This window comes from Nonomuraea sp. NPDC052116 (genome assembly GCF_040680035.1).
Taxonomy (GTDB): Bacteria; Actinomycetota; Actinomycetes; order Streptosporangiales; family Streptosporangiaceae; genus Nonomuraea; species Nonomuraea angiospora_A.
Genome location: NZ_JBFAWA010000033.1, coordinates 112,047 through 156,113, shown reverse-complemented (window position 1 = coordinate 156,113; position 44,067 = coordinate 112,047). Strand labels below are relative to the sequence as shown.

At 69.7% G+C, this 44,067-nt stretch carries 45 protein-coding genes (1 of these 45 cut by a window edge); 20 read left to right on the top strand and 25 right to left on the bottom strand.

What is annotated here, in order from left to right:
- Nucleotides 1–277 precede the first annotated feature (277 nt).
- Nucleotides 278–820 (bottom strand): hypothetical protein, encoded by a 543-nt coding sequence (locus AB0L65_RS46355; RefSeq protein WP_364260042.1) that lies wholly within the window; start codon nt 818–820, stop codon nt 278–280.
- 89 nt (nt 821–909) lie between these two features.
- Nucleotides 910–1,749 carry a helix-turn-helix transcriptional regulator gene (locus AB0L65_RS46350; RefSeq protein WP_364260039.1) on the bottom strand — a complete coding sequence of 280 codons (840 nt, stop codon included), beginning with the start codon at nt 1,747–1,749 and terminating at the stop codon, nt 910–912.
- A 235-nt stretch (nt 1,750–1,984) separates the two neighbouring features.
- On the opposite strand from AB0L65_RS46350, the gene AB0L65_RS46345 reads away from it, so the two are divergent.
- Entirely contained in the window at nt 1,985–2,596 is a 612-nt protein-coding gene (locus AB0L65_RS46345) for an NAD(P)H-dependent oxidoreductase (protein WP_364260036.1), read from the top strand.
- A 47-nt stretch (nt 2,597–2,643) separates the two neighbouring features.
- Nucleotides 2,644–3,276, top strand: coding sequence for a DsbA family oxidoreductase (locus tag AB0L65_RS46340; RefSeq protein ID WP_364260033.1), 633 nt, complete (start codon nt 2,644–2,646; stop codon nt 3,274–3,276).
- Nucleotides 3,277–3,285: 9 nt separating this feature from the next.
- Here AB0L65_RS46340 and AB0L65_RS46335 read toward each other — a convergent pair whose 3' ends face one another.
- On the bottom strand, nt 3,286–3,801 hold the full coding sequence (locus AB0L65_RS46335; RefSeq protein ID WP_364260030.1) for a hypothetical protein: 516 nt from the start codon (nt 3,799–3,801) through the stop codon (nt 3,286–3,288).
- 265 nt (nt 3,802–4,066) lie between these two features.
- On the opposite strand from AB0L65_RS46335, the gene AB0L65_RS46330 reads away from it, so the two are divergent.
- The gene (locus AB0L65_RS46330; RefSeq protein WP_364260027.1) at nt 4,067–4,279 is read left to right on the top strand and encodes a hypothetical protein; all 213 of its coding nucleotides are present in this window, start codon (nt 4,067–4,069) and stop codon (nt 4,277–4,279) included.
- Nucleotides 4,280–4,301: 22 nt separating this feature from the next.
- Here the strand turns inward: AB0L65_RS46330 and AB0L65_RS46325 are convergent, their stop codons facing one another.
- Nucleotides 4,302–5,441: an alpha/beta hydrolase gene (locus AB0L65_RS46325; protein WP_364260024.1), complete on the bottom strand. Its 1,140-nt coding sequence runs from the start codon at nt 5,439–5,441 to the stop codon at nt 4,302–4,304.
- A gap of 131 nt (nt 5,442–5,572) precedes the next feature.
- Here AB0L65_RS46325 and AB0L65_RS46320 point away from each other — a divergent pair, with 131 nt between their 5' ends.
- The gene (locus AB0L65_RS46320) at nt 5,573–6,778 is read left to right on the top strand and encodes a histidine kinase (RefSeq protein WP_364260021.1); all 1,206 of its coding nucleotides are present in this window, start codon (nt 5,573–5,575) and stop codon (nt 6,776–6,778) included.
- Nucleotides 6,775–7,470 carry a response regulator transcription factor gene (locus tag AB0L65_RS46315; RefSeq protein WP_364260018.1) on the top strand — a complete coding sequence of 232 codons (696 nt, stop codon included), beginning with the start codon at nt 6,775–6,777 and terminating at the stop codon, nt 7,468–7,470. Before AB0L65_RS46320 ends, AB0L65_RS46315 begins: the two co-directional genes overlap by 4 nt.
- Here AB0L65_RS46315 and AB0L65_RS46310 read toward each other — a convergent pair.
- On the bottom strand, nt 7,451–8,911 hold the full coding sequence (locus AB0L65_RS46310) for an ATP-binding protein (RefSeq protein ID WP_364260015.1): 1,461 nt from the start codon (nt 8,909–8,911) through the stop codon (nt 7,451–7,453). The genes AB0L65_RS46315 and AB0L65_RS46310 overlap by 20 nt on opposite strands.
- Before the next feature lie 97 nt (nt 8,912–9,008).
- Between AB0L65_RS46310 and sppA the strand changes: the two genes are divergently transcribed.
- Nucleotides 9,009–10,706 (top strand): signal peptide peptidase SppA, encoded by a 1,698-nt coding sequence (sppA, locus tag AB0L65_RS46305; RefSeq protein WP_364260012.1) that lies wholly within the window; start codon nt 9,009–9,011, stop codon nt 10,704–10,706.
- Between the two features lie 4 nt (nt 10,707–10,710).
- Here sppA and AB0L65_RS46300 read toward each other — a convergent pair whose 3' ends face one another.
- Genes AB0L65_RS46300 through AB0L65_RS46280 form a run of 5 tightly spaced genes read right to left on the bottom strand, consistent with a single transcriptional unit; the run spans nt 10,711 to nt 14,625 of the window.
- Entirely contained in the window at nt 10,711–11,193 is a 483-nt protein-coding gene (locus tag AB0L65_RS46300; protein ID WP_363976399.1) for a flavin reductase family protein, read from the bottom strand.
- 58 nt (nt 11,194–11,251) lie between these two features.
- Entirely contained in the window at nt 11,252–12,187 is a 936-nt protein-coding gene (locus tag AB0L65_RS46295) for an ABC transporter substrate-binding protein (protein ID WP_364260009.1), read from the bottom strand.
- 38 nt (nt 12,188–12,225) lie between these two features.
- Nucleotides 12,226–12,918 (bottom strand): ABC transporter permease, encoded by a 693-nt coding sequence (locus AB0L65_RS46290; RefSeq protein WP_364260006.1) that lies wholly within the window; start codon nt 12,916–12,918, stop codon nt 12,226–12,228.
- Complete coding sequence (locus tag AB0L65_RS46285) at nt 12,915–13,595, bottom strand: ABC transporter permease (RefSeq protein ID WP_364260003.1); 681 nt, start codon at nt 13,593–13,595, stop codon at nt 12,915–12,917. The genes AB0L65_RS46290 and AB0L65_RS46285 overlap by 4 nt, the downstream gene beginning before the upstream one ends.
- Nucleotides 13,588–14,625, bottom strand: a complete 1,038-nt coding sequence (locus tag AB0L65_RS46280; protein ID WP_364260000.1) for an ABC transporter ATP-binding protein — start codon at nt 14,623–14,625, stop codon at nt 13,588–13,590. The genes AB0L65_RS46285 and AB0L65_RS46280 overlap by 8 nt, the downstream gene beginning before the upstream one ends.
- A gap of 326 nt (nt 14,626–14,951) precedes the next feature.
- Here AB0L65_RS46280 and AB0L65_RS46275 point away from each other — a divergent pair, with 326 nt between their 5' ends.
- Both AB0L65_RS46275 and AB0L65_RS46270 read left to right on the top strand, forming a co-directional pair.
- Complete coding sequence (locus AB0L65_RS46275) at nt 14,952–16,772, top strand: hypothetical protein (RefSeq protein WP_364259997.1); 1,821 nt, start codon at nt 14,952–14,954, stop codon at nt 16,770–16,772.
- 142 nt (nt 16,773–16,914) lie between these two features.
- The gene (locus AB0L65_RS46270) at nt 16,915–17,388 is read left to right on the top strand and encodes a carboxymuconolactone decarboxylase family protein (protein ID WP_364259994.1); all 474 of its coding nucleotides are present in this window, start codon (nt 16,915–16,917) and stop codon (nt 17,386–17,388) included.
- An 18-nt stretch (nt 17,389–17,406) separates the two neighbouring features.
- Here the strand turns inward: AB0L65_RS46270 and AB0L65_RS46265 are convergent, their stop codons facing one another.
- Together AB0L65_RS46265 and AB0L65_RS46260 are read right to left on the bottom strand one after the other, a co-directional pair.
- Complete coding sequence (locus AB0L65_RS46265; protein WP_364259991.1) at nt 17,407–17,877, bottom strand: DUF1801 domain-containing protein; 471 nt, start codon at nt 17,875–17,877, stop codon at nt 17,407–17,409.
- Nucleotides 17,878–17,956: 79 nt separating this feature from the next.
- Nucleotides 17,957–18,412 carry a carboxymuconolactone decarboxylase family protein gene (locus AB0L65_RS46260; RefSeq protein ID WP_364259988.1) on the bottom strand — a complete coding sequence of 152 codons (456 nt, stop codon included), beginning with the start codon at nt 18,410–18,412 and terminating at the stop codon, nt 17,957–17,959.
- Nucleotides 18,413–18,599: 187 nt separating this feature from the next.
- On the opposite strand from AB0L65_RS46260, the gene AB0L65_RS46255 reads away from it, so the two are divergent.
- The gene (locus tag AB0L65_RS46255) at nt 18,600–21,077 is read left to right on the top strand and encodes a tetratricopeptide repeat protein (protein WP_364259985.1); all 2,478 of its coding nucleotides are present in this window, start codon (nt 18,600–18,602) and stop codon (nt 21,075–21,077) included.
- A gap of 30 nt (nt 21,078–21,107) precedes the next feature.
- On the opposite strand, the gene AB0L65_RS46250 is transcribed toward AB0L65_RS46255, so the two are convergent.
- Together AB0L65_RS46250 and AB0L65_RS46245 are read right to left on the bottom strand one after the other, a co-directional pair.
- Nucleotides 21,108–21,551, bottom strand: coding sequence for an SRPBCC family protein (locus tag AB0L65_RS46250; protein ID WP_364259982.1), 444 nt, complete (start codon nt 21,549–21,551; stop codon nt 21,108–21,110).
- A gap of 352 nt (nt 21,552–21,903) precedes the next feature.
- Nucleotides 21,904–22,305 (bottom strand): hypothetical protein, encoded by a 402-nt coding sequence (locus AB0L65_RS46245; RefSeq protein ID WP_364259979.1) that lies wholly within the window; start codon nt 22,303–22,305, stop codon nt 21,904–21,906.
- Between the two features lie 386 nt (nt 22,306–22,691).
- On the opposite strand from AB0L65_RS46245, the gene AB0L65_RS46240 reads away from it, so the two are divergent.
- On the top strand, nt 22,692–23,141 hold the full coding sequence (locus tag AB0L65_RS46240; RefSeq protein ID WP_364259976.1) for a nitroreductase family deazaflavin-dependent oxidoreductase: 450 nt from the start codon (nt 22,692–22,694) through the stop codon (nt 23,139–23,141).
- Nucleotides 23,142–23,231: 90 nt separating this feature from the next.
- On the opposite strand, the gene AB0L65_RS46235 is transcribed toward AB0L65_RS46240, so the two are convergent.
- Entirely contained in the window at nt 23,232–24,056 is an 825-nt protein-coding gene (locus AB0L65_RS46235) for an alpha/beta hydrolase (RefSeq protein WP_364259973.1), read from the bottom strand.
- Between the two features lie 627 nt (nt 24,057–24,683).
- Here AB0L65_RS46235 and AB0L65_RS46230 point away from each other — a divergent pair.
- A complete protein-coding gene (locus tag AB0L65_RS46230) occupies nt 24,684–25,166 on the top strand; it encodes a hypothetical protein (protein WP_364259970.1) in 483 nt (160 codons plus the stop codon).
- A gap of 570 nt (nt 25,167–25,736) precedes the next feature.
- Here the strand turns inward: AB0L65_RS46230 and AB0L65_RS46225 are convergent.
- Together AB0L65_RS46225 and AB0L65_RS46220 are read right to left on the bottom strand one after the other, a co-directional pair.
- On the bottom strand, nt 25,737–26,048 hold the full coding sequence (locus tag AB0L65_RS46225) for a hypothetical protein (RefSeq protein ID WP_364259968.1): 312 nt from the start codon (nt 26,046–26,048) through the stop codon (nt 25,737–25,739).
- Between the two features lie 34 nt (nt 26,049–26,082).
- Nucleotides 26,083–26,439, bottom strand: a complete 357-nt coding sequence (locus AB0L65_RS46220) for a hypothetical protein (protein ID WP_364259965.1) — start codon at nt 26,437–26,439, stop codon at nt 26,083–26,085.
- Nucleotides 26,440–26,534: 95 nt separating this feature from the next.
- Between AB0L65_RS46220 and AB0L65_RS46215 the strand changes: the two genes are divergently transcribed.
- Complete coding sequence (locus AB0L65_RS46215; protein ID WP_364259962.1) at nt 26,535–27,782, top strand: XRE family transcriptional regulator; 1,248 nt, start codon at nt 26,535–26,537, stop codon at nt 27,780–27,782.
- 415 nt (nt 27,783–28,197) lie between these two features.
- Here the strand turns inward: AB0L65_RS46215 and AB0L65_RS46210 are convergent, their stop codons facing one another.
- The 6 genes from AB0L65_RS46210 to AB0L65_RS46185 are packed head-to-tail and all read right to left on the bottom strand — an operon-like array spanning nt 28,198 to nt 34,418.
- Complete coding sequence (locus tag AB0L65_RS46210) at nt 28,198–29,364, bottom strand: lipid-transfer protein (RefSeq protein WP_364259959.1); 1,167 nt, start codon at nt 29,362–29,364, stop codon at nt 28,198–28,200.
- Entirely contained in the window at nt 29,361–29,765 is a 405-nt protein-coding gene (locus AB0L65_RS46205) for a MaoC family dehydratase (protein ID WP_364259956.1), read from the bottom strand. The genes AB0L65_RS46210 and AB0L65_RS46205 overlap by 4 nt, the downstream gene beginning before the upstream one ends.
- A complete protein-coding gene (locus AB0L65_RS46200; protein WP_364259953.1) occupies nt 29,765–30,691 on the bottom strand; it encodes a bifunctional MaoC family dehydratase N-terminal/OB-fold nucleic acid binding domain-containing protein in 927 nt (308 codons plus the stop codon). Before AB0L65_RS46200 ends, AB0L65_RS46205 begins: the two co-directional genes overlap by 1 nt.
- On the bottom strand, nt 30,688–31,842 hold the full coding sequence (locus AB0L65_RS46195) for an acyl-CoA dehydrogenase family protein (RefSeq protein ID WP_364259950.1): 1,155 nt from the start codon (nt 31,840–31,842) through the stop codon (nt 30,688–30,690). The genes AB0L65_RS46200 and AB0L65_RS46195 overlap by 4 nt, the downstream gene beginning before the upstream one ends.
- On the bottom strand, nt 31,842–32,813 hold the full coding sequence (locus AB0L65_RS46190) for an acyl-CoA dehydrogenase family protein (protein ID WP_364259947.1): 972 nt from the start codon (nt 32,811–32,813) through the stop codon (nt 31,842–31,844). Before AB0L65_RS46190 ends, AB0L65_RS46195 begins: the two co-directional genes overlap by 1 nt.
- The gene (locus tag AB0L65_RS46185; protein WP_364259944.1) at nt 32,814–34,418 is read right to left on the bottom strand and encodes an AMP-binding protein; all 1,605 of its coding nucleotides are present in this window, start codon (nt 34,416–34,418) and stop codon (nt 32,814–32,816) included. It lies immediately after the preceding gene.
- Between the two features lie 234 nt (nt 34,419–34,652).
- On the opposite strand from AB0L65_RS46185, the gene AB0L65_RS46180 reads away from it, so the two are divergent.
- A complete protein-coding gene (locus AB0L65_RS46180) occupies nt 34,653–35,249 on the top strand; it encodes a TetR family transcriptional regulator (RefSeq protein ID WP_350729801.1) in 597 nt (198 codons plus the stop codon).
- A 143-nt stretch (nt 35,250–35,392) separates the two neighbouring features.
- On the opposite strand, the gene AB0L65_RS46175 is transcribed toward AB0L65_RS46180, so the two are convergent.
- The gene (locus tag AB0L65_RS46175) at nt 35,393–36,352 is read right to left on the bottom strand and encodes a helix-turn-helix domain-containing protein (protein ID WP_364259941.1); all 960 of its coding nucleotides are present in this window, start codon (nt 36,350–36,352) and stop codon (nt 35,393–35,395) included.
- Nucleotides 36,353–36,430: 78 nt separating this feature from the next.
- On the opposite strand from AB0L65_RS46175, the gene AB0L65_RS46170 reads away from it, so the two are divergent.
- The 5 genes from AB0L65_RS46170 (at nt 36,431) to AB0L65_RS46150 (ending at nt 41,382) form a co-directional block, all read left to right on the top strand.
- Nucleotides 36,431–37,372 (top strand): NADP-dependent oxidoreductase, encoded by a 942-nt coding sequence (locus AB0L65_RS46170; RefSeq protein WP_364260051.1) that lies wholly within the window; start codon nt 36,431–36,433, stop codon nt 37,370–37,372.
- Between the two features lie 96 nt (nt 37,373–37,468).
- Nucleotides 37,469–38,458: a sigma-70 family RNA polymerase sigma factor gene (locus AB0L65_RS46165; protein WP_364259938.1), complete on the top strand. Its 990-nt coding sequence runs from the start codon at nt 37,469–37,471 to the stop codon at nt 38,456–38,458.
- A 42-nt stretch (nt 38,459–38,500) separates the two neighbouring features.
- Nucleotides 38,501–39,616, top strand: coding sequence for a steroid 3-ketoacyl-CoA thiolase (locus tag AB0L65_RS46160; RefSeq protein WP_364259935.1), 1,116 nt, complete (start codon nt 38,501–38,503; stop codon nt 39,614–39,616).
- Nucleotides 39,617–39,656: 40 nt separating this feature from the next.
- Entirely contained in the window at nt 39,657–40,676 is a 1,020-nt protein-coding gene (locus tag AB0L65_RS46155) for an MBL fold metallo-hydrolase (RefSeq protein ID WP_364259932.1), read from the top strand.
- Nucleotides 40,677–40,701: 25 nt separating this feature from the next.
- Nucleotides 40,702–41,382 carry a FadR/GntR family transcriptional regulator gene (locus AB0L65_RS46150; protein ID WP_185068291.1) on the top strand — a complete coding sequence of 227 codons (681 nt, stop codon included), beginning with the start codon at nt 40,702–40,704 and terminating at the stop codon, nt 41,380–41,382.
- Between the two features lie 5 nt (nt 41,383–41,387).
- On the opposite strand, the gene AB0L65_RS46145 is transcribed toward AB0L65_RS46150, so the two are convergent.
- Nucleotides 41,388–42,110, bottom strand: a complete 723-nt coding sequence (locus tag AB0L65_RS46145) for an SDR family oxidoreductase (protein WP_364259929.1) — start codon at nt 42,108–42,110, stop codon at nt 41,388–41,390.
- A gap of 103 nt (nt 42,111–42,213) precedes the next feature.
- Here AB0L65_RS46145 and AB0L65_RS46140 point away from each other — a divergent pair, with 103 nt between their 5' ends.
- Both AB0L65_RS46140 and AB0L65_RS46135 read left to right on the top strand, forming a co-directional pair.
- On the top strand, nt 42,214–43,068 hold the full coding sequence (locus tag AB0L65_RS46140) for a helix-turn-helix transcriptional regulator (protein ID WP_364259926.1): 855 nt from the start codon (nt 42,214–42,216) through the stop codon (nt 43,066–43,068).
- A gap of 308 nt (nt 43,069–43,376) precedes the next feature.
- A protein-coding gene (locus tag AB0L65_RS46135; RefSeq protein ID WP_364259923.1) for a DNA polymerase ligase N-terminal domain-containing protein crosses the window boundary here: on the top strand, nt 43,377–44,067 show its 5' portion. Its footprint extends 257 nt past the window's final position; the window shows 691 of its 948 coding nt (coding positions 1–691); its start codon is at nt 43,377–43,379; its stop codon lies beyond the right edge, outside the window.

Genomic DNA, 44,067 nt, shown 5'->3' with positions numbered 1-44,067 from the left:
ACCCACCGATCTCCAACTCGATCTCCTGGACCTCCTCGACATCGATCCACGAGACCTCCGCTGAAGATCACTCACATGCGGAAAACGGGGCTAGCTGTCGTGCACGTGGAGGCGAGAAGGCGACGGGCGAGGCAGCCCGGGCCGCGGTGCTGCCGGACCTGTACGAGATGGCCGCCGAAGCGGGCCTCGCACTCGGCCACCCCGTGGTAGTGCAGGTCAAGCAACAGGTGGAGGGCACCTCGGTAGATGAAAGGCCTGCCGAACGGCGATCGGTCTCTCACTCCTCGTCAGGTTCGGCCCAGAACGGCGGCACGAACGAGCCATCGCGACGCGTCACGACCTTCCCGTCTCGGACGTTCAGCGGCTCCGGCTCATCGTGCTCGTACCAGCGCTGGTACCCGAAAAAGGACTCGTTCTTGTGGAGCCGGGCGGCCAACCAGTCCATCAGCTCGGCCACCTCGGCATGCCCGTCGGGGTGGATCTCCCAGCGGCAGGTCAGCGCCCAGCGTTCGTCGCCGTGGTCATCCCCGCGCACCAGGATCGAGCAGCCGGCGCCCGAAATCTTCGAGGCCGCGTACGGCGAACCATCGCTCCACACCGGTTGCGGAAACTCCTTGATCACCCAGTCGCCGTTCTCGTCCTGCACCGGCTCCAGCTCGTCGTCCAGCAGATCGAGAACCTCGTTGACGATGATCGTCTTCTCGGTGATGTGCTCGGGCCGCGAGCCGAGGCCCACGTGCCAGCGCAACTCGGCGAGTTCGGTCTCGGGCAAGTCGCCGCGCAGGTCCATCGCGACCATGAGTTCGTGAATGTCAGCCACGGCAGCACCGTAGCGACACGGACCGACACCGGGCGGCCGCACCAGAACGGCGGGTCCGCTCTGAAGCCGGAGCAACCACTCACGGCCCGCTAGGAGGCGGCGGGGTGATGGCCGGTGAGGCGGTCGAGGGCGGCGGCGGTGGCCTCGTCGGAGGCGAGGTAGACGACCAGCCGCTGCTCGTCGGGGTCGGGCAGCTCCAGGCTCTCGTACGCCAGCCGTAGCTCCCCCACCTCCGGGTGCGCCCACCGCTCGACGCCGGTGCGCGTGGGCAACGCGGCCGAGCCCTCGAACCGGTCGCGGAAGCGGTCGCCGGCGGTGATCGTCAGCTCCTCGGCGAGCAGCGCCGCGTGCGGGTCGCCGAGCGCGGACGCGGCCCGCAGCGCGGCGGCCCGCTCGTCGGCGACCGTGTCCCAGTCGGGGTGGGCGTCCTGCGCCCGTGGGTCGGTGAAGACGTACCGGACCAGGTTCGGCGGCTCGGCCTCCAACAGCCCGCTCGGGCCGGCGAGCTGCGCGAACCCGGCCGTCCACGCGAGCAGGTCGCCGGGCCGGTTGGCAACCAGCGCCGGGGCGGGCTCGAGCCGGTCCAGCAGCGCCTGCACGGTCGGGCGCACCGTCCGGGCCCGCGTCATGGCGGCCCCGTCGCACGTGCCGCCGCCGGTGGTCTTCGCCAGCCGGTGCAGGTGGATCCGCTCGTCACGGGACAGGCCCAACGTCTCCGCGAGCGCGGAGAGCACCTGGGCGGACGGGCTGCGGTCGCGCCCCTGCTCCAGCCGGGTGAGGTAGTCGACGCTGACGCCGGCGAGCGTGGCCAGCTCGGCTCGGCGCAGCCCGGGGGTGCGGCGCCGGTTCCCGTTCGGGAGCCCGACCGCGGCCGGCGGGACCGCCTCCCGGTGTGCGCGTAGAAACGCGCCCAGCTCTGTCTCCCTCATCAACCGCGATTGTATTCACGGCGAGCCTGGCCCTGCCAGGGCTAGGAAAACCGCAGCCTGGCCCGGACACACCCAGCGCCGGGACGCTGGCAGGCATGAGCACCTTCACCGACGGCGTGAACGCATTTCTGAACCGAGGCCGCTGCGCGTGACCCCGGTCACGAGGCGCTCGTGACCGGCGGCGGTGAGCAAGGAGTTCATGCCCCGACCGAGACAGAACCCAAGGAGGAGGCCCATGATCCAGATCGCGATCATTCTGGGCAGCACCCGCCCCGGGCGCCGCGTCGAGGACGTGGCCCGATGGGTCGCCGAGGCCGCCGGTCGGCACCCCGCCGTCAAGACCGGGGAGGCCGACCTCGAACTCGTCGACATAGCCGACTACGAGCTGCCGTTGCTGGATGAGCCGGCGCCCGCGGTCATCGGTTATTACCAACATGCGCACACCAAGCGGTGGGCGGCCACGATCGACAGGTTCGACGGGTTCGTGTTCGTCACCCCGGAGTACAACAGTGCCATCCCCGCCGCGCTGAAGAACGCCATCGACTATCTGTACGCGGAATGGAATGACAAAGCAGCCGGGATCGTCAGCTACGGTGGCACCCGCGCCGCCGAACAACTACGGCAGACCATGGGCGAGATCAAAATCGCCGACGTACACGCCCAGGTCGCGATCAACCCGTACTTCGACTTCGATTTCACCGACTCCAAAGCCGGCGTCTGCGCCCCCGGCGAGCGCCAGGAAACCGCCCTGATCACCATGCTGGACGAAGTCCTCGCATGGTCCCAGGCCCTCCGGGTGCTGCGGGACCCCACCGCGAGCGCCGATCCCCGGCCCGGGACGACCTGATCCACGCACCTCAAAACCGAAGCCATTTCCACACGTGAAGGACCAAGATGAAAGTAGAGATATACGCCGATATCGCGTGCCCGTGGTGCCGCCTCGGCACGCACCAGTTCCACCGCGCGGTGGCCGCGGCCGGCACAGAAGCGGATGTCGAACTCGTTCACCGTCCGATCCAGCTCCTTCCCGACGCGCCCGAGGAGCCCCGGCCGTTGATGGACGCGGTGGTCGAGATGTTCGGTCGCGAACAAGCCGAGGCGATGCTCTCGGAGATGACCCGGCTGGGCGCCGGTGAGGGAATCGAGTACCGATTCGACCGTGCGGTGGCGGTCAACACCTTGACCGCGCACCGGCTGCTGTGGCTCGCCCTGCACGAGCACGGCGCCGAGGCGCAGGCCGCGCTGGCGACCGCCCTCTTCGACGCGTACTTCCGCGACGGCGCGAACATCGCCGACCACGCGCAACTCACCGAGCTGGCCGAGCGGGTCGGCTTGGACGGCGGCCGGGTGCGGGACTTTCTCGCCTCCGAGGAGGGGAGCGCCGAGGTACGTGAGCAGGCGGCCGCGGCGCGGCGGGAGGGCGTCACCACCGTGCCGAGATTCGTCTTCGAGGACGGCGCGCTGATCGTAGGTGTGACCAGCACCGAGGCGCTCGGCGACGCGCTCCGGAAAGCCGGTGGCCGGTAGCGCGCCGCTTCAGGTGACGGTGCCGTCCCAGTGAGCGATCCATTCACCCTGTTTGAGGACGACGGGCGGGGACGGCTGTGCGGGCCAGATCTGCAGGTAGTGGTGGTCGCCGTCGAAATCCGGCCGCTCCGTGAGCGTGCTCCAGACGTGGTAGCGCAGCCGGTGCATGCCCGGACCGGCGGGCAGCGGGGGAAGGCGGCGCATCGCCGTGTCGTCCCAGTCCATGCACCATCCGATCAGGAAGACCTCGCCGGTCGTCGACACGAAGTCGATCTCCACGATCTCCTCGTACCCGTCGAGGTCGGCGCCCGGATCGTGGTCGGCGACGGTCACCGTGAGGGGGATGCCGTCGCCGTGCTGGTACAAGATCGCCAGCTCGGCCATGACCTTCCGTACCGTGACGAGCGCGACGGACCCCTCCACATCGCCCGCGTCGTCCCCGTCCCAGTTTCCGTTCATCAGGAAGACGGTGCTGCAGTCCTCGACGTCTACTTCCACCCGGACGGTCTCCGCATAGGGGCTCATGAGCGGCGAGCGTAGGGCCCACCACCGACAAACCAGCCAGTTCAGCGACGGGGCCCCCGAAGGCAGGTCCGAGAGGTACAGTCCACGGGTGCGTTGATCTTCCGGGCGGCGGCCACGTACCGCCGCGGACGGTGCGGGCGGCCCCGGCGGCCGGGGCCGCCCCGGCAGGCTTCCCCCGTCACGATCCCACCGGAGATCACCATGCCCGCCCGGCAACCTCTCACCTACCGCTCGTTCGTCGAGCTCGCCACCGCCGGACCCCGCCGTGGTCGGGCTCGTCCTCAAGGGCTCCCACGCCCACGACGGCATGGTCACCGAGCACTCCGACCACGACCTGTACGTCGTCCTCGCCGACGGTGCGGCGACGGATCTCACCCGGTTCACCTGCAACGGCGCCTCTTCGCCCAGGTCGAGGCGGCGGCCCGGCGTGCCGGGCACGGCGCGGTGCTGGACGCGTGGGGCGAGGACCTCGACCTGATGCGACCGCAGCAGGACCGGTCCTAGCCCGCCGGCTTGACCTCCGGGTAGCGCGACGCCGGGTCGTTCAGGATCGGCTGTGGCTTGCCCCGCAGGTGGAGGTCGTAGAAGGCCGCGACGATCCCGCGCGTGATCTCCAGGGATCGCGTGGCGGGCAGGTCGGCGCCGTCGTCGATGCCGAGCTGCTCGGAAAGCACGGAGATGTCGGTGAAGGAGGCGTGCTCGGTGCCCGTCACCACGAACCAGCGCTTCCAGCCGGTGAGGTTCGGCCAGGACTGGTCCCAGGTGGGGTCCTTGCCCGGGCTGTGCTTCGCCTCGGAGCCAAGGAGCAGGTACGGCTTGGCCAGCCCGCCGCTGGGGACCGGGACGACGGCGGTGCCGTCGATGTTCATCCCGGCGCGCAGCCGGGAGTCCTTCAGCAGGGCGGCCACGGAGCTCGCGCCGCCCACGGAGTGGCCGCCCATGGCGATCCTGGATCGGTCGATCAGCTTGGGATACCTGGCGAGCACCGAGTCAAGGACGAAGGTGACATCGGCCGCCCGGATCTGCCCGACCTTGGCAAAGAACGCCGGATTCTTCGGTTCGACCTCGCACGCGACGCACTCGGCGACCCTCCCGTCAGGGAAGCTCGTGGCGACGTTCTCGTACGTGTGCCCGATGACGGCCACCACGTAGCCCCGGCTGGCCAGGTCCTCGGCCAGGCCGGTGAGCGAGTAGCGGGGCTTGGTGAAGCCCGGGGAGAGGACCACGAGAGGCAGCCGCCCCTTGGCCGGCCTGGCGTCCTTGACCGCGTCGATCCGCGTCTTGCTGAGCAGATCGCCCGGTACGCCGGAAGCGCCCGCCTCCTTCAACGTGAGCTCGGACTCCTTGACCGTCATGTACGGCGCCCGCGCCCCGCCGGCCTTCGCCGCCGGATACCAGAGCGAGACCATGAGCTCCCGCGCCTTCACGCTGGGCACCCAGGGATCGGGGCGGGAGGTGTCCTTGAGGTGGAGCGAGGTCATGCCGACCGGCAGCTTGCCCGTCGGCTTGGGGATGCGCAGAGCGGGTGCCGGCTCGGTGGTTCGGTTCCTGACGGCGGCCTCCGACGTGGCCGCCCAGGAGGCGGCGGCCGGCAGGGCGAGGAGTACGGCGAGGGCAAGTCGCCCGATTCGGTGACTCATGGGGCTCGACGCTAGGGCCGGGCGATCTCCGCCCGCGTCGGCCGTGACGACGACATCGGCGGCGGGGTCGTCCTCGAGATGTACTCCGCTCCGCCGATGCCCCCATACGCCACGAACAGGACAATGTGCGGGTGTCACTGATCAGAAGGCGATGGCGGGATCTGCTCCGCGCGGAGCACAGGCCCTCGCGGCGCGCACTCGTGTTCGACGTCCTCCTCGCGGTCGCCTTGACCGTGCTGGCGGTGGTGGCGGCGGCACCCGCCGTGGACGCCGTCCACAGCGTCGACCCCTTGCGGCTGCCTCCCCCGCCCCGGCCCGTCCTGCCCACGCACAGTGACGCGGTCGATCCCGGCCTGCTCTTCGCGGTGGCGCTGACGGCATTGCCGCTGGCCGTACGGCGGCTGTATCCGTTGACCGGCTTCTGGATCGTGCTGCTCGCCGCCCTGGCCACCGATGACGAGGCGACCTGGGTCACCGTGGCGACCTGCGCCATCGCCGCCTACGGAGCGGTCGCCTACAGCCGCAACCGGCTGGTGGCGCTGGGCGGTCTGGTGCTGGCCACCGTACTGGCGGGAATGGCCTTCAAGGATGCCGTGGCGGGGCTGCCGAGCTGGCTCGGGCCGTTCGTGGTGCTGCTCGGCGCGGGGGTCATGGCGAGCTTCGTCCGGTTCTGGCGGCAGCAGCTCGCCGAGCGGGACGAGAAGCTCCGCCGGGCCGTACAGGTCGAGCGCTCGCGCATCGCCGGCGAGCTGCACGACGTCGTCACCCACAATGTGAACGTGATGGTGATCCAGGCGGGGGCGGCGCGCAAGGTGATGGACACGACGCCGGAGCGGGCCAAGCAGGCCATGCTCGCGGTGGAGACCAGCGGCAGGGCCGCCATGGCCGAGCTCCGCCACGTCATGGGCCTGCTGGCCGCCTCCGGCAGCGGATCCGACCTTCTCGAACCGCAGCCGGGGCTCGACCAGCTCGACTCGCTCATCGAACGCGTGCGCGCGGCCGGCGTCCCGGTCAGCGCCGAGATCGGTACGCCGGAAGGTCCGGTGCCGCCCGGGGTGGGCCTGGCCGTCTACCGCGTCGTCCAGGAGGCGCTCACCAACACGATCAAGCACGCGGGCGGCGCCGCCGTGTCGGTGGCGATCAGTCACACCGGCGACTGGCTGGACATCGAGGTCGCCGACCGCGGCGGCACCCCCGCGGCCCGTGCGGGGGACGGCCAGGGCCGGGGGCTGATCGGGCTGCGCGAACGGCTGGCGCTCTACGACGGGACCCTGGAGGCGGGGCCGCGGAGCGGCGGAGGCTTCGTGACGAGGGCGCGCCTGCGGTGGACGGCATGAACGAGGCGCCGCGCGTGGTCATCGCCGACGACCAGGCGCTCGTACGCAGCGGGTTCGGGATGATCCTGGCCGCTGACGGGATCGAGGTGGTCGCCGAGGCCGCCGACGGCGTCGAGGCGGTCGCCGCCGTCCGGCGGACCCGGCCCGATCTCGTCCTCATGGACGTACGGATGCCGCGCCTGGACGGCATCGAGGCCACCCGGCAGATCCTGTCCGGCGGCGCGGACGGGACCCGCGTCCTCATCCTGACCACGTACGACCTCGACCACTACGTCTACGCGGCGCTCACCGCCGGGGCCAGCGGCTTCCTGCTCAAGGACGTCTCCCCCGAACACCTGGTGGCCGCGGTGCGCCTGGTGCGCACGGGGGACGCGCTGCTCGCGCCCGCGATCACCCGCCGCCTGATCGAGCGCTTCGCCCGCCACGACGAGCCCGCTCGCCGCGTCGCGCACGGCGACCTGTCGCAGCTGACCCCGCGCGAGCTGGAGGTCCTGCGCCTGCTCGCGACCGGCATGAGCAACGCCGAGGTGGCCGACCGCCTGGTGCTGAGCCCGACGACGGTCAAGACGCACGTCGCGCGCATCCTGTCAAAGCTGGAGCTCCGGGACCGCGTCCAGGCCGTCGTCCTCGCCTACGAGACCGGCCTGGTCAGCCCCAGCACACCGGCTCCGATCACGCGTAAAGCTCCTTGAGGCCGACCAGGCGGACACCTTCGGGGATGTCGTCGTGGAACCCGGCCCCGCTGTAGCACGCCAGGACCGTGTCCCTCGTGTCGTACCCCTTCACCGACAGCAGGTCCCGAGCCCGCCGCAGCCGATCCACGTGCCCAGCGGTCATCACCTTGTCCCACTTGGCCTCCCCCAGTGACAGGATCCGCTGCGGACGCCCCGGTTCCTCCTGAGCGAGAACCGCCACGTTGACCTCGATCTGCGTGCGGTTGTGCGGGTCCGCCACCACCCCCGCGGCTACCCTGCCGGGCAGTTCGCCGAACACATCCTCTTCCGCGAACATCGCCCACTCCCTGCAGAGGGCTTCGAAGTGCGGCCCGACCACTTGCGACAGGAAGGTGGCGCGCGAATTGCTCCAGGCGGCCTCGGTCCGGCCGCGCTCCAGCCGGGTCCACTCGCGGCGCATCACCGCCTCGTAGAAGACGATCAACGGCTCGCAGATCCGGTAAAGGGACCTCCCCTTCCTGAATGCGTCCTCTTCACGGGCGATGAGTTGCGAGTCCTCCAAGACCGAAAGCGGGTGCCCGATGTCGGTTGATTTGCGGCCTATATGGTTCGCGATGCCGCCACGCGTGGCATTCCCTGCCGCGATGGCCCCCAGCACCGCGTGGTAGATGGCGGTGTCGCGGATGTCCGTCTCCTCCGCGAGCAGATAGCGGCCCTCGCGATACAGCGGGATCTCCGGATTCAGCACAGTACGCGCCACCCAGGCGTCGAAGTCCTCCACCGACTCGGGGATGTCTCCGGCCACGAACTCCCGCCGATACGCCGGGGTGCCTCCCACAATGGAGTGGACCAGCACCGCGAGGCGCGGATCCTCGATGTCCCAGAACCTGGCAGACGCACGGTAGTCCAGTGGTTTGACCACGAGCTCCAAGCTGGCCCGCCCTCGCAGGGGCGCATTACCCGCAAGGAGGCGGCCCATCACCCCCAGCGCCGAACCGCACAGCAGCAGACGCGCTTTCCCTTGTCTCGCGTATCCCCTGGGATCGAGGGCGTGCTGGATCAGCGAGGGAAGCGAAGGCGAGGCCTTGCTCAGATAAGGGAACTCGTCGATCACGATGAGCCCCTCAGGAACGAGAGCGAACAGCCGCTCCAGAGCCTCATTCCAGTTGGCGAATGTAAATCGCCCGCCCGCGCCGCTGGTCTGCGCCGCCAAGGCGTCGCCGAAACGGGCCAGCGCCTCGGTGTCCGTTTCGTCAGTCGCAGTGAAGAAGAACCCGCCGAATTCCTGGACCAAGGCGTCGAGCAGGTAGGTCTTGCCTTGCCGACGCCTCCCGCTCACAATGCCGAGCCTCACGTCAGGGCTGGGCGACGTGGCGAACCTGATCAAGCTCGCCCATTCGCGATCACGGTCGAAGACATGGGAAGGCTTGGCCACGGCGGGCTTGGCGATCGAACTCACGGTATAACCATACACCTTAGGTCCATAGAGCTTAGGGGTATAAACCTTAGGTGTACACCTCTAAGCGGATCCGAATTGGGTCGCTTAGGGTGGCTTCATGGAGGCAGGAAAGGCGATCTTCGAAACCGTCGACAAGCTTCGTCAGCGGCGCACGGCCCCGCTGGTGCTGGAGCTCGATCTCACAGAGGGCCTCACCGAGGGCCCGCCTGCGGACCCGCTCGCCGCGGTGCTGTCCATGCGTAAGACGCGCCTGTCCGACGTCCTGTCCGGGCTCCGGCGCGCCAGGCAGGACTCCAGGGTCAAGGCGCTGGTGGTGAGGATCGGGGGCAACCCGCTGGGCCTGGCCATGGTGCAGGAGCTGCGCCAGGCGGTGATCCAGTTCAGGGCGTCGGGCAAGCTGACCGTCGCGTTCTCGGAGACGTTCGGGGAGTTCGGCGGCGGTACGGTGCCGTACTACCTGGCCACCGCGTTCGAGCGCGTCTACCTGCAGCCGAGTGGCGACGTCGGGCTGACCGGGGTGGCGCTGGAGCAGCGCTTCGTCAAGGGGGCCCTGACGAAGCTGGGTGTCGGGTACGAGGCCGGGCAGCGGCACGAGTACAAGACCGCCGTCAACACCTTCACCCAGGACCACATGACCGAGCCGCACCGCGAGTCCATGGGCCGCATCGTCGAGTCGGTCACCGAGAGCCTCAGCGCGGGCATCGCCGACGGGCGCCGGCTCGACGCGGGCAAGGTGCGGGAGCTGATCGACCGCGGCCCGTTCACCGCCTCCGAGGCGCTGGAGGCCGGGCTGGTCGACGGGCTGGCGTACCGGGACGAGGTGTACGAGCAGGTCAAGCAGGCGGCGGGCGACGACTCGCACCTGCTGTACGTGTCCAGGTACGCCAGGGGCGCGGCCGTGCGGAAGCTGCCGCACCCGACGGCGGACGGGATCGCGCTCATCCACGGCACGGGCATGATCAGGACCGGCCGCAGCGGGCGCAGCCCGCTCGGCGGGGGCGGGGCGATGGGCTCCGACACGATCAGCGCCGCCTTCCGGGCGGCCCGGCGGGACGAGCACGTCAAGGCGGTCGTGTTCCGGGTGGACAGCCCCGGCGGCTCGTACGTGGCCTCCGACACGGTCTGGCGCGAGGTGACCCTCACGCGCAAGGTCAAGCCGGTGATCGTCTCGATGGGCGACCTGGCGGCGTCCGGCGGCTACTTCGTGGCGATGGCCGCCGACGTGATCGTGGCCCAGCCCGGCACGCTGACGGGCTCGATCGGCGTGTACGGCGGCAAGCCCGTCGTCGCGGAAATGCTCGAAAAAATCGGCATAAATTCGGAAATGGTGGCGTCCGGGGCTAACGCGGGAATGTTCTCTACATCTCGCGGCTTCTCCCCCGAGCAATGGGATCGCGTGAACGCCTGGCTCGACCGTATTTACGATGACTTCGTGGGCAAGGTCGCCGCGAGCCGCGACCTGACCCGGGAACGCGCGCACGAGCTGGCCCGCGGCCGCGTCTGGACCGGCGCCGACGCGCACGCCAGCGGGCTCGTGGACGAGCTGGGCGGCCTGGAGGACGCGCTGGTCCTGGCCAGGAAGCGGGCCGGCCTTCCCGACGACGCCCCCATACGCGCCTACCCCCGGCTCAACCCGCTGGAGCGGCTGCGCGGGCCGGACTCGAGCGAGGACAAGTCCGCCGCCCTGGCCCGCCTGCGCCTGGACGCGTGGGGCCCCCTCGCCCGCCTGTCCGCCGAGCTCGGCCTCCCCGCCGCGGGCCCGCTGCTCCTCCCCACGTGGTACGTGATCCGCTGAGCGCTCACGACCCGATCGGGCGGTAGCGGGAGCGGAGCCGTACCAGAGGCTGGAGAGCGGCCTCGACGTAGGGGACCGCGAGGACGGTGGCGATGAAGAGGGTGTGATCCCCGGCCGGGACCACTTTGGTGGTCTCGGCCTCCAGGGCGGCCACCCCGCCCTCCACCACCAGCGCGTCCGAGTGCGTTCCCCGGTGATGCGGCGTGCCCGCCAGCAGCAGCCGGGCGCTGGGCCGGCCGGCGGTGGCGAAGCGGCTGGCGATGGCCGCCTGGCCGGACGACAGGAGCGAGGCCGCCCAGCGGTCCTGCCGGAGCAGGACCTCGTTGAGGTAGCCGCCGCTGGCCAGGCTCACCAGGAGGAGCGGGGGCTCCAGCGAGACCGACATCAGCGCCGACACCGTGGTGCCCAGGTCGTCGCGCCCATCGCGTACGGTCACCACGGCCACCCCGGCCGCGAGCTGCGCCATCGCCTCCGTGAACTCGCTCACGGCACGAACCTAGCGGTGCGGGCCCCCGGACGGCGGGGACCCGCACCGGAAAAAGGCGTCAGCCGAGGCCGTTGGTGGTCAGCCATTCCTTGGCCACGGTGCCGGGCTCGTCCTTGTTGACGGAGATCTTCTGCATCATGTCCAGGAGGGACTGCGTGGTGAGCTTCGCCGAGACGGCGTTCAGCGTGGTCTTGATCGTGTCGGTCGCGGCCGCCTTGTTGAGGAGCGGCGTCACGTTCTGGGCGGGGAAGATGTTCTTGGGGTCCTGCAGCGGCACCAGGTTGTTGGCCGTCATCTTGGGGTCGGTGGTGAACACGTTGCCGACCTGGATCGTGCCGTCCTTGATCGCGTCAGCGGTGGTCGGGCCCGTGGGCTTCCACTGCTTGAACTCGACCCCGTAGACCTCCTTGAACCGCGCCTCCCACCGCTTCTTGAACTCGGGCGGGCCGCCGACGACGAAGTCCTTGGAGACCTTGGCCAGGTCCTCCATGGTGTTCAGCGACTGCTTGGTCTGGGTGTCCTTGGAGATGGACAGGCTGTCCTTGTCCTCGGCCGGGGAGGAGTCGAGGACCTCCAGCTCGGCGGGGAGCTTCTCCTTCAGCGCGGCGTTGACCTCGTCGGTGGTCGCGGCCGTGTTCTTGAGGTCGACGAAGGCCAGCAGGTTGCCGTTGTACTCGGGCACGATGGTCAGACCACCGCTCTTGACCTGGTCGATCACGACCTCGCGACTGCCGATGCGCGGCTTCTCCTCGACCTGCACGCCCTTGGCCTGCAGCGCCTGGGCGTAGATCGACCCGAGCAGCACGCTCTCGTCGAAGTCGAAGGATCCGATGACGGCCTTGCCCCCGCCCCCGCTCGAAGCCGAACCGCTGGGGGCCGCGCTCGAGGTGTCGAGCGGGTTGCCTCCAGTGTTGCCACCGCCGCCACCGCCACAGGCGGCCAGCGCGAGCATCGCCGAAACGAACACCCCGGCGATGCCGTACTTGCGTCCCATCTTGCTTTTCCCTTCTAAGCGGGAGGTAATACAGGAGACTATCGGACCTTCAGCCGCTGGCTCACGCCCGGGGAGACCGTCACCCTCTGGGCAAGCGTGAACAATATCTGGACCATCAGGGCAAACAGCACAATTAGCACTGAACCGCCGACGACGCTCGCGTAATCCTTCGTCGCGAAACCGTCGATCACGAACCGCCCCAGACCACCGAGCCCGGTGTACGCGGCGACGGTGGTGGTGGCCACGACCTGGATCGCCGACAGCCGGCATCCCAGCAGGATCAGCGGCAGCGCGACCGGGACGAGCACCCGCCCGAGCACCTGCCCGCCGCGCAGCCCCATCCCGTACGCGGCGTCGCGCAGCTCGGGATCGACCCCCTTGATGCCCTCGAACGTGTTCACCAGGATCGGCGGCACCGACAGCAGCACCAGCGGGACGATCACCGGCAGGCTCGACGCCGTGCCCAGCAGCAGCACGAACATCACCAGCAGGCCCAGCGTGGGCAGCGCCCTGGCCAGGTTCGCGGTGACGGCGACCAGCACCTCGCCCCGGCCCGTGTGGCCGATCAGCAGCCCCAGCGGCACCGCGATCACCACGGCCAGGACCAGCGCCAGGGCCGAGAACTCCAGGTGCTCCAGCAGGCGCACGGGGATGCCGTCGGGGCCGGACCAGTTGGCGCCGTTTCCGAAGAAGTCGGCCAGCCAGCCGAAGAAGTCGGTGAGCCAGCTCACGATCCCTGCCCCCTTCGGGCCCGTACCCATGGAGTGAGCAGCCGCTGCGCCAGCACCAGCAGCCCGTCGGCGACCAGCGCCAGCGCCACGATCAGCACGATCCCGACGATCACCGGCGGCATGAACGGGTTCTGGTACGCCCGCGTGAACAGCCCGCCGAGCCCGCCCTGTCCGATCAGCGCACCCACGCTGACCAGGCTGATGCTGGAGACCGCGACCACCCGCAGGCCCGCCAGCACCACGGGGACGGCGATCGGCAGCTCGACCGCGAGCAGCCTGCGCAGCGGCGTGAACCCCATCGCGATCGCCGACTGCCGCACGTGGTCGGGCACCGAGCCGAGCCCGTCCACGACGGCCGGGATCAGCACGGCCATGCCGTAGAAGGTCAGCGGGATGATCACCGTGGTCTGCGACAGCCCGGTCACCGAGATCAGCAGCATGAAGACCGGCAGCGAGGGGAGCGCGTAGACGACGTTCATGAAGCCGGCGGTCGGCTGGTAGAGCCAGCGCCAGCGCACGCAGGCCAGCCCCAGCGGCAGCGCGACGACCAGCGCGAACAGGATCGGCACGAGGGACATGGTCAGGTGGTCGAGGAGCAGGTTCTTGATGCTGTCGACCCGGCCGGTATCCCAGTTACGCCCGATCCATTCCCATAGGGAAGGAGGGCCGTCAGCCATCTGCCGCCTCCGCGAGCGCCTTGTCGAGCGTCTCCCTGGTGGCCACGCCGACGACCTTGCCCTGCTCGTCCACGGCCACCGCGCAGCCGGACGGCGACAGCAGCGCCGCGTCGAGGGCCGTGCGCATGGAGTCGCGCCCGTACACGAACGTCCCGTACGGCTCCAGCTCGTCGGGCCGCTCCCGGGAGACCCACCCGGTCGGCCGGCCGTCCTCCATGACCAGCCGCCACGGGTCGTCCGCGGTGTCGGTCAGGTCGGTACGCAGCCGCAGCCCGTCCGTCGAGATGAACTGCAGCCGCCGGATCCCCCGGTCGTGCCCCAGGAACTCCTTCACGAAGTCGTCGGCCGGCTCGGACAGCAGCGTCTTGGGGGCGGCGAGCTGCGCCAGCTTGCCGCCCACCCGCAGCACCGCCACGCGGTCGCCCAGCTTGATGGCCTCGTCGATGTCGTGCGTGACGAACACGATGGTCTTGTTCAGCTCGGACTGGAGCCTGAGCAGCTCGTCCTGCAGGCTCGTACGCACGATGGGGTCGACCGCGCTGAACGGCTCGTCCATGAGCAGCACGGGCGGGTCGGCGGCCAGCGCCCTGGCCACGCCCACGCGCTGCTGCTGCCCGCCCGAGAGCTGGAAGGGGTAGCGACCGGCCAGCGCCGGGTCGAGGCCGACCCGTTCGAGCAGCTCCATGGCTCTGGAGCGGGCCTTCTTCTTGTCCCAGCCGAGCAGGTACGGGACCGTGGCGATGTTGTCGACGATCTTGCGGTGCGGGAACAGGCCGGCCTGCTGGATGACGTACCCGATGCCGCGCCGCAGCGTCGGCGGGTCGATGCCCTGCACCGGCGTGCCGTCGAGGAGGATCTGGCCCTCGGAGGCGTCGATCATCCGGTTGATCATCCGGAGGGATGTGGTTTTCCCGCAGCCCGAGGGGCCGACGAGCACGGTGATCTCTCCCGTGGGCGCCTCGAGGTCGAGACGGTCCACGGCGACCGTTCCGTCTGGGTAGCGTTTGGTGACAGCGTCGAATGTGATCACGCGCGAACTCTCGCTTCAGGCTTCTGTGGCAGGGGCCGCAGCCCCCGTGCCACGACCGCCGCATGATCTATCGCAGGACAGACTACGGCGCTCCGGACCACCGTGTCGTCCTGGGATCCAGCTGAAACGCTTCAGTTGAGCTGGATATTTACCCCAAATGTTGAAGTGGTAGTGCGCCGGACCGTGGTGTCTTGGCATGATTACCTCCACGAACTTCTGACCTATACCTCCACAAAGTCCTGACGAACACCCCGAACGAAATTCACGAACTTCAGCCCCGCACCCCTCACCCTCAGCGTCCGCTCACAGCAAGAGGATCCGGCCCCGTGTCTCAGCCGCTCACCGATCAGCGCCGACGCGCCGAGTTGATCGCAGAGCTCTACGACCGCCATGCCGCTGGGCTGTTCGCGTACTGCGCTGACCAGCTCGGCGACCTAGGCTCCGCGTCCGACGTACTGGTGACCTTGTTCTCCAGCGTCGCCGGCGTTCCCTCCGCCGCCGAAGCGCCTCGCGCCGCTCTCTACGCGTTCGCCCGCCGCGAGATCCACCGGCGGGACATCGTCTTCGCGCCCCCCTCCATCGATCCGCTGATCGACCCCGCCTCCGCCCTCGTCGAGCGCACCTTCCGCGAGCTGCGACCACACCAGCGTGAAGTGCTGGTGCTGTGCGCGGTCTGTGGGATGAGCAAGGCGGAGCTGGCGTGGGTACTCGACGTCGCCCCGGACACCGCCGAGGAACTGGCGGTGGGGGCGGCCCACCACTTCCGGCACGCCTTGGTGACGGCGCTGTCCTCCACCGGGGTCCGCGTGCCCAAGCCGGTGGCGGACGTGTACGGCGCCCTGGGCGTGGCCCCGCTCGCCGACATCATCGGCCGCCTCCCCTGGGCGCAGCCGCCCGGAGCCCTCCGCATCCACTTCGCGGGCTCCCGTTCCGCCAGCCCCGGCCCTCTCTTCGTCAAGCCCCGCTGGCCCAGCCCGCCGATGTGGCCCCAGCCCCTGGCTGACGAGGACCCGGCGACCAGCACGGTCATCTTCCCGGCCGAGCTGCTGACGCCGCCGTCGCCGTCGCACGTGCCCGAGCACTCCGCCACCACGGCCCCGATGCCCGCACTGAACAACTCCCCGGAGTCCGCACCGCGCCGCGGAGAATTCCCGGCCTCGCACGTCCCCTTCGGAGAAGCCCCGTCCTCAACGCCACGCTCGTTCTTCGGAGAGGGCCGGAGCTCGACTCCGGTCTCCTTCTTCGGCGACGGCACGGCCTCGACCGCCCGCTCCCCCCTCAGGGACCCGTTGGCCTCCGCCCAGCGTCTGCACGATCCGCTGGGCCCCACCCCGTCTCTCAGAGATCCTCTGGCGGCGGTGGACGGCGCGCGGCCCGACCAGCCCGGCACACCACAAACAGCTCCACCCTTCGCAGGGAGGACCCCAGTGCCGCCTTACATCCATCCGTTCTTCCAGGACCCGCCCGACGAGCCTTTCGGCGGTCTGGAACCGTTCGCGACCGGCGACGTGATCTTACCCAGGGACACCCCTGAGCCCTTCGCGACCGGCGACGTGATCCTGCCCAGAGATGTCCCGAGGCCGTTCTCGGACGACGATGACGGCGACATCCTGGCCCCCAGGGACCCGCACCCCGACGTACTGGTGCACAAGGGCCCCGCCCGCCCGCTCCAGCAACCGCCGCGGACGAACGAGCCGGCCCCCCTCTTCCGCCCCCGCCCCAAGTCGGCCAGGCGCACCCAGCCCGCCAAGTCCTCCGAGCCGGCCAGGCGCACCCCCAAGCCGGCCGAGCCCGTGAGGCCCGCCGAACCGGTCTACCGCCTGCCCCTGTACGACAAGGCGCCCCCGAAGCCCCCCACCCTCCCCAGGCCCTCCTCCTCATCGAGCAGGAGAACCCCTGCTCCACCTGACGAGGAACCCCAAGGGACCTTCCGCTCGCCGGCCCCGGAGCCCTCTCTCCTGGCCCCGCGCCCGGTCCGCGCCCGTCCGGTGCCCAAGAAGCGCCCGGAGTACAGCGCCCGGCCCGAGAAGCCCCGCCGCCGCCAGAACCGGCACTTCGACTGGGCCTGGGAGGTCGTCGGGTTCCTGGTCTGCGTGGCAATCGCCATGATCGTCTTCTTCTCGATGCCCGCGTTCCTCCACCCGTGAGGCGCGTCGTCGTATCGGCTCGGCAACTCACCCCGTCGAGCCGATCGTCGAACGTGACGCGCATCCCCTTCGCCGGGCGGTCACCTTTCGCCGAGCTGTTCCGTCAGTGGGACGTACCAGCGAACACGGCAAGGAGATCGCCATGGAAGCCCGCTTCGACTTCTACAGCAACCCCGTCGCAAGCAAGTTCTTGAAGTACCTCAGCTCGGCGGGCAAGGCCGTGCGGGAATCGACGCTGCCGACCGCGACGCAGGAGCTGGTGAAGATCCGCGCCAGCCAGATCAACGGCTGCGCCGTCTGCCTCGACGCGCACACCAAGGAGGCCGCGCACGCCGGCGAGACCTCCGTACGCCTCAACCTGATCGCGGCCTGGCGTGAGGCCAAGGTCTTCAGCGAGGCCGAGCGGGCCGCCCTGGAACTGACCGAGCAGGGCACCCGCATCGCCGACGCCGCCGGTGGCGTCACCGACGAGGCCTGGGCGAACGCCGCCAAGCACTATGACGAGGACCAGCTCGCCGCCCTGGTGTCCCTCATCGCCGCCATCAACACCTTCAACCGCATGAACGTCATCACCCAGCAGCCCGCCGGCGACTACCAGGTCGGCCAGTGGGGGTGACCCGGTAAGGGGGGGTCCTCAGCTCGCCGCCTGCTTCACGAGCGCGCTGATCCGCGCCTCGTGGTCGGCGGTCAGCTCCGTCAGTGCGAAGGCGGTCGGCCACATGGCGCCGTCGTCGAGGTTCGCCGGGTCGTTGAAGCCGAGGGTCGCGTACCTCGTCTTGAACTTCTGGGCGGGCTGGAAGAAGCAGACGATCTTGCCGTCCTTCGCGTAGGCGGGCTGCCCGTACCAGAGCTTCGCCGTCAGGGACGGGGCGCCGGCCTTGACGATGGCGTGGATCCGCTCGGCGATGACCCGGTCCGCCTCCGCCATCTCGGCGATCTTCTCGAGCACGTCCCGCTCCGTGTCGGCCTTCGCGCCCGAACCGCGGCGCGCGGCCTTCTTCAGCTCCTGGGCGTGCTCCTTCATCGCGGCTCGTTCGTCGTCGGTGAACCCGTCGAACTTGCTGTCCGCCGCAGCACTCTTGGTGGCCTTCGTCGTTTCGCCCATGGTGGGAATCTCCTTGTCCGCGAGTCATCTATCTTGCGAGGCGACGGATCAGTGCCTGTCGCCCGGGGACCGGCAGGCCCTACCCCCACGCGCCGGCGATCTGCCGGGTGGTGGCGTTGAGCCGGTTGAACATGTTGGTGACACCGATCATCAGGACGATCGCGGCCAGCTGCTTCTCGTCGAAGTAGGTGGCGGCGCTGTCCCAGACCTCGTCGTTGACCGCGTCGGCGCGGTCGGCCAGCCGGGTGGCGGCCTCGGCCAGCGCGAGCGCCGCCCGCTCCTCATCGGTGAAGTACGGGGTCTCCCGCCAGGCGGCGACCGTGGCCAGCTTCTCCTCGCTCACCCCGGCCTTGCGGGCCGTCTTGACACCGCCGTCCACGCAGGCGCTGCAGCCGTTGATCTGGCTGACCCGCAGGTGCACCAGCTCCAGCGTCTCCCCCTCCACCCCGCCGGAGTGCACGGCCTTGAAGATCTCCTGAATGGGCTGCATCGCGCCGGACAGGATCATGGCGGGGTTCTGCATACGAGGCTGCATCGGGTTTTCCTCTTTCAGGTCTGTGCCCCGTTCCCTCGGGGCGTGACTCCATCACAGCCGGAAGAGGGCTACCATGACGACGTCGATGGGACACTTTGGGACAGTTGAAATGGCTCTGACCAGCAGCGACCGTCCTTGAGAAGTTTCCGCCGGTGTGGGACAGAAACAGGACAGGGGAACGGTGGCTGTGCAGCAGAAAACAGCGAAGGCCGACCCGAAGGACGAGCTGGCCGCCCGCCTGCGCCTGCTCCAGGAGCTGTCGGAGCGCGGCGTGCGGGCCCTGGCCCGGGACGCCGGCCTCAGCTCGTCGTCGCTGTCGCGCTACCTCAGCGGCCAGACGTTGCCGCCGTGGCCCGCCGTGGTGGCGCTCTGCCGCCTCCTCAAACGTGACCCCCGCCCGCTGCGCCCCCTGTGGGAACGGGCCTCCAACCCCCTGCCGGCGCCCCCGAAGACCAGCCGCCAGGTCCAGCCCCCGTCGCCACCCGCGGGAGCTCCCCGCCCGCCCCGCAACGACCTGCCGCGCGACGTGCCCGACTTCACCGGGCGCGAAGCCCAGCTCGCCGCCGTGCTCGCCGGCGTGGACAGCAGCCGGGTGGTCGCCATCGACGGCATGGCGGGCGTCGGCAAGACCTGCCTGGCGGTGCATGCCGCGCACCGGCTCAGCGCCGACTACCCCGACGCGCAGCTCTACCTGGACCTGCACGGGTTCACTGCCGGACGGGAGCCGCTCGGTCCCGACCCCGCGCTGCGGGCCCTGCTCGCCGCCCTCGACGTCCCCTCGGAGAAGATCCCGCAGGAGGGCGGCATCGAGCCGCTGGCCGCCTGCTGGCGCTCCGAGCTGGCCCACCGGCGGGCCGTCGTGGTCCTCGACAACGTCGCCGACGCCGACCAGGTCCGCCCGCTGCTGCCCGGCGCCGGCCCCTCCGTGGCCCTGATCACCAGCCGCAACCGGCTGCTGGGCCTGGACGAGGTGCCCCCGGTGTCGCTGGACGTGCTGAGCCCGCAGGAGAGTGCCGAACTGCTGGCCCGCGCCAGCGGCGACCCGGGCGGGCCCGACAGCCGGCTGGCCCGCGACCCGGAGTCCGCCGCCGAGGTGGTACGGCTGTGCGGCCAGCTGCCGCTGGCCCTGCGCCTGGCCGCGGCCCGGCTGCGGCACCGGCCGGGCTGGACCGTGGGCATCCTCGTCGAGCGGATGGCGGAGGGGGCCACCGAGTTCGACACGGCGTTCGCCATGTCCGTACGGCAGCTGGACCGGACGCAGCGCCGCTTCTTCCGGTTGCTGGGCCTGATGCCCGGCGCGACCTTCGACGAGTACGTGGCGGCGGCGCTGGCGGACATACCGCTGCGCAGCGCCCGGGCGATGCTGGAGGACCTGCTCGACGCGCACCTGGTCCAGCAGCCGGCGGCCGGCCGCTACCGCCTGCACGACCTGGTGCGCCAGCACGCGCGCCGGGCCGCCGCCGAGCAGGACTCACCGGCGGACCTGGAGCAGGCGCTGGGCCGGGTGCTCGACTACTACGTGCACGCGGCGGCCGCCGGTGACGCCGCGATGTCGTACCTGTCCCCCGTCCGGGAGGTCTCCGCGGGCCGGCCCCCGGCCGAGCTGCCGCGGTTCGCCGGCAAGCACGCGGCCCTCTACTGGTTCGCCACCGAGTACACCAACCTGATGGCCGTCTTCGAGGCGGCCGTCGCGGCCGGGGCCGACGCGCACGTGTGCGAGCTGCCGCGCTTCATGCGGGCGTTCTTCGCGCGCCGCTGCGGCACGACGCACCTCAACGTCCTGTTCGAGCGGTCGCTGGTGGCCGCGCAGCGCCTGGGCGATCCGGTGCAGCTGGCCGAGGCGCACAGCGACCTGGGCTTCGCCCGGTACAACGCGGGCCGGATGGCGGAGGCGGAGGCCGCGTACGAGGCGGCGGCGCCGCTGGTGTCCCAGACCGGGGACACCAGGTCGGAGGCCGAGCTGACCATGCGCCGCGGCTACCTGAGGTGGGACGAGGGTTACGTCGAAGAGCCGCTTGACCTCTTCCGGCTGGCCGGCAAGCTGTACGCGGACGCCGGCTGCCCGATGGGCACGGCCCACGCGACCGCGTACGAGGCCTGGGCGATGCTGCAGCTGGGACACCACGAGGAGGCGGCGCGGCTGGCCCGCGTGGCGCTGGACGTGCCGCACGCCGACCCCGCGTGGCCGCCCACGCTGACGGCCAGGATCACCCTCGGCGTGGCCATCGCCCCCGAGGCGCCCGGCGAGGCGCTGGAGCACCTGGAACAGGCGCTGACACTGGCCCGCGAGGACGGCCACAAGCACAACGAGGCGTGGTGCCTCAACTGCATGGGCGTCGCGCTGCGGCAGATGGGCCGGTACGAGGAGGCGCTCGCGAGCCACCGTCAGGCGTTCGCGCTGCTGGACGAGCTGTTCGAGGAGCATTGGAAGATCCATTTCCTCAACGGCTACGCCGAGACCTGCCGGCTGGCGGGCCTGCCCGAGGAGGCCTTGCGCCTGCACCGGCAGGCGCTGGAGCTGGCCCCGAAACTGGGGTACCGGTACGCGGAGGCGCTGGCCCACGAGGGGATCGCCGCGGTCCTCGACGAGAGCGACCCGCCCACGGCCGCCGAACACCGCACGGCCGGCCAGGCCATCCTTCAGGAGCTCAAACCAGGGACCTGACGCGACCAGCCGTCCCTACCCGGCAACCGTTCACGTCAGCGTCGGAGCTCGGCCGACGAGGATGTCCGCGCGGGCGACCTGCACCTGGCGGGCCTTGCGGACGGCGTACCGCAGCACCGGGCCCAGTCTCGCGTACACCGTCAGCACGTCCTCGACCGCGGTCCCCATGCCGTCCGCGGTCAGCCCGAACCGGTAGTCGAGCCGCACTCCGCCCGGACTGTCCACCTCGCCCTCGATACCGTCCTCGGTGGCGCGTAACGTCACCTCGATCAGGTTGTCGTACTTCGCAAAACCGAAGAAGCGGAACCGCTCCACAGCCACGAACCGCATCTTGCCGGGCTCCCGGCGCACGTCGCGTACCGCCACCACGAGCGGCGACAAGCCGACGTAGTTCGACGGCTCGCTGAGGTGCGCGAGCACCACGGGCGGCGGAGCAGGAACGTGAAAAGCGTGGCGGAGCACGGTGCCCGGCATCGTTCACCTCACAGTCGTCGAAGGACTGCAACCGAGTATGACGCCGGGGATACCCCGAACGGTTCGGCGAGGCGCGCCACCACGACCGGATCGACGAACGCCGCGTCGGCGGTGATCATCAGTCCGCGGCGAGGCGGACAAGGCAAGCGGGTAGTACTCGCCAGTCGGCCCACCGCTTCGCCGGTCAACAGGTGGGGTGCATGGCGAGTGCCTTGCCTGAGATCAATTACTGTCGAGGATGGGTGGGCCACTAGCCATCGCATACACCCAGCTCAGCTATCGAATGGCGGCGGCCGTACTAGACATGCATATGTGAACTAAGACGCCGGAATTCGCGCGAAGGCGGCCCTGATCAGCCGCAGTGCTCAAGAGGTGAATAGTACTGCTTGGCGCCGTATTGACCGCCCCACGAGATGCACCGGCCTGCGGCATTGATCTTCACCGGACCGGCATAGGTCGAGTAGTAACCACCGTCGAGTCTTACCGACTCCCAGTCTCCAAGACTTATCCTCGCCGAGACGAAGGTGCTGTCCGGGCTGTCCTTCCACGTGACCACGCAGTTGGTGCTGCCGTTATAGAGCAGGTAGATGATGGCTGCGCCAAGGTCATGGCTGTCGATGACGTGGTAACTGCCGCCGCCGCATGCGTTGATCGGTGATGATGCGGCGTTCGCCGGGCCGCTTACGGCCACAGAACCGGCGAGCATTGCCACGGTGGTGAGGATGAGTGCTGTTCTCTGTTTGAGCTTGCGCATTGGCTTCCCTGTCGCTTCCTTGGTGATCTTTACGGACGAGGGAGATACGCCGGTAGAACGTTCATGCCCCCACGGCCGTCCCAACATCACTTGCCGAGGGTGATGATACATCATTCTAGAGCATGCGCTCTATTATCGTCGAGGTCACGGTTCGTCCCCAGTTTCGTGACCACACCGCATACCGCTTCTTAACGGCTTCACCGGCTCTGAGCTGGTGTTTTGTCGCTTGGCCAGCTGGCTAGGGGGTGTCTTGGGTTGTGATCATCTGGTGGGCCTGCCGGGTAAGCCGGGCGGGACACTTGTCGGCAGTGTGGTGAGGATGATTCCGCGCGACGGCCGTGTTGAACTGCTCAACATCATCCGTAGGCGACGATGGGATGGACGCGATGCCTCTTGAGGGCGAGTACGAGCCGAGTCCGGCGCAGTGGGTGCGCGAACAGGTCGAGCTGTACGAGAGCTCGGACGGCACGCAGGGAACGACGCTCTGGGACACAGGACTGCCCGTCGTCATTCTCACGACGCGCGGCGCCAAGAGCGGCAAGATCCGCAAGATCCCGCTGATGCGCGTGGAGCACGAGGGACGGTACGCGGCCGTGGCCTCGAAGGGCGGTTTCCCGAGCCACCCGGTCTGGTACTTCAACATCAAGGCCGACCCGCACGTGGAACTCCAGGACGGGCCCGTACGCCAGGACATGACGGCCCGTGAGATCACCGGGGATGAGAAGGCCGAGTGGTGGGAGCGCGCGGTCGCCGCATATCCGCCGTACGCCGAATACCAGGGGAAGACCGATCGGGTGATCCCCGTCTTCGTGCTGGAGGCGGCGGCCGGGAGCTGATCCGCTACTGAGACCGGAACGTATGAGCACACGTCACGCGTCGGCCCAATTCCCAGGCAACCCGATGCTGATCACAACCCAAGAAACTCCCTAGGTCGTCGCTCTGGTTAGGACGTTGATGAGGATGGCGGCAAACTCGGCGGGCTGGGACCAGTAGCCGGTGTGGTCGCCCGGGAAATCGATCACGCTCTTCCCCCAGCGGTCGGCCAAGGCGAGGCTGGGACGGCAGGCGAAGTGCTGACGGGAGTCCCGGCCGCCGGCCATCACGATCCGCTCCCGCTGGGCGTCGAGAGTCACCAGATCGGGACGATAGCCGGGTGCCTGCCGCACTTCGTGATCAAGGAAGAAGCCGAGGTTGGCCGACAGGCGGTAGATCAGTTCAGGGTCGATGTCGGCCGGCCGCTGGAGTGCGTCCAGGCCAATACCGGTCATGAACATCCGCATCGCCGGTTCCACGCCGTCCCGCCCATAGGTGTCGTACACCTCCTGGAAGAACGCCCGCCACCTGGGGGCATCGGCCAGCACCTCGGCCAGGGGTGGCTCATGGGCGACCAGCCTGGTGACCAGGCCTGGGCTCTGGCTGATCAGAGCGAGTCCGATGACCGCGCCCGCGCTACTGCCGAAGACCTGCGCCGGCCCCCTTGCGACTGCCCGTAGTAAGCAACGCGCGTCGTCGACGTGGGTATCGCCCCAGGCGCTGTCGTCGAATGATCCGTTGACGGTGCTTCTGGAAAACCCTCGCCGGTCGTAGCTGATGACGGTGTAACGAGGGGCGAGCAGGTCCGCGACGGCGTCGTACAGGTCGGCGTCGCCGTTGCTCCCAGGGATCAGCAGGAGCGCGGGCCCTTGCCCGCGCACCTGGTAGTGGAGGCGGGCACCGGGCACGTCCAAGGTGTCGGTCTGCTTGACGGGCATGGCAATGATCCTTTCCTCGCTTACCTGTCGTAAGGTAAGCAAGGCCACTAACCGGCCGTCAAGTAAGGTGAGCGCGCCCAATCCAGACGCTTGACAGGGATTCCGAAGTACGACGGGGCTCCTTCAAGCCCAGTGGGTGCGGTCACGCGTTCGCTGCGGTTGCCAACTCTGCGGGTCTGGTCAAGGCATCCGTTAAGTTCTTCTACCAGGCCCTGAAACGTCCCTAGGGGCGTGATTTAAGCTCTCCGGTTGCCATTCCGGAGCAACCCAAGGGATCTCAGAATTGATCTGAGGTGCTTCTACGGGGCAAGGTAGCCGATGGCAAACCTCCTCCATACCACCGCCTGTCTGGGTTCCCTTCCCCGGATGGACGGGGGCCTTTTGTGCCCGAACACAGGAGATCAGGGAGTGCCAGTCCAGCCTTTAATTTCTTCGATCGGTCTACGTCACGGGCGCTCATGCGAAGGGTGGTCCGCCCGGAGCCCTGATCACCGCATCGTGCCTGGTAGCCACGTGTCGGCCTCTAGCCGTCCGCGATCATTCCGCCTGACAGAGACGCTTCCGGCAGCTGGATCGTTAGACTGTTGACGTCTAGGCAAGCAGCCACTCTGGGCACGAGGGACACGCATGACGCAAGGATCTCCCAGACCACGACGGCTCACGGTTTTCGCCGAAATAGCGGCCGTGTTAGCGCTATTCATCGCAATAGTGGGTGTGGTCGTGGCCGTATTAGCGTACGAACACGACAAGGAAGTTGCCGCATCTGAGGCTGTACCCACGCCGGTAGTCACTGTCACGCAGTTCACTACCGATGAGCGAGTGAGTCCTTCACGGCACACAGACGCTCAACCTGTGCTTGAGGATTCAACCATAGTTTTGATCGCTGGCATTGTAGCCATGGGCCTCCTTTATTTTATTTGGGCTAAGTTGATTCTGCTGCCGGACTATATCCTCATATCTTTGAGCCTACTATTTGTGTTAATGGTTCCGACCGTAGCATGGTTTGTCACGGGCTCGGAGACCTGGGTTGTACTTAGCTTTTCAGCCGCCGTTGTATGCGGCATGTGGGTTTTTATTAAAGCCTTGTCGAGTGACCTAAAGATCCCCTGACTTGCGCGCACAGCGAGCGATCCCCACCGGTGGGGTCGCGGATTATTGAAATGGGGGTACCCCAGGGTTGGCCTGGTGGCTCCACTCTCGGACGACGAATGGGAGGAGATTGACGCTGCCGAGAGCGCCATGCCTGAGCGTGAGACGACTCCTCGGCCGGTGGCCGTGGCCACCGAAGGACCTTCCGTCAGTAAGGACGCCATGATGGCGTTCCTGACCATATCCGAAGGGGCGGAGCTACTTCAGGGAATCCTCAAGGGCATGCTTGCCGGTACCGCTCCCCAGAGCGCCCCTGAGAGAGCCGTCACGGTTGGGCAGGCCGGTGAGAAGGTCGTGCCCGTGGCTACCTTCCAGGCACCGATGGTGCCAGCAGCCTAGGGTCTGGCAGGACACAGGCCCCCGGCTTTCGTGCCGGGGCCCTGCTCGTCGGTACGTCACCACTGCCGGGTTGTACATGAAGTTGGAGACGTACAAATGGCGCTGTCTGGGCCTTGCGGCCTTAGGTATGTGTCTCGCGCCTCCAGGGGTCTACGTTCATCGAGGGCGGGGGCGTCTAGGACGCCGTTTCGCTTACGCCTGAGGCGTTGCGACGTCGCGGAGGAATTCCAGCCATATCACGGTCGCACGCGCGTGCGCCTTGGCGCGCGCCTGGGTTGTGGTAGTGCTGTCGTTCACGTCGAATCTTTCGCTGTCCATTGGGAGACCGTCACGCCCAGGGAGCCGATGATGCAGGGTGAGCTTGTACTTTTCGTCGACGATCGAGAACAGCAGCCGCTTGCCGACCCAACCTTTCTCGCAAGTCGTCGATCCCGGTGACGGCTTCCATTGAATCTGGGGCGCTCGGGTCTTCTGCCCTTCCTCGGGTTCAACCCGGGTGCTCATTGGATCGCCTCCTGTGCGGCCAGGCTGCCCGCGCTCACGACGTTCCCCCGGGGCCGGCGGCGGATGTCAGGTCACTGATCGTCTGGTTGGCACGTAGATCTGCACACCGGAAGGCGACGCGACGGGCGGCGCGTACGGGTTCGATGGCCGGATGCCACACGTAGACAGCGCGCTTGTGCTCGGGGTCCCAGCCGGTGCGCCACCAGAAGCGGTGGCCGTCGCACCACACCACCAGCCCCACCCAGACCGACACCAACGCGAGCCCGTAACCGTCATGTACGTCTGCGGCGATGTCCTCCTGCGCGAGAGCATCTCGCAGCAGCTCGGCGTGGAGGCGTTGCGTGGTGTCCTCCGCTGGATGGGTGTGCGTCGGAACTCGTGAAGGATTCATCACGTCAAGCAAAGCGACACCAGCCATTGCCGGGCACGATGACAATGGGAGACAACCGAGGACACGGTGTATCCGCGAATATCCGGAGGTGAGCGATGAGCACCCCAGGAACGCCGCCCCCATGGGCCGCGCGGCTCCGGGCCGAGCGCAAGGCCGAGGTCGGCACCGTCGCGGACATGGCCAGACGGCTCAAGGCGGTGGCGGACGGCCCGCTGCCCACTGTGGCGGATCTGACGCGGATGATCCGAGGGTGGGAGCGAGGAGACCACTACCCCAGCGAGCGCTACCGTCTCCTGTGCGCTCGCGCGCTGAATACGACGGAGGCCGGCCTGTTCGACCTGGATGAGCGGCCCGCTGTTCCCGTTCCCGCCTTGCCTCTGGAGAGTATCGCCCCTGACCTGGATCTCTATGAGCGCATTACCCGTACGCTCCAAGATCCTGGCCGTGTTGACCAGGGCACCGTGGACTGGCTCGCCACCTGCCTTGCCGAACATCGCAAGGTCGAGGACACCATCGGCTCGCGTCCCCTCTTGGGAATCGTCCGGCAGCAACTCGGCATCGTGGTCGAGCTGGCTCAGAGCGCGCGAGGCGGCATCGCCGACACCGTGGTGGATCTGGCCGCGCAGTACGCCCAATTCGTCGCGTGGATGTCACTCGACATCGACGACCAGGCCGCCGCACTTGCCTGGTACGACCGCGCCCACGACTGGGCGCTGGAGATCGGCGACGTCAACATGGCCACCACCACGCTCAGCATGAAAGCCCACCAAGCGTGGAGCGCCGGCAATGCTCGTAGGACCGTCCGGCTGGCCGAAGCCGCGCGCTGGCACGACGGACGGGTGACTCCCGGTGTGCGCGGCATGGCCACCCAGATGGCCGCGCGAGGGCACGCGCTGGCAGGGGAAGCACGTCCGGCCCGTACGCTCCTGGATCAGGCAGAAGCCCTCATTCGCCAAGCGGCAGAGCGGGCCGACGACGAGCCGGCGTGGATGTACTTCTACGACGAGACCTGGTTCCGCCTCCAACACGGCATGACGGAGCTGTATCTCTCGAACTGGTCCAAAGCCGCCGACTTGCTGGCAGCCGGGCTGGCGAATCTGCCTGCCTCCTACAAGCGTGACCGCGCGTGGTACGGGTCATGCCTGGCCAAGGCGCACGCGGAGGCGGGGGACGCGCGGACATCCCTCGATGTAGGGCTCCCAGTCGTGGAAGATGCCGTCAAACTGAACCGCCATGCCCACAAGGAACTCTTCAATGTGCAGGCCCTCCTCCGGCAGCGCCACTCGCCGCAGGCGGGGACTCTGGCAGAGGCGCTCACGGCCGGGCGCCAAACGGCGGGCTGAGGCGTCATCGAGTACCAGGGTCATCTCGCCGAGGCCGCCCACCGCCGCCGCCTCAGTTCCGGCACCTGGTTGCGAGTTCGGGGTGTCCCGACAGCCAACGGCATGCCCCGCGGCACGCCGGTCCGGGGTGGGCGTCAGTCGGCCCACCGCTTCGCCGGTCAACGGGTGGGGTGCATGGCGAGCGGAGCGAGCGGGGGTTTCGGGTGGGCTCCAGCAGGCCAGACCGGTAACCGGGTCACGGGTGGGCGATGGCGCCGCCAGGCGCGGGGGGTGCGCCGCAAGGCGCCTGAATAAGGAACGCCTGAGCCCCGAGCGCGAAGCGCTCCCAGCGAAGACCTTTGTGCTCGGGGCGGGGTCCAGCAGGCTGACCACCCAGTAGGGCAACGGGTGGGCGAGCCCTGGCCCACCTACACGCCTATGAGTCGGAGGAGAGGATCAGGCCGCTGGTTGGTACGCCGGTGCCGGCGGTTACCAGGACGTTTCGGACGGCTGGGAGTTGGTTGGCGGCTGTGCCTCGGATCTGGCGGACGGCTTCGGCGATGCCGTTCATGCCATGGATGTAGGCCTCCCCCAGTTGGCCCCCGTGGGGGTTCACGGGCAGGCGGCCGTCCAGTTCGATCGCGCCGTCCCGGAGGAAGTCAGGGGCCTCGCCGCGGGCGCAGAAGCCGAGCTCCTCCAGTTGGGCCAGGACGAACGGGGTGAAGTGGTCGTACAGGATTGCGGTCTGGATGTCTTTTGGCGATAACCCGGACATGTCCCAGAGCTGGCGGGCTACCACGGCGATCTCGGGGAGGCCGGTCATGTCGTCGCGGTAGTAGCTGGTCATCATCATCTGGCCCGATCCCGCGCCCTGGGCCGCGGCCGTGATCAGGGCGGGTGATCTGCGGAGGTCACGGGCGCGTTCGGCCGAGGTGACCACCAGGGCCACGCCGCCGTCGCTCTCCTGGCAGCAGTCGAGCAGGTGCAGCGGCTCGACGATCCACCTGGACGCCTGGTGCTCCTCCAGCGTGATGGGGCGCCGGTAGAACCAGGCGGCGGGGTTGGTGGCGGCGTGGCGGCGCATGGCCACCGCCACCCGGCCGAAGTCCTCCGAGGTCGCGCCGTACGTGTGCATGTACCGGCGGGCGAACATCGCCACCCAGGCCGCCGGCGTCATCAGCCCGTACGGCACGTGCCAGCTCATCTCCAGCCCCTGGGAGGTGGGCTCGCCGGTCAGGCGGCTGTTCGGCTGGCCGAAGCGGCGGCCGGAGCGCTCGTTGAAGGCGCGGTAGCAGACGACCGTCCGCGCCATCCCCGTGGCCACGGCCATGGCGGCGTGCGCCACGGTCCCGCAGGCCGCGCCGCCGCCGTACTCGACCCGCGAGAAGAACGTCAGGTCCCCGATCCCCGCCTCCCTCGCGACGGCGATCTCCTGGTTGGAGTCCTGGGTGTAGGTCACCATGCCGTCCACGTCGCCGGGTGAGAGCCCGGCGTCGTTCAACGCCGCCAGTACGGCCTCGGCCGCCAGCCGCAGCTCCGAACGCCCCGACTCCTTGCTGAACTCGGTGGCACCGATGCCCGCGACGGCAGTACGCCCGCTCAACACGGCTTTCCCTCCTCGACCAGGGCGAAGGTGACGGTCCCGGTGGCGTGGTCGCCCAGGCTCACCTTGCCGCGTACCTCGACCGTCAACCGGCCCTCCTCGCGCGACACGACCGTCCCGTTGAAGCACAGCCGGTCCCCCGCGTACGCCGGAACGCCCAGCTTGACGGCGACCCGCTCGATGACGGCCTCGGGCCCGGCCCAGTCGGTGACGTACCGCTCGACCAGGCCCATGGTGGTCAGGATGTTGAGGAAGATGTCCTTCGAACCCTGGGCGCGGGCCTTGCCGACGTCGTGGTGCACCGGCGTGAAGTCCATGGTGGCCAGCGCCGTGGAGACGACGAAGGTGGGGGTGAGGTCGATGGCCAGCTCCGGCAGCGCGGACCCGATCTCGGTACGCATCACGCGTCCTCCTTCGAAGGCGCCCACATCGGCAGGACGAGCTGGTCGTCCATCGACCGGTACGTCACGCGCAACGGCATGCCGACGGCCACCTCCTCGATCGGACAGTCCACGACGTTGCCGACGATCCGTACACCCTCGGGCAGCTCCACCACGCCGACGACGAACGGCGTCTCCCGGCCCGGCACCGGCGGGTGGTGGTGCACGACGTAGCTGTAGAGGGTTCCGTGGCCGCTCGCGACCAGGTGGGAGCTGTTGGCCGAGCGGCATTGCGGGCACAGGGGGCCGGGCGGGTGGCGGTGGTGGCCGCAGTCGGCGCAGGTCTGGATGCGCAGCTCCCCTTGCCGTACGCCTTCCCAGAAGAACGCGGTGTCCTGGTTGATCGCCGGTTGGAGCGGGTACGCCAGCCGGTCGGCGGCGGGAGCCGCCTTGGTGCGTGGGCGAAATTTCAGGACTCGGAAGAGCATTTCGGCGACCGGCTGCTCGTCCTCGCCGTACCAGGTGACCTTCCAGGTGGCGAAGAAGCCCACCCCCAGCGCCGTCCGCTTGGGCCCGGCCAGGTCCGAGAACCGGGTGGCCGGGGTGAGCCGCTCGCCGACCCGCGCGTACCGGTGGTAGGTCTGCTCGCAGTTCGTCGCCACCACGCCCGTGTAGCCGCTCGCGTCGAGCGCGGCCATCATGTCGTCCACCGCCGAACGGTCCTTCGCCGACCGGCGCACCCCCGGCATCGTCCACACCTGGGCCATCGCGGGCGGGGCGACCCCTTTCTCCAGGTACGCCGGGTTCTCGTCGCCCATGGCGTCCAGCCAGTGCCGGATCATGGGGCCGTTCACCTGGTCCTGCGCCGGGGTCCCGCGTACCTCCCCCAGCGCCGCCTGCTTGCCCGCGAGCTCGTGCAGCTCCTCATCACTCAGGGGAGGGGTCATCGCGGCGGCCTCGGCAGGTTCAGGCCGAGCATGGCGATCAGCTCCCGCTGCACCTCGTTCACCCCGCCGCCGAACGTCAGCACCACCGCCCCCTTCACCCCGTGATCGGTGCGTTCGAGCAGCTCGGCGGTCTCCGGATCCGACGGGTCCCCGTACCTGGCCAGGATGTCGCCGACGATCCTGCCGACCTCCTGCATGCGCTCGGAGCCGTAGATCTTGGTGGCCGACGCGTCGGGGGCGCCGAGCCAGCCGAGGTCCATGTTCGCGGCGACCTGCCAGTTCAGGAGCTCGTTGGTGCGGAAGAAGCCCCACACCCTGGCCAGCGCCCGCCGTACGTCCGGATTGTCCGCCACCCTCGTGCGGCGGGCCCAGGCGAGGAAGCGGTCGTAGGTCTGGCCGAGGTTCCCGGCCGGGCCGAGGGTGACGCGTTCGTGGTTGAGCTGGTTGACGATCAGGTCCCAGCCCCGGTCCACCTCGCCGACCACCATGTCCACGGGCACGCGTACGTCGCTGTAGTAGGTCGCGTTCGTGTGGTGACGGCCGTCCATGGTGACGATCGGTGTCCAGGAGAAGCCGGGATCGTCCGTGGAGGCGATCATCATGGTGATGCCCTTGTGCTTCTTGGCCTCGGGGTTCGTGCGGGCGGCCAGCCAGATGTACTGGGCGTAGTGCGCGCCGCTGGTGAAGACCTTCTGGCCGTTGACGACGTAGTGGTCGCCGTCGAGCACCGCCGTGGTGCGCAGGGAGGCCAGGTCGGTGCCGGCCTCGGGCTCGCTGTAGCCGATGGCGAAGTGGCACTCGCCGGCGAGGATGCGGGGCAGGAACAGGTCCTTCTGCTCCTGGGTGCCGTACTGCATGAGCGTGGGCCCCACGGTCTGCACCGTGATGATCGGGTACGGAACGCCCGCCCGGGCTATCTCGTTGGCGAAGATCTGCTGCTCCAGGGGGCCGTAGCCGCCTCCCCCGTACTCCTTGGGCCAGCCGAGGCCGAGCTTGCCGTCGCGGCCGAGGCGGCGGCAGTGCTCCATGTACGCCCCGCCGAACGGATCTTCGGTGATCTTCCTGCGGTCCTCGTCGGTGAGGCAGCCCTGGAAGTAATCGCGCAGCTCGTCGCGCAGGGCGCGCTGGGCTGGGGTCAGGTCGATCAGCATCAGAGGAGCGCTCCGATCAGGTCGAGCTGGGCGTCGGCGCCGCCGAGCAGGTGGGACAGGTGCTTGGCCTGCGCGAAATAGCGGTGCAGCGGGTACGTGACGTCCAGCCCGAGCCCGCCGTGCAGGTGCTGGCAGGTGTAGAGGGCCTTCCAGGCCTCGCTGACGTGGTACGCGGCCAGCGCCAGGTCCTCGTCGGCCGGCAGGTCCTCGGCCAGGCGCCAGACCGCCGACCACATGGCCACGTCCAGGGCCCGCGCGGCGATGTAGACGTCGGCGATCTGCATGGTCACGGCCTGGAACTCGGCCAGCGCCCGGCCGAACTGCTTCCTCGTCCTGATGTACTCGGTGGTCAGCTCCAGCGCGCCCGCCAGCACGCCGCTGGCCTGGGCCGCCACGGCCGCCATGAACAGCCGCCGGGCCCCGGTGACCGCGTCGGCCCCCGCGACCCGCTCGGCCGGGGTTCCGTCGAGCACGATCGTGGCGGCGGGCTCGCCGGTGGAGGTGTACTCGGGGGTCGTGGCCGGCGACTCCACCAGGAACAGGCCCTCGTCGGCTGTGACAAGCACGGTGTCGTCGGGGTACGGCACCGAGACCTTGCGCCCGGTCAGCGCCCAGCCGCCGTCCACGGCCCGGGCGGTCGTCGAAGGCGGGTCGGCCGGCGTTCTGCCGGGCTCGCGGAGCGCGAGGGTCATCCCATTCTCGCGGCGTTGCTGGTCAAGGGTGCCATAGCGGGCCAGGGTCAGCGTGCTCACCAGCGCGGGCAGTGCGGGCACCGGCGCCGCCCGCGCTCCCACCTCCCGCAGCACCACGGCCATCTCCACGGGCCCGAGCCCGGCTCCCCCGACCTCCTCCGGCACGCACACGCTCATGAGCCCGGCCTGCCGCAGCCGCTCCTCGTCCCCTTCCCTGGCGAGCACCTCGGCCGCCAGCTTCCGCAGGTCCTGCTGGGTTTCGTCCAGGTTGAAGTCCATTCACGTCTCCAAGAGGTGTTGCCTGCCGTGCCGTACGAACTCCTCCTCGATCCCCTTGACGTCCGAGTCGGTCAGCGGCCGGAGCCCGGAGCCCGACCGCACCCAGACCGGGTCTGCGGTGCGCCAGCCCTCGCGGGCGAGGACCCGCTTGATGACCTTGTGGGAGGGCGTCTGGGGCAAGTGATCAGAAAGGCGGATATATCGGGGTAAGGACTTGGTGCCCAGATCGCGGCGCGCCGCCAGGAACGCCGCGAACGCCTCCGGGTCGAAGGCCCCCTCCAGCACCAGCGCCGCCATGACCTGGTCGCCCGCCGCCGGGTCGGGCACCGGGTAGACGGCCGCCTCGACCACCCCCGCGAACTCCCTCAGCGCCGCCTCGATGGGCGCGACCGCCAGGTTCTCGCCGTCCACGCGCAGGCGTTCGGTGCCACGGCCCGCGAAGAACACGTAGCCGTCCCCGTCCGCGTACGCCAGGTCGCCCGACCAGAACGCGCCGTCCCTGATCCGCTCGGCGTCCGCCTCGGGGTCGTTGTAATAGCCGTCGAACAACCCCAGCCCGCGCACGTTGACCAGCTCGCCGACGGCCTCGTCCGGGTTGAGCAGGCGGCCGTCCTCGATGCGGCCCGGCGGGCAGGGACGGCCGGTGAAGGGGTCGAGGATCAGGATGCCGTCGGGCAGCCGTCCCAGGCATCCCGGCGGCCCGGACGGGTCGGGGGTGAGCGAGATGGCCGTCTCCGTGGAGCCGAAGGCGTCGATCACCCGGCACCCGAACCGCTCCCCGAACCTCCTCGTCGCCACCGCGCTGCCCTCGTTCCCGAACGCGATCCTGAGCGGGTTGTCGGCGTCGTCGGGGCGTTCGGGGGTGGCCAGGACGTAGGAGAGCGCTTTGCCCACGTAGTGCAGGTACGTGCCGCCGTACCGTCTGATGTCGGGCAGCAGCCCCGACGCCGAGAACCGCCGCCGCAGCGCCAGCGCCGCCCCCGACACCACGGCCGGGGCGTAGGCGGCCATCAGCGCGCCGGAGTGGAACAGCGGCATCGAGCAGTACACGACGTCGGACGGCGTGAGCAGCGCCCCCAGGCTCAACCCGGGGACGGCCATCTTGCGCTGCGTGATCCGCACGGCGCGCGGGCGGCCGGAGGTGCCCGAGGTGAAGATCAGCATCACGAGATCCTCGGGCGCGGCATCCTCGCCGAACGCGGCGTCCGGGGGAGACGACGAGGCGTCCGGCAGCGGCAGCGCCTCCACTCCCAGCGCCTCGGACAGCGGCCCGGCCAGCCCCGCGTACGGGGTGTCCGCCAGGATCAGGTCCACGTCCGTGGCGCGGGCGTCGCGGATCAGCTCGTCGACCGAGCGCGTCGGGTTCAGTGCAACGACCACGTGTCCGGACAGCGCCGCCCCGCCCACGAGGAACACCAGCCCTGGAACGTTCTCGCTGAGCACCCCCACGTGCAAGCCCGCGCCGCGCCCGGACAGCCAGGCCCCGGCGGCGCGGCAGGCCGCCACGTGCTCGCGCCATGACCACGTCGTGTCCTCGAACATCAGCCCAGGTCGATCGTCATCGGCCCGTGCACGGAGCAGGGCCGCCAACGTGTTCGCCGCCATCCGGAGTCTCCACCAAGCGCTCGGTCAGCCGAATCGCAAACTAGAACAGATTCTAATATCTGTCCAGTGCCCACCTATCCTGATAAGTCGCGACATACGGCTGTAACGCCACAGACATGGGGCTATAGGGCTTCTTTGTGACCCGCGAGTAACAAGCCACGTCATCGAGAAATCAGATAACGTGTTCTTATGCGTACCACGCACGCCGCGCCCTCCAGCGACACCGAGGGGACCATGGAGAGCCACCCCACGCCGGGCACGCACAGCGTCCGTACGCGTAGCCAGCACCAACGCCGCAAGCGCATCGTCCAGGCCGCCGCCGCGCTGGCCTCGCGCGGCGGGGTCGAAGCCATGCAGATGCGCACGGTGGCCGAGCGCGCGGGCGTGGCGCTTGGCACGCTCTATCGCTACTTCCCGTCGAAGATGGACCTGGTGGTGGCGGTGGTGGGCGAGGAGATCGACCTCCTCGAGAGCAGCATCGAGCGGCGTCCGCCCGGGGCCACCACGCCGTCGAGCCGCGCGGTGGACGTGCTGATGCGGGCGACGCGGGGGCTGATGCGCGAGCCGGAGCTGGCCGACGCGCTCATCCGCTCGTTGATCATGGCTGAGGTGCAGACGCCGTTCGGGGAGCGCATCACGGGGCTGCTGCTGCGGGTCTCGGCCGACGGCCTGACCCTCGAGGACGCCACCGAGGAGCAGGCCGACCTCGCGGGGTCGCTGGCCAGCGTGTGGGTGCAGGAGCTCCTCGAGATGCTCCGCGGCCGCCGCACCTACGACCAGATCCAGCGCCGCATCGAAACCGCCGCCGCCAGACTTCTCGCCGACATTTAAGCCATAGGTTACGGCTGCGCACGGGCGGGCCACCCGCCGCACTTCGGCTCAGGGCCCTCCAGGAAACGGCCGCTGACCCTTCAGTGGCGCGCCGCCGTTACGGCGCGCACAGTAGGCCGCCTAAGTGGTGTCCGGTGGGCCGATCACCTCATGTGGAACGTGCGCCGATACGCGTGCGGCGAGACCCCCACCGCCGCCTGCAGGTGCTGCCTGAACGAGGCCGCCGTCCCGAAGCCGGCACGGTCCGCGACGCGGTCCACCGGCAGGTCGGTGCTCTCCAGCAGTTGCCTGGCCAGCGCGATCCGCTGCTGCGTCAGCCACTGCCCCGGGCTCAGCCCCACCTCCTGCCGGAAATGCCGGGTGAACGTGCGCCTGCTCATCCCCGCGTGATCGGCCAGGTCGTCCAGCCGGAGCGGCGTGCCCAGCCGGGCCATGGCCCAGGCCCGGGTGGGGGCGGTGCCGACGCTGGACGGCTCGGGCACCGGGTGCTCGACGTACTGCGCCTGGCCGCCGTCCCGCCACGGCGGCACCACGCAGGCCCTGGCCACCTGGTTGGCGACCCGGCTGCCGTGGTCGCGGCGGACGAGGTGGAGGCAGAGGTCCACCCCGGCCGCGGCCCCGGCCGAGGTGAGCACGTCGCCGTCGTCCACGAACAGCACGTCCGCGTCCACCCGCACCTTCGGGAACGCGGCGGCGAACCGCCCGGCGTCCCGCCAGTGCGTGGTGGCCGGACGGCCGTCGAGCAGCCCGGCCGCCGCCAGCACGTACGTGCCGATGCAGATGGAGATGATCCGGGTTCCGGGGCGGATCCGGCCCAGCGCCGCGGCCAGCCCGGCGGGCAGCGAGTCCGCGTCCGTGAGCCCGGCGAACCACTCCGCGGCCGGCACCACCACCGTGTCCGCGCTCGCCAGCACGCTCGCGTCGTGCTCGACGGCGTTGGAGTAGTCGGCGGCCGTGGCCACGGGGCGGCCGTCGACCGTGCAGGTGACCACGTCGTACAGCGGCTCGCCGCCGGGCCCCTGCGCTGCGCGGAAGATCCTGGACGGCACGCTCAGCTCGAACGGGATGACCCCGTCCACGGCGAGGACGGCAACGCGATGCATGGCCCGATTTTTACACATCATGACCTTTGGGCCACTCGCGGGCCCAGTCCCCGAACCAGCAGGCTGGTTCCCATGAAGATGAAAGCGATCAGCCAGGACGTCCTGGGCGGCCCTGAGGTTCTGAAGACGGTTGAGGTCGAGCGGCCGGTCCCCGGCCCGACCGAGGTGCTGGTGCGGGTGGAGGCGGCCGGGCTGAACCCGACCGACTGGAAGACCCGCGCGGGCGGCGGCTTCCTGCGGGACAAGCTGCCGTTCGTGCTCGGTTACGACGTCTCGGGCGTGGTCGAGGAGCCGGGCGTCGGGCAGGCGCTCTACAAGCCGGGCGACGAGGTGTTCGGCATGCTCAAGTACCCGGACGCGCACGGCGCCTTCGCCGAGTACGTCACCGCGCCGTCCCGCCACTTCGTGCGCAAGCCCGCCGCCGTCGACCACGTCCAGGCGGCCGGGATCCCGCTCGCGGGGCTGACCGCGTACCAGGCGCTCGTGGACGTCGCCGGGCTGAGGGGCGGCCAGCGCGTGCTCGTTCACGCCGCCGCGGGCGGGGTGGGGCACCTGGCGGTGCAGATCGCCAAGGCGCGCGGCGCGTACGTGATCGGGACGGCCAGCGCCGCCAAGCACGAGTTCCTGCGCGGTCTGGGCGCCGACGAGCTGGTCGACTACCGGGACGAGGACTTCGCCGAGGTCGTGCGGGACGTGGACGTGGTGCTGGAGACCATCGGCGGCGACTACGGGCCGCGTTCGCTGCGCACCCTGCGCAAGGGCGGCACGATCGTCTCGCTGGTGCTCGGCAATCTCGACCCGGACCTGCACCGGCAGGCTGCCGAGCTGGGCATCCGCTCGGAGGCCATGCTGGTGGAGCCCGACCACGCCGCGATGCGCGCACTCGCGGCCCTGGTCGAGGCGGGCAGGCTGCGCGCGGAGATCGCCGCCGCCCTGCCGCTGGCGGAGGCCGCCAAGGCGCACGAGCTCGGCGAGACGAACCGGGTCACCGGCAAGATCGTCCTCACCGTCTCCCACTGACCTGATTCATGGTCATTTCTTTGGGTCCGTAAAAGGTTCCCCTTAATCGCCATCAGAACTCGCCGATATGTCAGTGGCAACGTCTATACAGGGGGTATGACCGACAAGCCGACGAACGAGGAGTTCCTCCAACAGGCTGACCCGATGCGGCGCGAGCTGCTGGCGCACTGCTACCGGATGATGGGCTCGGTGCACGACGCCGAGGACCTCGTCCAGGAGACGTATCTGCGCGCGTGGCGGGCCTATGAGGGCTTCGAGGGGCGCTCCTCGTTGCGCACGTGGCTCTATCGCATCGCCACCAGCGCCTGCCTGACCGCGCTCGACAGCCGGAGCAGGCGGCCGCTGCCCACCGGTCTCGGTGCCCCCAGCACCGAGCCGACCGCTCCCCTGGTGTCGGACCACGAGGTGCCGTGGCTGGAGCCCGTGCCCGACGCCCTGACAGGCGTCGGCGGCGACGATCCCGCCACGATCGTGGCCGGCCGCGAGAGCATCAGGCTCGCCCTGATCGCCGCGCTGCAGCACCTGCCGCCGCGGCAGCGGGCCGTGCTGGTGCTGCGTGACGTGCTCAGGTGGAAGGCCGCCGAGGTGGCCGAGGCGCTGGAGACGTCCACCGCGGCCGTCAACAGCATCCTCCAGCGGGCCCGCGCCCAGCTCAACGAGGTGCAGCCGAGCCTCGACGACCCGGTCGAGCCGCTGTCGGCCGAGCAGCGGGCCCAGCTCGACCGCTATGTCGCGGCGTTCGAGAACTATGACGTCGACAGCCTGGTGCACCTGTTCACCAAGGACGCGGTCTGGGAGATGCCGCCGTTCGTCGGCTGGTACCAGGGGCCCGAGGCGATCATGGAGCTCACCAGGACGCAGTGCCCGGCCGAGCGCCCCGGCGACCTCAAGCTGGTCCCGATCGCCGCCAACGGGCAGCCGGCGTTCGCGGTGTACTACCGCGAGAACGGCGTCTACGGGCAGTTCGCGATCATGGTGGTGACGTTCGCCGGGGAGCAGATCCGGCACGTCGGCATGTTCTTCGAGGAGAGCCTGTTCGAGACGTTCGGGCTGCCGTCGACGCTGGAGGGTTCCACGACAAAGTAGAACGCGTTACAGTCTCGCCAGAGCATCGTTCTGGAGGCGACTGTGGGCACACCTGTGATCGTCGAGGCCGTACGCACTCCCATCGGCAAGCGAGCCGGCTGGCTGGCCGGGTACAAACCGCAACAGGTTCTGGCTACCGCGCTGAACGGCCTCGTCGAGCGGTCGGGGCTCGACCCGGCGGCCGTCGAGCAGGTGTTCGCCGGGTGCGTGACCCAGGCGGGCGAGCAGGGCGGGCACGTCGGGCGCTACTCGTGGCTCTATGCCGGGCTGCCGTACCGGACCGGGGTGACGACGGTGGACGCGCAGTGCGGGTCGTCGCAGCAGGCGGTGCACCTCGCGGCGGCCCTGGTGCGCGCGGGCGTGATCGAGGCCGGCATCGGGTGCGGCGTCGAGGTGATGAGCCGGGCGCCGCTCGGCAGCAACGTGCGGCCCGCCACGGCCAAGCCGGACGACTGGAGCATCGACCTGCCCGACCAGTTCACCGCGGCCGAGCGGATCGCGCGGCGGCGCGGGCTGACGCGGGAGCGGCTCGACTGGCTCGGGGCGCGCTCCCAGCGGCTGGCGGCCAAGGCGTGGGCCGACGGGCGGTTCGAGCGCGAGATCGTGCCGGTCGGGGACGTACGCAGGGACCAGGGCTTACGCGAGACCACGGTCGAGACCCTGGCCAACCTCAAGCCCGTCGCCGAGGGCGCCCTTCACACCGCGGGCACCTCGTCGCAGATCTCCGACGGCGCCGCGGCGGTGCTGGTGATGAGCGAGGAGGCGGCCGCCAGGCACGGGCTGCGGCCCAGGGCGCGGATCCTGGCGCAGGCGCTCGTCGGCGCGGAGCCGTACTATCACCTGGACGGGCCCGTGGAGGCGACGGCCAAGGTGCTGGCGGCGGCCGGGATGACGATCGGCGACATCGACAGGTTCGAGGTGAATGAGGCGTTCGCATCGGTGGTGCTGTCGTGGGCGGGCGTGCACGAGCCCGACTTCGACCGCGTCAACGTCAACGGCGGCGCGATCGCGCTCGGCCATCCGGTCGGCGCCACCGGCGCGCGGCTGATCACCACGGCGCTGCACGAGCTGGAGCGGTCGGACTCGGCGACCGCGCTGGTCACGATGTGCGCCGGCGGGGCGCTGGCCACGGCGACCATTCTCGAGCGGGCCGGCTGAGGGCTCGGCCGGTGACACTCATTACCCGATCGGGGGGCGCATGAAGAGCAGACGCAGGCCGTACGCGGAGCAGCGGCCACAGGATGTCGGCGGCGGGGTGTGGAGCGTGCCGGTGCCGATCCCGGGCAACCCGCTCGGCTACACGCTCGTCTACGCCCTCGAGTCCCCCAAGGGACCGGTGCTGGTCGACGCCGGGTGGAACCATCCGGACGCCTGGGACGCGCTCAGCGGCGGCCTCGCCGCGGTCGGGATCGACGTGAGCTCGGTGAGCGGGGTGGTCGTCACCCATTTCCATCCCGACCACGCCGGGCTCGCGGGTCAGGTCAAGGACGTGTCCGGCGCGTGGATCGCGATGCACGAGGACGACGCGGCGCTGGTCAGACTCATGCACGACTACGCGGCCGAGGAGCACGAGAGCTTCCAGTCCGACATGCTCCGGCGGGCCGGGGCCGATCCGGGCGAGGCGCGGCAGGCGGTGAGCCGCCCGACCCCGCCGGCGCTGCCCGACCGCCGGTTACGTGACGGGGACCTGGTGGACCTGCCCGGCCGCAAACTCCGGGCCGTCCACACGCCCGGCCACACCCCGGGGCACATCTGCCTGCATCTGGAGGACGCCGACCGGCTGTTCACCGGCGACCACGTCCTCCCCGATATCACCCCCCACGTCGGGATTTATCCGTATGACCGGGACGATGTCGATCCATTGGGCGATTTCCTGGACTCCTTGGACCGGGTCGCCGACCTGGGGCCCCTGGACGCGTTGCCCGCACACGAATGGATATTTCCTGATGTGGCCGCGCGAGCCGCCCAGATCCGCCACCATCACGATGAGAAGCTCGTACGGCTGCGCGCCCTCCTGGCCCAGCGGCCGGAACCGCTGACCATCTGGGAGGTCGCCGCGATGATGACGTGGAACAGGCCCTGGGACGACCTGTCCCCCATGCTGAAAGGCATGGCGGCCGGGGAGGCCGCGGCGCATCTGCGCGCTCTGGAGGCCAGGGGCGAAGTTCGCCGGGTCCCCGGTGTCGATCCTGTCCGCTTCCAGGCTCTAGACTCCTAGACATCCGATGTCTAGGGAGAGAAGCGTGGCGGTCACCGACGCGGCCATCGACAAGATCAAACAGATGATCCTCTCGGGCGAGCTGGCCCCCGGCGACCGGCTGCCCAAGGAGGCCGACCTCGCCGAGCGGCTCGGCCTGTCGCGCAACTCGTTGCGCGAGGCCGTGCGCGCCCTGTCCCTGATCAACGTGCTCGACGTACGTCAGGGCGACGGCACGTACGTGACCAGCCTGGAGCCTCGGCTGCTGCTGGACACCATGTCATTCGTGCTCGACCTGCACCGCGACGACACGGTGATCCAGTTCTTCGAGGTCAGGCGCATCCTGGAGCCGGCCGCGACGGCGATGGCGACCGAGCTGATGACCGACGCCGACGTCGAGGAACTCCGCGTGATCCTGGAGTCCCTGCCCGCGGAGCCGACGGTCGAGGAACTGGTGGCCAACGACCTCCAGTTCCACCAGCGGATCGCGCGGGGTTCCGGGAACAGCGTGCTCTGCTCGTTCATCGAGAGCCTGTCAGGTCCGACCACTCGGGCCAGGATCTGGCGCGGGCTCACCCAGGAGGGGGCGATGCAGAAGACGCGGGAGCAGCACACCGCGATCTACGAGGCCATCGCCGCCCGCCAGGCCGACGTGGCCCGGTCCTGGGCGACCGTGCACGTGGCGGGCGTGGAGTCGTGGCTGCGCAAGGCCCTCGATCTCGACTGACCCCGCTACCAGGGGTTGGTGCCGCCCTGCTCGCTGAGGAAGACGCCCGTCGGGACGTCGGGCAGGGTGGCCTGGCGGGCCACGTGCTCGCCGCCCTCGTCGGCGGTCAGCGTCCCGATGAAGCCGTTGAGGTCGGTGGCGCAGAAGCCGGGCGCGACCGCGTAGACCTTGATCGGCGTGTCGCGCAGCTCCTCGGCGTAGATCAGGGTGACGGCGTTCAGTGCTGCCTTGGAGGAGTTGTAGCCGAGCAGGGTCGCGTACTGGCGCCACTCGGACTCCTCGTCGGCCAGGAACGCGAACGTGCCCAGGCCGCTGGAGACGTTCACCACGCGGCCGGCCTCCGACCTGCGTAGGAGCGGGAGCATGGCGTTGGTCACGGCGACGACGCCGATCACGTTCGTCTCGTAGACCTCGCGCAGGGCGGCGACCGGGAGCCGGCTCGGCGTGCGCTCGTGGTCGCGGCTGATCGCGGCGTTGTTGATGAGCAGGTCCAGGTGGCCGAACTCGCGCTCGACGCGAGCGGCGGCCGCCTCCACGGTGTCCGGGTCGGTGACGTCCAGGCGTACGAACCGGGCGTCGAGCCCCTCCCCCGCCAGCTCCTCGGCGGCCTTCCTGCCGCGCTCGGGGTCGCGTGCCCCAACTAGGACGACATATCCGGACTTGGCCAGTACGCGGGCGGTGGCGTACCCGATGCCCTTGTTGGCACCGGTGATGAGTGCGATGTTCATGCCCTCAAGGCTGAGCGGGGCCGCATACGAACGGGAGAGAACCGCTGAGGCCCGGATCGACGATCCCTGGTTACGGCGTCGCGGACCAGGCATCCTGAAAGTCATGGACCGGATCAACAGGGCCGGCCTGGCGGGCTTCCTGCGCAGCCGCCGCGAACTGGTGCGGCCGTCCGACGTGGGCCTGGAAGGCGGCAAGCGCCGCCGCACACCCGGGCTGCGGCGCGAGGAGGTCGCCCGGCTGGCCGGGATGTCCGTCGACTACTACGCCCGCCTGGAACAGGCCCGCGGACCTCGCCCGTCGCGCCAGATGCTCGGCGCGATCGCCAGGGCGCTGCGGCTGACGGACGACGAGCGTTCCCACCTGTACTACCTCGCCGGCGAGCCGCCCGGACCGCCTTCCGGCCCGGCACAGGACGTCAGGCCCGGCGTCCTGCACCTGCTCGACCGGCTGGACGACACCCCGGCGCTCGTGTCGGACGCCAAGTACGACGTGCTGGCCTGGAACCCCCTCGCCGCCGCGCTCCTCACGGACTTCTCCGTGCTCCCGCCCGGCGAACGCAATCTCATCTGGCGCTACTTCACCGACCCTCGGGCCCGGGACCGCCACGACCCCGAAGGCGCGTGGCGGTTCGCCCGGGAGTCGGTGGCCGACCTGCGCGCCGCCGCCGCCCGCTACCCGGACGACCCCGGCATCCGCCGGCTCATCGACCGACTGCTGGCCGGCAGCGCCGAGTTCGCGGAGCTGTGGGCCGGGCACGACGTCACGGTCCGCAGGTCCGCGCGCAAGCGGATCAACCATCCGGCGGTGGGGTGGCTGGAGCTCGACTGCGAGACGCTGCACGTGCCCGAGGGCGACCAGTGGATCGTCCTCTACACCGCGGCGCCGGGATCGCCGTCGTACGAGGCGCTGCGCCTCCTCAAGGTCATCGGCACTCAGAACCTCCAACACTCCCCCTGAACCCACCCCCACACGCACACAGCACCACAGAGCCCAGCGCAACGGCCCGCACCACAACGGAGCCCGGCACGACACAACCGCCCGGCAACCCCAGCCCGACGCAACCCCCGCACGGCCACCCGGCTACCCCATCCGACACAACCCGCACGGCACGCCACAGCCCAGTCCGGCGGCCCGGTACAGCACGCCATCCCGCGCGGTGCTGGGCGTGCCCGGTCGCGCTTGGTCGGCATGACCTCGACCGGCGCGGGCCGTGTGCCGTACCCCGCTGGTGATCCGGGAGAGTACAGACGGGTAGTACCCCTGTTGTGGCCGACAAACTGGAGCGATACCGGAGCAAACGCGACGCCAGCCGCACCCCCGAGCCCATCCCCCCGTCGCCGCCCTCCTCCGGGGACGGCAACGCGTTCGTCATCCAGGAGCACCACGCCCGGTCCCTCCACTGGGACCTGCGGCTCGAGCGCGACGGCGTCCTCGTGTCCTGGGCCGTCCCCAAGGGCCTGCCCGCCGACCCCGACACCAACCACCTGGCCGTGCACACCGAGGACCACCCGATGGAGTACCTCACGTTCCACGGCGAGATCCCCAAGGGCGAGTACGGCGGCGGCACGATGACCGTCTGGGACACCGGCACGTACGAGACGGAGAAATGGTCGGATCGCGAGGTCAAGTTCGTCCTGCACGGAGAGCGGACTTCGGGGAGGTTCGTCCTGTTCCGGACCCGGGGCCAGAGCTGGATGATCCACCGCATGGACGCCCGGGCCCGCGACCCGTTCCCGCTGCCCGAACCCATGCTCCCGACCGAACGCGCCAAGCCCCCGAAGGACGTCTCGGCCTACGCCTTCGAGTTCGCGTGGGGCGGCCGCCGCCTGCTCGTCCCCATCGAGAGCGGGCGCACGACGGCCGCGCGGGAGCACCCGTGGTTGCGGGGGCTCGCGGAGTCGTTCGGCAGCCGCACGGCGATGCTGGACGGGGAGGTGGCCACGCTCGGGGGTGCCG

Coding starts and splice junctions, on each gene's coding strand:
- AB0L65_RS46350 (WP_364260039.1), bottom strand. CDS start 1,749: ATGAGGGAGACAGAGCTGGGCGCGTTTCTACGCGCACACCGGGAGGCG.
- AB0L65_RS46345 (WP_364260036.1), top strand. CDS start 1,985: ATGATCCAGATCGCGATCATTCTGGGCAGCACCCGCCCCGGGCGCCGC.
- AB0L65_RS46340 (WP_364260033.1), top strand. CDS start 2,644: ATGAAAGTAGAGATATACGCCGATATCGCGTGCCCGTGGTGCCGCCTC.
- AB0L65_RS46335 (WP_364260030.1), bottom strand. CDS start 3,801: ATGAGCCCCTATGCGGAGACCGTCCGGGTGGAAGTAGACGTCGAGGAC.
- AB0L65_RS46325 (WP_364260024.1), bottom strand. CDS start 5,441: ATGAGTCACCGAATCGGGCGACTTGCCCTCGCCGTACTCCTCGCCCTG.
- AB0L65_RS46315 (WP_364260018.1), top strand. CDS start 6,775: ATGAACGAGGCGCCGCGCGTGGTCATCGCCGACGACCAGGCGCTCGTA.
- sppA (WP_364260012.1), top strand. CDS start 9,009: ATGGAGGCAGGAAAGGCGATCTTCGAAACCGTCGACAAGCTTCGTCAG.
- AB0L65_RS46295 (WP_364260009.1), bottom strand. CDS start 12,187: ATGGGACGCAAGTACGGCATCGCCGGGGTGTTCGTTTCGGCGATGCTC.
- AB0L65_RS46285 (WP_364260003.1), bottom strand. CDS start 13,595: ATGGCTGACGGCCCTCCTTCCCTATGGGAATGGATCGGGCGTAACTGG.
- AB0L65_RS46270 (WP_364259994.1), top strand. CDS start 16,915: ATGGAAGCCCGCTTCGACTTCTACAGCAACCCCGTCGCAAGCAAGTTC.
- AB0L65_RS46265 (WP_364259991.1), bottom strand. CDS start 17,877: ATGGGCGAAACGACGAAGGCCACCAAGAGTGCTGCGGCGGACAGCAAG.
- AB0L65_RS46260 (WP_364259988.1), bottom strand. CDS start 18,412: ATGCAGCCTCGTATGCAGAACCCCGCCATGATCCTGTCCGGCGCGATG.
- AB0L65_RS46250 (WP_364259982.1), bottom strand. CDS start 21,551: ATGCCGGGCACCGTGCTCCGCCACGCTTTTCACGTTCCTGCTCCGCCG.
- AB0L65_RS46245 (WP_364259979.1), bottom strand. CDS start 22,305: ATGCGCAAGCTCAAACAGAGAACAGCACTCATCCTCACCACCGTGGCA.
- AB0L65_RS46240 (WP_364259976.1), top strand. CDS start 22,692: ATGCCTCTTGAGGGCGAGTACGAGCCGAGTCCGGCGCAGTGGGTGCGC.
- AB0L65_RS46235 (WP_364259973.1), bottom strand. CDS start 24,056: ATGCCCGTCAAGCAGACCGACACCTTGGACGTGCCCGGTGCCCGCCTC.
- AB0L65_RS46230 (WP_364259970.1), top strand. CDS start 24,684: ATGACGCAAGGATCTCCCAGACCACGACGGCTCACGGTTTTCGCCGAA.
- AB0L65_RS46225 (WP_364259968.1), bottom strand. CDS start 26,048: ATGAGCACCCGGGTTGAACCCGAGGAAGGGCAGAAGACCCGAGCGCCC.
- AB0L65_RS46220 (WP_364259965.1), bottom strand. CDS start 26,439: ATGAATCCTTCACGAGTTCCGACGCACACCCATCCAGCGGAGGACACC.
- AB0L65_RS46215 (WP_364259962.1), top strand. CDS start 26,535: ATGAGCACCCCAGGAACGCCGCCCCCATGGGCCGCGCGGCTCCGGGCC.
- AB0L65_RS46205 (WP_364259956.1), bottom strand. CDS start 29,765: ATGCGTACCGAGATCGGGTCCGCGCTGCCGGAGCTGGCCATCGACCTC.
- AB0L65_RS46200 (WP_364259953.1), bottom strand. CDS start 30,691: ATGACCCCTCCCCTGAGTGATGAGGAGCTGCACGAGCTCGCGGGCAAG.
- AB0L65_RS46195 (WP_364259950.1), bottom strand. CDS start 31,842: ATGCTGATCGACCTGACCCCAGCCCAGCGCGCCCTGCGCGACGAGCTG.
- AB0L65_RS46190 (WP_364259947.1), bottom strand. CDS start 32,813: ATGGACTTCAACCTGGACGAAACCCAGCAGGACCTGCGGAAGCTGGCG.
- AB0L65_RS46185 (WP_364259944.1), bottom strand. CDS start 34,418: ATGGCGGCGAACACGTTGGCGGCCCTGCTCCGTGCACGGGCCGATGAC.
- AB0L65_RS46180 (WP_350729801.1), top strand. CDS start 34,653: ATGGAGAGCCACCCCACGCCGGGCACGCACAGCGTCCGTACGCGTAGC.
- AB0L65_RS46175 (WP_364259941.1), bottom strand. CDS start 36,352: ATGCATCGCGTTGCCGTCCTCGCCGTGGACGGGGTCATCCCGTTCGAG.
- AB0L65_RS46170 (WP_364260051.1), top strand. CDS start 36,431: ATGAAAGCGATCAGCCAGGACGTCCTGGGCGGCCCTGAGGTTCTGAAG.
- AB0L65_RS46165 (WP_364259938.1), top strand. CDS start 37,469: ATGACCGACAAGCCGACGAACGAGGAGTTCCTCCAACAGGCTGACCCG.
- AB0L65_RS46155 (WP_364259932.1), top strand. CDS start 39,657: ATGAAGAGCAGACGCAGGCCGTACGCGGAGCAGCGGCCACAGGATGTC.
- AB0L65_RS46145 (WP_364259929.1), bottom strand. CDS start 42,110: ATGAACATCGCACTCATCACCGGTGCCAACAAGGGCATCGGGTACGCC.
- AB0L65_RS46140 (WP_364259926.1), top strand. CDS start 42,214: ATGGACCGGATCAACAGGGCCGGCCTGGCGGGCTTCCTGCGCAGCCGC.